Origin of the sequence: Pseudomonas sp. 65/3-MNA-CIBAN-0223 (assembly GCF_040310425.1) — a bacterium.
Taxonomy (GTDB): Bacteria; Pseudomonadota; Gammaproteobacteria; order Pseudomonadales; family Pseudomonadaceae; genus Aquipseudomonas; species Aquipseudomonas gregormendelii.
Genome location: NZ_JBEOPV010000010.1, coordinates 56,421 through 114,091, shown reverse-complemented (window position 1 = coordinate 114,091; position 57,671 = coordinate 56,421). Strand labels below are relative to the sequence as shown.

The following is a 57,671-nucleotide window of genomic DNA, read 5'->3' as shown; positions in this document are numbered from 1 at the left end:
TGGCCCGCGGTTTCGATCTGGGCGAGTACCTGCGCCTGGGCTCTGGCGAGTTGAAGAGCGGCGGTTTCCGTCGCGAGTCGATTCTGGCCGATGCCCTGGAAGCGCTGATTGGTGCAATCTACCTGGACGCGGGCATGGATATGGCGCGCGAGCGCGTGCTGGCCTGGCTGGCCGGTGAGTTCGAAGGCCTGACGCTGGTCGACACCAACAAAGATCCAAAGACCCGCCTGCAGGAATTCCTGCAATCGCGTGGGTGTGAGCTGCCGCGTTACGAAGTGGTGGATATCCAGGGTGAGCCGCATTGCCGGACGTTCTTCGTCGAATGTGAAATCACCTTATTGAATGAAAAAAGCCGAGGTCAGGGTGTGAGTCGTCGTATTGCCGAACAGGTAGCGGCCGCCGCAGCACTGATTGCCCTGGGTGTGGAGAATGGCAATGACTGATTCAACCGCAACACGCTGTGGCTATGTTGCCATCGTCGGCCGTCCCAACGTGGGCAAGTCCACGTTGCTGAACCACATCCTCGGCCAGAAGCTCGCGATCACTTCGCGCAAGCCGCAAACCACCCGCCACAACATGCTGGGCATCAAGACCGAAGGCGCCGTGCAGGCGATCTACGTCGACACTCCGGGCATGCACAAAGGTGGCGAAAAAGCCCTCAACCGCTACATGAACAAGACGGCCTCGGCAGCCTTGAAAGACGTGGACGTGGTGATCTTCGTAGTCGACCGCACCAAGTGGACCGACGAGGACCAGATGGTCCTGGAGCGCGTCCAGTATGTGACCGGCCCGCTGATCGTGGCGTTGAACAAGACGGATCGCATCGAAGACAAAGCCGAGCTGATGCCGCACCTGAGCTGGTTGCAGGAGCAGCTGCCGAACGCGCAGATCATGCCGATCTCGGCCCAGCACGGGCACAACCTCGAAGCGCTGGAGCGGGTGATTGCCGGCTACCTTCCGGAAAACGATCACTTCTTCCCCGAAGACCAGATCACCGACCGCAGCAGTCGCTTCCTCGCCGCCGAACTGGTGCGCGAAAAGATCATGCGCCAGATGGGTGCAGAGCTGCCGTACCAGATCACCGTCGAAATCGAAGAGTTCAAGCAGCAGGGCAAGACCCTGCATATTCATGCCTTGATCCTCGTCGAGCGCGACGGCCAGAAGAAGATCATCATTGGCGACAAGGGCGAGCGCATCAAGCGCATCGGCACCGAGGCGCGCAAGGACATGGAGCTGCTGTTCGACTCCAAGATCATGCTCAACCTCTGGGTGAAAGTGAAAGGCGGCTGGTCCGATGACGAGCGCGCGCTGCGTTCGCTGGGTTACGGCGACCTGTAAACCCGATCGACGCTGCACCGCAGAACCTGTGGGAGCGGGCTTGCCCGCGATGAGGATGTAACATTCAATATAGATGTTGGATGTCAGTCCGCCATCGCGGGCAGGCCCGCTCCCACATTGGTTTTTGTTGTTTGTAGAGCTGCGCACTTTCTTCGAGAACCCTGACTTCCATGTCGCAAACCCCACCCATTCCCCAGCCCGCCTTCGTACTCCACTCTCGCGCCTACCGCGAGAGCAGCGCGTTGGTCGACTTCCTTACGCCGCAAGGTCGGCTACGGGCGGTGTTGCGCAGTGCGCGGGGCAAGGCCGGGACCTTGGCCAGGCCCTTCGTGCCCCTGGAAGTCGAATTTCGCGGGCGAGGGGAGCTGAAGAACGTCGGGCGGATGGAGGCCTCGGGGGTTTCCACCTGGCTCAACGGCGAAGCGCTGTTCAGTGGCCTGTACCTCAATGAGCTGCTGATTCGCCTGCTACCCGCCGAAGACCCGCTGCCGGGTGTGTTCGACCACTACGCCGCGACGTTGCTGGCGCTGGCCGAAGGTCGTCCGCTGGAGCCGTTGCTGCGCTCCTTTGAATGGCGGTTGCTCGATGATCTGGGCTACGGCTTCGCGCTCGGCACTGATATCCACGGTGAGCCTGTAGCGCCGGACGGTCTGTATCGCCTGCAGGTGGACGCGGGACTGGAGCGGGTGTACCTGTTGCAGCCCGGACTGTTCAACGGCACTGAATTGCTGGCCATGGCCGAAGCGGACTGGTCGGCACCGGGTGCTTTATCGGCCGCCAAACGGTTGATGCGCCAGGCACTTGCCGTGCATCTGGGCGGTCGTCCCCTGGTTTCCCGAGAGTTGTTTCGAAAGCCGTAAAATCCCCGTGTATGCTGTGCACCGAACTTTCCCCTCTTCAGGAGCGCTTCCGTGACCACCAGCAATCGCATTCTTCTTGGCGTGAACATCGACCACGTTGCCACCCTGCGTCAGGCCCGGGGCACTCGTTACCCGGATCCGGTCAAGGCCGCACTGGACGCGGAAGAGGCGGGCGCTGACGGCATCACCGTGCACCTGCGCGAAGACCGTCGCCATATTCAGGAGCGCGACGTGCTGCTGCTCAAGGATGTGCTGCAGACCCGCATGAACTTCGAGATGGGCGTCACTGAAGAGATGATGGTGTTCGCCGAGCGCATCCGCCCTGCGCACATTTGCCTGGTCCCGGAAACTCGCCAGGAGCTGACCACTGAAGGCGGGCTGGATGTAGCGGGGCAGGAGGCTCTGATCAAGGCGGCGGTGGACCGCCTGGCGAAAATTGGCTGCGAGGTGTCGTTGTTCATCGACGCGGACGAGCGCCAGATCGAAGCGTCCCGCCGAGTGGGTGCGCCGGCCATCGAGCTGCACACGGGGCGTTACGCGGACGCCGAGACGCCGACGCAAGTGGCTGAAGAGCTCAAGCGTGTAGCGGATGGCGTGGCTTTTGGTCTGGCCCAGGGTTTGATCGTCAACGCCGGCCACGGTCTGCACTACCACAACGTTGAAGCGGTGGCTGCGATCAAGGGCATCAACGAACTTAATATCGGCCACGCGCTGGTCGCCCATGCTCTATTTGTCGGCTTCAAGTCGGCGGTGTCGGAGATGAAATCGCTGATTCTGGCAGCGGCGTTGAAAGGCTAAGATCAAAAGATCGCAGCCTCCGGCAGCTCCTACAGGTGTACGCATAACCCTGTAGGAGGTGCCGGAGGCTCGGGCCGCGTTCGGACGATCTTTTTGCTTTAAAGCTGCGGCGATTCCTGGTTCGGTTTGGACTTGTCGATCCCCGGCACATGCAAATTGCCTTCAGCCACCTGATCACCCTCAAGCTGCGGCTGTGTCACCCAGGTCAGGATGTCGTAATACCGGCGGATGTTCGCCACAAAATGCACCGGCTCGCCGCCCCGGGCATAACCATAGCGGGTCTTGCTGTACCACTGCTTCTGCGACAGGCGCGGCAGGATCTTCTTCACGTCCAGCCATTTGTTCGGATTCAGCCCTTCCTTGGCGGTCAGCTTGCGCGCGTCATCCAGGTGGCCGCTGCCGACGTTGTAGGCCGCCAGGGCAAACCAGGTGCGGTCTGGCTCCTTGATTGAATCGTCCAGCTGTTCCTTCATGTAAGCCAGGTACTTGGCGCCGCCCATGATGCTCTGCTTGGGGTCCAGGCGATTGGACACGCCCATGGCCTGCGCAGTGTTCTGGGTCAGCATCATCAGGCCACGCACGCCGGTCTTGGACGTCACTGCGGCCTGCCACAGGGATTCCTGATAACCCACCGCCGCCAGCAGGCGCCAGTCGACCTTTTCTTTCTTGGCGTAGGCCTTGAAGTGCTGTTCGTACTTGGGCAGCCGTTGCTGCAAATGCTGGGCGAAGGTCGTGGCGCCCATGTAGCCGAGCACGTCGACGTGACCGTAGTAGCGGTCCTTCAAACGTTGCAGGGTGCCGTTCTTCTTGACCTTGTCGAGGTAGTCGTTGATCTCGTTGAGCAGGCTGTTGTCTTCGCCTGCCGCCACGGCCCAGCTCTGGTTGCTGGCGTCACCCAGGTCAAAGGCGACCCGCACGTTGGGGAAGTAGACCTGGTTCATCGCCACTTCGTTGGAGTCGACCAGGGTCAGGTCGATCTGGCCTTCATCGACCATGCGCAACAGGTCCACGACTTCGACGGCGTCGGACTCTTCGTATTCAATGCGCGGAAATTTCCGTTTAAGCTCTGTCAGTTGCTCGGCATGGGTGCTGCCCTTGAGCACCATGATCTTCTTGCCCACCAGATCCCCCGCATCGGTAGGCCGTGACTGGCCGTTGCGATAGATGATCTGCGGGGTGACTTCCAGGTAGGAGTGGGAGAACCGCACCTGCTTTTTGCGTTGCTCGCTGCTGACCAGTCCGGCAGCAGCCAGCACAGGGCCGTTGGGCTTGCCCACCTGATTGAACAGGTCGTCCAGATTGTCGGCGGTTTCGATTTTCAGCTCGACCCCCAGATCGTCGGCGAAACGTTTCACCAGCTCGTATTCAAAGCCGGTTTCACCGCTGCGATCCTGAAAGTAGGTGGCGGGGCTGTTTCGGGTAACCACCCGCAGCACGCCATCCTCCTTTACACGCTCGAGTGTGTTGGGTTTATCAACACAGCCACCAAGCATCAGGAAGAGTCCGGTTGCGATCAGCCATTTGGCGTACCGCGGACGCAAAGCCGTTGGGGAAAACATCTGCGCAGTATACGCAAAGGACCACGAGCGCCATATCTCGACAGCACTGGGCCAGTCTGCTAGAGCAGCAAAAAACGGCGCACAACCCGCAGGAATGGGCTTTTACGGCGCTTCTTGATGGAAAAAATAAGCGCTGAACGCCTCCTGTTTCTGCCCTGAAACCCCGGCCCGACGTTCGGGTACGGCCGTGCGTACCGTTTCGGGTGATGTCACGGGCGGTTTAGGCTAGAATGCACGGCCTCAAAGCACACCCCTTCCCGAGGCTGTCCCGAAGATGTTGATCCTGCGCGGCGCTCCTGCCCTTTCTGCCTTTCGCCACAGCAAACTCCTTGAGCAACTTCGCCGATGCGTCCCGGCTGTCAGCGGCTTGTATGCTGAATTCGCTCACTTCGCCGAGGTTACCGGCGTCCTGACCGGCGACGAACAGCAGGTGCTCGCGCGCCTTCTGAAGTACGGCCCAAGTGTTCCAGTCCAGGAGCCGACCGGTCGTCTGTTCCTGGTGTTGCCACGTTTCGGCACCATCTCGCCCTGGTCCAGCAAAGCCAGCGACATCGCTCGCAACTGCGGCCTGGGCAAGATCCAGCGCCTTGAGCGCGGCATCGCCTTCTATGTCGCCGGCCAGTTCAGCGAAACTGAAGCGCAGCTGATCTCGGACGCCTTGCACGACCGCATGACCCAGATCGTCCTGGCCAACCTGGAGCAGGCCGCAGGTCTGTTCAGCCACGCCGAGCCCAAGCCCCTGACCGCGATCGACGTGTTGGGCGGCGGCCGCGGCGCGCTGGAAAAAGCCAACACCGAGCTGGGTCTGGCCCTGGCCGAAGACGAGATCGACTATCTGGTCAACGCTTTCGTCGGCTTGAAGCGCAACCCACACGACATCGAACTGATGATGTTCGCCCAGGCCAACTCCGAGCACTGCCGTCACAAGATCTTCAACGCCAGTTGGGACATCGACGGTCAGAGCCAGGAAAAAAGCCTGTTCGGCATGATCAAGAACACCTACCAGATGCACAGCGAAGGCGTCCTGTCCGCTTACAAGGACAACGCCTCGGTGATCGTCGGTAACGTCGCCGGTCGTTTCTTCCCGGACCCTGAAACCCGCCAGTACGGCGCGGTGCAGGAGCCGGTGCACATCCTGATGAAGGTGGAAACCCACAACCACCCGACCGCGATCGCCCCGTTCCCGGGCGCATCCACCGGTTCCGGTGGCGAGATCCGCGACGAAGGCGCTACCGGTCGCGGCGCCAAGCCAAAGGCTGGCCTCACTGGTTTCACCGTGTCGAACCTGCAGATCCCGGGCTTCGAACAGCCGTGGGAAGTGCCGTACGGCAAGCCTGAGCGCATCGTTACCGCGCTGGACATCATGATCGAAGGCCCACTGGGTGGCGCCGCGTTCAACAACGAATTCGGCCGTCCCGCCCTGACCGGCTACTTCCGTACCTTCGAACAGTCGATCACCACTCCCCGTGGCGACGAGGTTCGCGGTTACCACAAGCCGATCATGCTGGCCGGCGGCATGGGTAACATCCGTGCCGAACACGTACAGAAAGGCGAGATCATTGTCGGCTCCAAGCTGATCGTCCTCGGTGGCCCGGCCATGTTGATCGGCCTGGGTGGCGGCGCGGCTTCCTCCATGGCCACCGGCACCAGCTCGGCTGACCTGGATTTTGCATCCGTACAGCGCGAAAACCCGGAAATGGAACGTCGCTGCCAGGAAGTCATCGACCGTTGCTGGCAGTTGGGTGACAAGAACCCGATCAGCTTCATCCATGACGTCGGCGCCGGCGGCCTGTCCAACGCTTTCCCGGAACTGGTCAACGACGGCAACCGTGGCGGTCGCTTCGAACTGCGCAACATTCCAAACGACGAGCCGGGCATGGCCCCGCACGAAATCTGGAGTAACGAATCCCAGGAACGTTACGTCCTGGCGGTTGGCCCTGCGGACTTCGAACGCTTCCAGGCGATCTGCGAACGCGAGCGTTGCCCGTTTGCCGTCGTCGGCGAAGCCACTGCCGAGCCGCAACTGACCGTTACCGACAGTCACTTCGGCAACAACCCGGTGGACATGCCACTCGAAGTGCTGCTGGGCAAGGCTCCGCGCATGCACCGCTCGGCTGTTCGTGAAAACGAACTGGGCGATGACTTCGATCCGGCGACGCTCGAGATCGCCGACTGCGTTGAACGCGTTCTGCATCACCCTGCCGTCGCCAGCAAAAGCTTCCTGATCACCATCGGCGACCGCACCATCACCGGCCTCGTGGCCCGTGACCAGATGGTCGGCCCGTGGCAGGTTCCAGTGGCCGACGTTGCCGTCACCGCCACCAGCTTCGACGTCTACACCGGTGAAGCCATGGCCATGGGCGAGCGGACTCCGCTGGCTCTGCTGGACGCTCCGGCGTCGGGCCGCATGGCCATTGGTGAGACCCTGACCAACATCGCCGCTTCGCGCATCAACAAGATCTCCGACATCAAACTGTCGGCGAACTGGATGTCCGCGGCCGGTCACCCGGGTGAAGACGCACGTCTGTACGACACCGTGAAGGCAGTTGGCATGGAATTGTGCCCGGACCTGGGTATCACCATCCCGGTGGGCAAGGACTCCATGTCCATGGCCACCCGCTGGAACGATAACGGCGAAGACAAGACCGTCACCTCGCCGATGTCCCTGATCGTGACCGGTTTCGCGCCAGTGGCTGACATCCGTCAGACCCTGACTCCGGAACTGCGCATGGACAAGGGCACCACCGACCTGATCCTGATCGACCTGGGCCGTGGCCAGAACCGCATGGGCGCTTCGATCCTGGCCCAGGTTCACGGCAAGCTCGGCTCGCAAGCGCCGGACGTCGATGATGCCGAAGACCTGAAAGCCTTCTTCGCAGTGATCCAGGGCCTCAACGCCGATGGTCACCTGCTGGCTTACCACGACCGTTCCGACGGTGGCCTGCTGACCAGCGTAGTGGAAATGGCGTTTGCCGGTCACTGCGGCCTGAGCCTGAATCTCGATGGTCTGGCAGAAACCTCCGCTGACATCGCCGCGATCCTGTTCAACGAAGAACTGGGCGCCGTGATCCAGGTTCGTCAGGACGCCACGCCAGACATCCTCGCGCAGTTCAGCGCGGCCGGTCTGGGCGACTGCGTGTCGGTGATCGGTCAGCCAATGAACAATGGCCAGATCAACATCACGTTCAACGGCGAAACCGTATTCGAAGGCCAGCGTCGTCTGCTGCAACGTACCTGGGCTGAAACCAGCTACCAGATCCAGCGTCTGCGCGACAACGTCGACTGCGCCGAACAAGAGTTCGACGTGCTGCTGGAAGAAGACAACCCGGGCCTGAGCGTCAAGCTGAGCTTTGACGTCAACCAGGACGTCGCTGCGCCTTACATCAAGAAAGGCATTCGTCCACAGGTTGCCGTATTGCGTGAGCAGGGCGTCAACGGTCAGGTGGAAATGGCGGCGGCATTTGATCGCGCCGGCTTCAACGCCATTGACGTGCACATGAGCGACATCCTGGCCGGCCGTGTCGACCTGAACGAGTTCAAGGGCCTGGTAGCCTGCGGTGGTTTCTCCTACGGCGACGTACTGGGTGCCGGCGAAGGCTGGGCCAAGTCCGCGCTGTTCAACAGCCGTGCTCGCGATGCGTTCCAGGGCTTCTTCGAACGCAACGACAGCTTCACTCTCGGTGTGTGCAACGGTTGCCAGATGATGTCCAACCTGCATGAGCTGATCCCGGGCAGCGAGTTCTGGCCACACTTCGTGCGCAACCGTTCCGAGCAGTTCGAAGCGCGCGTGGCGATGGTTCAGGTCCAGGAATCGAACTCGATCTTCCTCCAGGGCATGGCCGGTTCGCGTATGCCGATCGCCATCGCCCACGGTGAAGGCCATGCCGAGTTCGCCAGCGAAGAAGCCTTGCTCGAAGCCGATCTGTCGGGGTGCGTGGCGATGCGTTTCGTCGACAACCACGGCAAGGTCACCGAGAAGTATCCGGCCAACCCGAACGGCTCGCCGCGCGGCATCACCGGGCTGACCAGCCGTGACGGTCGCGTGACCATCATGATGCCGCACCCTGAGCGTGTATTCCGCGCCGTGCAGAACTCGTGGCGCTCGGAAGACTGGAACGAAGACGCGCCGTGGATGCGCATGTTCCGCAACGCTCGCGTGTGGGTGAACTAAGCCCCATGTTCAAGCTCGCCTTTTTCGTTCCGACCAGCCACGTCGATGGGGTCAAGAGTGCTGTGTTCGCTGCCGGTGGCGGTCGAATCGGTGCCTATGACCACTGTTCGTGGCAGGTCCTGGGCCAAGGCCAGTTCCGCCCGCTGGACGGCAGTCAGCCGTTCATTGGCGAGGCTGGCGAGGTCGAGCAGGTGGAGGAATGGAAAGTCGAGCTGGTCGTGGCGGATGAGCTGATCGTGGCCGTGGTGGCCGCGTTGAAGCTCAGTCACCCGTATGAGACACCGGCTTACGAGGTATGGCGGCTGGAGGATTATTGATCTCTGGTTGCTGAGACAGGAAACCCGCTGGGCCAGTTTGGTCGGCGGGTTTTTTGTTGCCTATAAGCTGCGTCTGACGTGTGCTTCGCAGGGTTCCTACAAGTTTTTAGGGTTGTCGCTCGGAACCCGAATCTCTAGTTTCCTGGGTTTAAATACCTGAGTGACCGACCCCATGAAGCCCGATCAAAAATCCTCCGATAAGCCATTGCGGTGTGTGATGTATCGCGTCACAATCCTCGCATGATTGTCAGCTGGAAACATAAAGGCCTCAGAGCTTTCTATGAGACTGGTTCAACCAAAGGCATCAACACGAATCATGCAAAGCGCTTGCGTCGAGTCCTCCTCATCCTGGACAGCGCCCGCCACTCAAGTGAGCTGGATCTCCCCGGTTGGCGATTCCATAGTTTGAGAGGCGAGCTGGCTGACTATTGGTCGGTCAGCATAAGTGGTAACTGGCGCATCATTTTTCGCATGTTCGACGACCACGTCGAGCTGGTTGATTATCTTGACTACCACTGAGCAGAGGCAGCTGAATGGGTATGCACAATCCTCCTCATCCTGGCGAAATCTTGCTTGAGGACGTGGTTCCCGGACTGGGGATCACCATTACTGAAATGGCTCGACGTCTCGGGTATGCCCGGGAAACTTTTTCCAGAATATTGCATGGGCACGCGCCTATCAGTCCCGATCTGGCTGTACGTTTGGAGCGCGCTGGCATCAGCAAGGCCCAAACCTGGCTGGCCATGCAGTGCAGCTACGATTTGTGGCAGGCCGAGCACCGCGAGCAGCCTCAGATCGAGCGGTTTGCTCGCATCGATTGAGCTACGATCAAACCCGCTTTCTCAGCCGTGCGCTGATTGATGGGGGGATCACTTACGGCTGAAACGCCCCAATGAAAATCGCCGGATCCACCCGCGCATCATTCAGGCTCACATTCCAGTGCATGTGCGGGCCGGTGGCGCGGCCGGTGGCGCCGACTTTGCCGACTACGCCGCCGCGAGGCATTTGCTGGCCGACTTTCACGTCGATTTTCGACATGTGGCAGAACATGCTGATAAAGCCTTGGCCGTGGTCGACGAACACCGTGTTGCCGTTGAAGAAGTAGTTGCCGATCAGGATCACCTTGCCGGCGGCGGGGGTCTTGATCGGAGTGCCGGCGGGTACGGCGAAGTCCAGGCCGGAGTGGGCATTGCGTTCTTCGCCGTTGAAGAAGCGACGCACGCCGAACTTGCTGGAGAGGGGGCCGTTGACCGGTTTGTCCAGCAGCAGGTTGCTCGGGGTGTTCGGGCTGAAGGTGCGGTAGGCCTTGATCTGCTCGGCCAGCTCGCCCTCAATGCGCTTGAGGTTGGCCGGGTTCGGGTTGACCTGCTGGGTGTTTTTCAGGGTGATGTGCTGTTCCGGGTACTTCTTGCTGCCAACGGTGAACACCAGGTTGCGCCCGCCGCTGCTGACTTGCTGGGGGCCAGGCTTGACCGTCAGCGGCACGCCGACAATGGCCAGCCAGTTGTTCTGTTCCTTCACCACCAGCACCGGCTTGCCTTGATAGCTGGCCTTGGGTGGTTGCGCAGAGGTGCCCAGGTCCACCACCGCCACGCCGCCCGGCACCGGTTTGTTGAGCACGCGAGTGATGTAGCTGTCGGCGTGGGCGTTGAAGGTCAGGCACAAGAAAAACAGCGAGGCGAGAATGCGCGGCATGGATCAATCCAGTAAAGAAAGGGTGACGGGCGTCAGGTGATTGTCTTCGACCCTGACTTGCAGCTCGCCTTCGCCCAGCCTGGCTTTGAGGCGCTGGCCGGTGTGGGTCTGGGCGGCGTTACGAATCGCATGGCCGCGCTCATCCAGCAGGATGCTGTAGCCGCGACCCAGGGTTGCCAGGGGGCTGACGACGTGCAGTGTCTGCATCTGGTTTTGCAGCTGCATGCGCCGGTCCTTGAGCCCTTCGCGCATGGCCCTGGGCAGGCGTTCCGCGAGACTGTCGAGGCGCTGGCGCAGCATCGCCAATTGGCGCCCGGGATGCTGGCCGGCGAGGCGGGTTTCCAGGCGGATCAAACGTTCGCGACGGGTGTTGAGGCTGCGCTCGAAAGCCCGGCGCATGCGCATGTCCAGGTCGTCAAGGCGTTGCGCTTGCTGACGCAGGCGCTCACCGGGATGACGAAGGCGCCGGGACATGCCCTCCAGGCGCAGACGATCGCGCATCAGGCGATCGCGAATGCGCATCACCAGGCGCCGATGCAGGCTTTCGACACGGCGCACCAGGTCGCTGGAGTCCGGCGCGAGTAACTCCGCAGCCGCCGAAGGGGTAGGGGCGCGTACGTCGGCGACGAAGTCACTGATCGACACATCGGTCTCGTGACCGACCGCGCTGACAATCGGCGTCACGCAGGCGTCAACGGCGCGGGCCACGGCTTCTTCGTTGAAACACCAGAGGTCTTCCAGCGAGCCGCCGCCACGGGCCAGGATCAACGCGTCAAAGCCTCGGGCATCCGCCAGCCTCAGTGCCCTGACAATCTGGGCCGTGGCTTCGCGACCTTGCACGGCCGTCGGGATCAACGTCAGTTGAACCTGCGGAGCACGGCGGCGGAACACGCTGATGATGTCGCGAATCACCGCCCCCGTCGGCGAACTGATGATGCCGATGCGTTGCGGATGCGCCGGCAGCGCCACTTTGCGTTCGGCACTGAACAGGCCTTCAGCGCTGAGTTTTTCCTTCAGCGCATCGAACGCCAACCGCAGCGCTCCGTCACCGGCCGGCTCCACGGTATCGAGGATCAGTTGGTAATCGCCGCGGCCCTCGAAAAGCGAGACCTTGCCGCGCACCTTCACCGCCAGGCCATCCTTCAGCGCCTGGCGGACCCGGGCGGCGTTTTGCCGAAACAGTGCACAACGCACCTGGGCGCCGCTGTCCTTGAGGGTGAAATACACATGGCCGGACGCCGGGCGGGCGAGGTTGGAAATTTCGCCTTCGACCCAGATGTTGCTGAACACGTCTTCCAGCAACACCCGCGCGCGGCCGTTGAGCTGGCTGACAGTCAGGACTTCACGGTCCAGGCCGAGTCTTGCAAAGGGATCTTTAATCATGGGGCGCATGATAAAGGCAATCTCCTGCGCAATGCACGATCCCCTTAGGAGCCGCCGCAGGCTGCGATCTTTTGATCTTGAAAAATGCCTGCTTCGCCGAAAATCCAGATCAAAAGATCGCAGCCTGCGGCAGCGCCTGCAGGGTATTTTTGAAATGTCCATGGAGGCGCCGTCTTGGCTGTCCAGGTAGTCACCTGGGCCACGCAATTGTTTATCAGCGCCTACGGGATTTACAGCCTGTGGGTCAAAGCCCGTCCAACCCGGTTGTCTGCCGCCTGTTCGCTGTCGCAGGGGTGTACGCCGAGCTACCCTTGTTGTTACTGGCGCTGTGTTTGTTGCCGGCCATGGCGGTGGGTTGTGGGTTGGCCGGCGGTTGACCCTGAGGTTGTCCCGCGAGGCGTTCGTGCGGCTGGTGACCTGGCTGGTGCTGGCCAGCGGGATCGCGTTGATCGGGCGTTATTTGAGTACTTGACCTGAGTGCGTCAGGGATTAAGCTGCCGGCCGCAAATCCATGTGGGAGCGAGCCTGCTCGCGATGGCGGTGGGTCAGGCAACTTCAAGGTGGCTGCACCGACCGAATCGCCAGCAGGCTCACTCCCACAAGGGTGATCATTCAGAACATGCAGGCTTGTGCCATGAATTCTCAAAGCATCATCGTCCCGAAAATCTCCACCCTGCCGGTGCACGAACCCCGAGCAAGGGCGGTCGTGCGGTGGCTGGTGCGCAAGAACATCATCAAGGAAGAACTCACCACCTGCGGCCGCACCGGCAGCCGCATGGGCCACGCGATCGCCGACGGTGCCCGTGCCGTGGTGCTGCACCCGCAAGCGCTGCCGTTCGGTGAGCCGATCAATGGCCTGGAGATCATTACCAAGCGCTGCATCTATACGCCGGCCAAGGGCTTTCTGGAGGAAGCGGGCTGCGCCGAGTGCCGCAAGGAAGTCGGCGAGGCGCTGTTCGAAAGCCTGGAAGACTGGATGCCGGGGCGTACCGATAACTTCACCTGCCCCGAATGCGGGCATGAAGATGACATCAACGGATTTCTGTTCCTGCAGGAGTGCGGGTTTTCCAACCTGGGGTTTATCTTCAACAATTGGGCCGAGGCAGGGTTCAAACAGAGCTTTATCGATGAGTTTGCCGATTGGCTGGATCAGCCGGTCAGTTGGGTAAAAGTCGAACTCTGATCCCTGCCCCCCCCCTGTAGGAGCTGCCGCAGGCTGCGATCTTTTGATTTTGATCTTCATAAAGCAAGATCAAAAGATCGCAGCCTGCGGCAGCTCCTACAGGGGCGATATGTTCCGTATATCTATAAGGTTGATAATAGACAGAGTTTTACATTGAACCCGAGGGGGTGTCTGACTATAATGGCGCGCTTCCATTTTCCCGCTCGGGAGCCCCCGCGATGCTGCGTATCAGCCAAGAAGCTCTGACATTCGACGACATTCTCCTAGTGCCCGGTTATTCCGAGGTGCTTCCTAACGAAGTCAGTCTCAAGACCCGCCTAACCCGTGGCATCGAGCTGAATATTCCTCTGGTTTCTGCCGCCATGGACACCGTCACTGAAGCCCGACTGGCAATTGCCATGGCTCAGGAAGGTGGCATCGGTATTATCCACAAGAACATGACCATCGAGCAGCAAGCTGCCGAAGTGCGCAAGGTCAAGCGTTACGAAGCCGGCGTGGTCAAGGATCCGATCACCATCGAGGCTGACGCCACGGTGCGTGAACTGTTCGAACTGACCCGCCTGCACAACATCTCCGGTGTTCCGGTACTGCACGATGGCGACCTGGTCGGCATCGTCACTTCCCGTGACGTGCGTTTTGAAAACCGTATGGAAGCCACTGTCCGTGAAGTGATGACGCCTAAAGAGCGCCTGGTCACGGTCAAGGAAGGCGCCGACAAGAACGACGTTCGCGAGCTGTTGCACAAACACCGCATCGAACGCGTCCTGATCGTTGACGGCAAGTTTGCCCTCAAGGGCATGATGACCGTCAATGACATCGAAAAAGCCAAGGCTTACCCGCTGGCCAGCAAGGACGATCAAGGTCGTCTGCGCGTAGGCGCTGCAGTCGGTACCGGTAAAGATACGGGCGATCGCGTTGCGGCGCTGGTCAATGCCGGCGTTGACGTGGTGGTGGTCGACACTGCCCACGGTCACTCCAAGGGTGTGATCGACCGCGTTCGCTGGGTCAAGCAGAACTTCCCTGACGTGCAGGTCATCGGCGGCAACATCGCCACCGGCGCTGCCGCCAAGGCCCTGGCCGAAGCAGGCGCTGATGCAGTCAAGGTCGGTATCGGCCCTGGCTCGATCTGCACCACCCGTATCGTCGCGGGTGTCGGCGTCCCGCAAATCAGTGCCATCGCCAACGTCGCCGCAGCCCTTGAAGGCACCGGCGTTCCGTTGATCGCCGACGGCGGCATCCGTTTCTCCGGTGACCTGTCCAAGGCCATCGTAGCCGGTGCTTCCTGCGTGATGATGGGCTCGATGTTCGCCGGTACTGAAGAAGCGCCGGGCGAAATCGAACTGTTCCAGGGCCGTTCGTACAAGGCTTACCGTGGCATGGGTTCGCTGGGCGCCATGTCCCAGGCCCAGGGCTCTTCCGACCGCTACTTCCAGGATTCCTCGGCAGGCGCCGAGAAGCTTGTACCTGAAGGCATCGAAGGGCGTGTTCCGTACAAGGGCACCCTGAGCGCCATCATTCACCAGCTGATGGGCGGCCTGCGTTCCTCGATGGGTTACACCGGCAGTGCCGACATCGAAGAAATGCGCACCAAGCCCGAGTTCGTGCGGATCACCGGCGCCGGCATGGCCGAGTCCCACGTGCATGACGTGCAGATCACCAAGGAAGCGCCAAACTACCGCGTAGGTTGAGGCTTCAAGCACAAAGTTAAGTAACCGGGGCTGTTTTCTTCAGCCCCGAGTTGTTTCTGAATCACGACTGTTTCTGAATTACTTAGACGAGACTGAATCATGTCCCTCGACATTCACGCTCACCGCATCCTGATCCTCGACTTCGGTTCCCAGTACACCCAGCTGATTGCCCGCCGCGTGCGTGAGATCGGCGTGTACTGCGAACTGCATCCGTTCGACATGGATGAAGACGCGATTCGCGAATTCGCTCCGAAAGGCGTCATTCTCGCCGGCGGCCCCGAGTCCGTGCACGAAGCCAACAGCCCGCGCTGCCCGCAGGCGGTGTTTGACCTGGGCGTGCCGGTCTTCGGTATCTGCTACGGCATGCAGACCATGGCTGAACAGCTGGGTGGCAAGGTTGAAGGTTCCGAGCTGCGTGAGTTCGGTTACGCCCGTGTCGACGTGGTCGGCAAGAGCCGCCTGCTCGACGGCATCGAAGACCACATCGACGCTGACGGCCTGTTCGGCCTCGACGTGTGGATGAGCCATGGTGACAAGGTCACCAGGATGCCGCAGGAATTCCACATCCTGGCCAGCACTCCAAGCTGCCCGATCGCCGGCATGTTCGACGACGCTCGCGGCTACTACGGCGTGCAGTTCCACCCGGAAGTGACCCACACCAAGCAGGGCGGTCGCATCCTGTCGCGTTTCATCCTCGACATCTGCGGCTGTGAAGCCCTGTGGACTCCGTCGAAGATTGCCGAAGACGCCATCGCCAACATCCGCGCCCAGGTGGGTACCGACAACGTACTGCTGGGCCTGTCCGGCGGCGTCGACTCCTCGGTGGTTGCGGCCCTGTTGCACAAGGCCATCGGCGACCAGCTGACCTGCGTCTTTGTCGACAACGGCCTGCTGCGCCTGCACGAAGGTGAGCAAGTGATGGCCATGTTCGCTGAGAACATGGGCGTCAAGGTGATCCGCGCCAACGCTGAGGACCAGTTCCTCAACAACCTGGCTGGCGAAAGCGACCCGGAGAAAAAGCGCAAGATCATCGGTCGCACCTTCATCGACGTGTTTGATGCCCAGTCCAACAAACTGGACAACATCAAATACCTCGCCCAGGGCACCATCTACCCGGACGTGATCGAGTCGGCTGGCGCGAAAAGCGGCAAGGCCCACGTGATCAAGTCGCACCACAACGTGGGCGGCCTGCCGGAAGAAATGAACCTCAAGCTGGTTGAACCCCTGCGCGAGCTGTTCAAGGACGAAGTCCGTCGCTTGGGCCTGGAACTCGGCCTGCCGTACGACATGGTCTACCGTCACCCGTTCCCGGGCCCGGGCCTGGGCGTGCGGATCCTCGGTGAAGTGAAGAAGGAATACGCCGACCTGTTGCGTCGTGCCGACCACATCTTCATCGAAGAACTGCGCAAGGCCGACTGGTACCACAAGGTCAGCCAGGCGTTCGTAGTGTTCCAGCCGGTGAAATCGGTTGGCGTGGTTGGCGATGGCCGTCGTTACGCCTGGGTCGTGGCCCTGCGTGCCGTGGAAACCATCGACTTCATGACCGCGCGTTGGGCACACCTGCCCTACGAACTGCTGGAAACCGTCAGCGGCCGGATCATCAATGAAATCGAAGGCATCTCCCGCGTGACCTACGACGTGTCGAGCAAGCCGCCAGCGACCATTGAGTGGGAATGATTGGACGTCCGGCATTGTCCGGCACCAACTAGCAAGAAATGCCCTGAAGCCCGCGTAATTGCGGGCTTTTGGCTTTTTGGGTCTGGCAAATTCTGGCAGCTTTGTGCATCAGCCTGAAACAACAAAACCCGCATTGGCGGGCTTTGTTGTTTCAGGCGAAGACGTTGATCAGAAGTCGTAACGCACGTTCGCAGTGAAGGTGTCGGCGTCGAAACCACTGCTGGTCAGGTAGTTGTACGTTCCTCCCACACTCCACGCACCCACGCGGTAGTTCGCGCCCACTCCCAGCTCATAGCTGTCGCGCGCCGGTGTCGCGCCTGTGGTGGTGAACGGGGTACCGCCGAGCACGAAAGTGGAGGTGGTGGCGGCCTTGTCGCCGATGAAATCGTGCCAGGCCATCAGCTTGGCTTGCGGTTCCAGGCTGCCCACACCTACGTCAAAAGCAGCTGCCAGACGGGCACCCAGGCCCATTTCGCCGATTTCATAGCGCTGGCTGCCGACGTCGAGGGCGGCTGAGCTACCTTTTTCACGGTACGAATCCATCGATACGTTGGCATAGCGCGCACCGATCTGTGGTTCCAGCAGCCACTGCTTGTCGAGCTGGAAAGTATAGCCAGCCAGTGCGTTGACGCCGAAGATCTCACTGTCGTAGTCGGCTTTGGCGCGGGTACCGGCGATGTAGCGTTTGGACTCGTTGTCGTTCCAGCCATACATCAGCGAGGTGTCGACAAAGAAGTTGTCACGAGCCCAGTTGCCGTACAGCGTCAGTGCATGGCCGCTGACGTCGGTTTTTTTGCCCAGATCGGATTTGACGTCGCTGGTCAGGTAGCTGTAAGCCAGGCCCACCGTGGTATCGGCGTTGAGCTTGCCGTCGGCACCCACGGCGATGCCGTTGGTATTTGCGTCGTAGCCGTCGACACCATGGCGGGTGTCCTGGTTGGCATCGCTGGACAGTGCTTGCATCCATACGCCTTGTTCTGCCAAGACGTCACCGGAGGACAGACCGCTACGCGCTTTGCTGGCGCGGCGGTTGATGGCACTTGCGACCAGGTTCTGGCTGTTGGTGGCGGCGTTGATGACTCCACGGCTGACGTCCGGGGTCAGAGTTTCGGCAAGTTTGGCCAGGTCTTCACTGGTGGCTGCGTTGGCGAAACTCTGGAATACCGGGTCGCTTTCGTCCATCTGGCCCATGACCGTGTTCTTGACCGGCTTGATGGCGTTTACCGCGTTGCCCGAACCACTGGCACCCTGCAGGTCTTCCGTGATCACCTCATCACTGCGGGTGGCAACCAGTGCTTTCACGTCCTGGCCTTCAATGCCGAAGTTCCTCACCTCAAGCAGCGCCGATGAGGAAACCACGGACAGATTCTGCGGGTCTTCCCAAGTGCCAGAGTTGATGAGGGTGTAGCGCGTGCCCTGGGCTGACGTGCGGAAGTCGTCGGTTCGAGCCTGCAGTTCGATCTGGCTACCTGGAGAGAAGAAAGTATTACCGGTGACTTTCAGGATCGGCGTATTGGGCAGTGTGTTGTTATCCAGCAGCAGGCGCAGGCGCGCTGTTTCGCTGTCCATGTCGAGGTCGCCCACGATCGTAGTCTGCGGGCGAAGCAGCGTCAGGCGGCCACCGTCGATATCGACGAAACCGGCGCGGATGGTCGAGCCATCGAACATCGCGTCCCCTTGTACCAGTACACCACTCAGGCCCAGCAGGTCACCCTTGACCTGGCCACCTTGCCAGTAGAAATACGAAGGGGAGGCATTGTCGTCCGCCAGAATTGCTGCAGTGCCGCCTTCGATCAGGCCGCCTGTCTGCCTGATGGATAGGGTGTCGAAACCGCCGGAGGTGTCAAGACTGCGAAAGCGGATACCGACCCCGTCAGCGGAGATAGTCCCGCTGTTGTTGATATCGCTCTGGAAGGGAGCGCCTGTCATCTGACCGGTAAAGCGTGCCTCTTCGATGTCGATACCCACAGAGTCGATGCCGCGCGCGGTGATAGTGCCCGAGTTATTGATGCGCGCCTGGGTCGAGGTTATCAGCATGCCTTCGGCTTGTTCGCCAGCCACAGTGATGTTGCCGTTGTTGTTCACTTCACCTGCGATCTTCGCCAGATACAGGTCCAGGCCGACGACGGCGTTGCCGCTCACCGTAATGTCGCCATTGTTTATCAGGTCGCCACCGACGTTGGAATTGAGGGTCATGGCGATACCGGACGGGAAGTCGGTGGGGTTCGCAGCCGTCAGGTTAATTTTGCCCTGGTTGACCAGGTTACCCGCCAGGGTCACGTTGATCAGCTCTACACCTGCGTTTTGCGACGTCCCGGTGAAGGTGGCGTTATTGAAAACATCACCGGAGCTGCTGTATGCCCCTGTGCTCAGGTCGTGGTTGAAGTCGGGTGCGGGTGCGGCATGGACCGTGGCAGTAGTAGTCGCGACGGACAGCGCCAACAACGAGCGGCGCAGGTGGGAAATGTTCAAGGCAGTATCCTTACAGGGCAGAAACCGGCAGGGAACAACCCACGCGTCAGCGTCTGTTTTAGGCATCCCTGCCAGCTTGTCAGTGAAGTGCTGATTCAAGCGCGCTCAAATTTACACGATGCTTGTAGGATAATTCATCAAAAAAAGAACAAATGACGAGAAAATAGCTAAAAAATGTGACGCTACAGTTGTTTGTTTAGGCTTTTCGGGGTTATTCAGCAATAAATGGAACTTTAGGGTCGCAGTTGCGGTCGCGCCCGGGTCAGGCCCCAGGGGGATAGGATTCGGATGTTTTAAACGAACCTGCCCACCCTGAGTTTCATGATTTTAATGTGCCAACGGAGTGTTAGCCCATCGGCTCCATGTCGCTTCCCACCCCTTATCATGGCTTACTCTTAGTACATGGACGCACTGGGAGAGCGGCGAGCCAAGCGCCTGTTGGTACCTGTCAGCTAAACTACCTGGAATAATCAGGTCTGCTTCTGCGATGAGATGACGCTGGGGTAATAGGGCGAGTCGATTACGATAGTCCAGCGGATCCAGTGAACCGTTGAGTGGCGACAGTCCTTTCATCTTCGCCCACAGACGTGGACTGAGATTGCCAGCAAGGGTTTGCACCTGGGTAACATCATTGCGCTGCGCCGCTAACAATAATGCGAGAGCGGCGCCACCTGAATACCCCACTAGTTCGAACTCCCTATTGCCATATCGCTGTTTTAATTGATCCAGCGCCTGGCTGAGGCGGGTGACCACTTCCTGAGAAAATCGTCGATTGGTCCAGAGTGCTGATTGACAGGCTGCGGCCATGACGAACTGGCAGGGGCGTGCCAGGTACGTATTCGGTGTCGGATCATCGACCGCCAACCGTGGCACTAACAGATTGTGTGGGCTCGGATCCAGGCTGGGTTGAGTGGCCGTCGCCCAGGAATGGCCATCGCCTTCCAGGTAGACACGCAGGCGAGTCATCTTTTCTGCAGTTTGCGGCGCAAGTAACAAGAGGGGGAAGGCGTGTCCCGGCAGGACCTCCAATTGTCGGCCGTGCTCATCAGCCAGTTGTTGCAGTGCCTCGCGCGGCGATTGGCAGGCGATGAGAAGCGCGCTGATCGTCACCATCCAGGCTTTAGAGAGGCCGGTGCGACAGCAAGGAAAGTATCTACTCATCATATGTCATAGTGCACCATTGCCAATGGAGGCCTCGGCAGGTTACACCAGTGTGGTGCCGTACAGTCCGTTGCGCAGATCGTTCATTACCTGCTTTCTTTTGCTGATGGGTTACCGGCGGCCTTCGCACACCGGTGATTCTCCGATGCGGCCTTCCTTGCACAGGTCAATGTTATCTGTGCGCTTGAAACCGGAGTCTTTCATGCAATAAAACTGCGTGAGTACCTGGTCAATCGGCGTCGTGTCCCCCGTCCCTGTCAGGTTGGTATAGCCGCATGCGGTCATAGCGCTTTTAACACCCTCTTGCGAGACCCCGCTTTTTTTCCAATTGGTAAATTCCGGGGGAGGCGGTTGAAAGCCCCTTCCCGTGCAGCCAACCAGTAACGCAGCGCAAAAACTCAACAGCAGGTTCCTGGTAAACATGGCGTTCTTCCTTATGGTTTGACTCGGGTTAATGTGAGACGCCGTAGGGTGAATCTCTCCAGAAGGGCTTGCAAGCGGTCCTGCCATCGTCATAGCAGCTGTGCGCTGTTTTATCGCCGTCCAGTACTTCGGTCATTGGATCTTGAGTAAATATTATAAGGTCAGTGTGGTATCGACAGAGCGGTCAATTCCACAGCAGCACCGATAGAGTACAAGGAACTTTTACTCTGCAAATGGCTCCATACAGTCCTTCTTTTAGACGGTTCAGGGATTGAATGAAAATTTCTTTGGCGTTTCCGTTAGCAATCACTTTCGCTCTTATCATGACGGGCTGCAGCAGCCGTGAGTCGGGTGACCTTACTTCAGAGCCGGTAGTTCCACTGGCCATGAATGACCATCAAGCAAGCGTGACTTTCCGTACAATAGGCGGCGAGGGTGATCGTCCTGTCAGTTATACCTACGGGTATGCCAATGCTGGATTTGTGAGCGCGGGTGAACGGGTTTATGACTCTGCTTACTTCAAGCGTGTACCGGCTTATCTGAAGAAAATCGCAGGTGGTACTGACAGCATCAGTAAGCTGGTCGAGGCGGACAAAACTATGTACGTGCAAGGGGAGGTCAAGGACAAACCGTTTACCTTTAACGGTATTCCCATGCCTACGCCGTTCGACAAGGAGCAGCCTGTTGCGCAGCAATTCACGCCGCAAGCCAAGAGGAATTATGTGGTTGAAACCGTGATCGCCGACACCTGGGTCATGAACGTGTACGAAGTCTCCGCAACGGGTGAACGCAAAACCATTGGCGTTCCAAAAAGAGATGCCGGCGCAAACTGACCGCGCAGGGATCTTGGAGAGGCAAAGATCTTTTTCGGCTAGGCCCGCCTCCGGCTGCGGCCATCCGCCGCGCCGCCCTTACTGTTTCTCAACTGCAGGTGTATCGTATTCGCCTTTTACCGGCCCCCGGGCCGGTGCAGATAAGTGAGGTAGCTGAGTTCATGTCCTTTACCCGTCGCCAAATTCTCGGTGGCCTGTCCGGTCTTGTTGTCGTTGGTCTCGGAGCGGGTGGCGCCTCGCGGTACTGGCTGGGCAAGATGGCTGACGCCGACGCGGGTCATGACTACGAATTGATCGCGGCGCCACTGGACGTCGAACTGGTCCCTGGGCACACCACCCAAGCCTGGGCGTTCGGCCCTTCGGCGCCGGGCACCGAGTTGCGCGTGCGCCAGGGCGAATGGCTGCGAGTGCGTTTCATCAACCACCTGCCGGTCGCCACGACTATTCACTGGCACGGCATCCGCCTGCCGCTGGAGATGGACGGCGTGCCCTATGTGTCGCAGCTCCCGGTTCTGCCGGGTGAGTATTTCGACTACAAGTTTCGTGTCCCCGATGCCGGCAGCTATTGGTATCACCCCCACGTAAACAGCAGCGAAGAACTTGGCCGTGGCCTGGTCGGTCCGCTGATTGTGGAAGAGCGCGAGCCTACCGGTTTCAAATATGAAAAGACCTTGAGCCTGAAGAGCTGGCACGTCGATGAAGAGGGCGCGTTCGTTGCGTTCAGCATCCCTCGCGAAGCGGCCCGGGGTGGCACCGCAGGGCGCTTGTCGACCATCAACGGAGTGTCCCAGGCGGTGATCGATTTGCCCGCCGGGCAGATCACCCGCGTGCGCCTGCTCAACCTAGACAACACCCTGACCTATCGACTGAACATTCCCGGCGTTGAAGCGCAGATCTACGCGCTGGATGGCAACCCTATCGAACCGCGCCCGCTGGGCAAGGAGTACTGGCTCGGCCCGGGCATGCGCATTTGCCTGGCGATCAAGGCGCCTGCCGCGGGTGAAGAGTTATCCCTGCGCAACGGCCCGGTCCGCCTGGGGACCTTGCGCTCGGTGGCCAACACCGACGCGCCGAGCCAATGGCCCCCCGCACTGCCGCCTAACCCGGTGGCCGAGCCGGACCTGGCCAATGCCGAGAAACTCAACTTCAATTTCGAATGGGTGGGCTCGGTGTCGGTCAACGTCGATAACGGCAAGCCGCCCAGCCTTTGGCAGATCAATGGCCAGGCCTGGGACATTACCGATAAAACCTGCGCCGACCGGCCGATTGCCAAGCTCGAAAAGGGCAAGAGCTACATCTTCGAACTGAAAAACATGACCCAGTATCAGCACCCGATCCACTTGCACGGCATGAGCTTCAAAGTGATTGCCTCAAACCGTCACAAGGTCATTCCGTACTTCACGGACACCTACCTGCTGGGCAAGAACGAGCGCGCACAGGTCGCCCTGGTGGCGGATAATCCCGGCGTGTGGATGTTTCATTGTCATGTGATCGACCACATGGAAACCGGCCTGATGGCCGCCATCGAGGTGGCGTGATGCGGCAGATTCGCCCTGCTGCGATCATCGATCGCAGCCGTGACCAGGATTTCATGCGCGAGGCGCTGGCCCTCGCGGCCCAAGGCGCGGCATTGGGAGAGGTGCCCGTCGGTGCGGTGCTGGTGCAGGATGGAGAAATCATCGGTCGTGGCTTCAATTGCCCGATCAGCGGCAACGACCCCAGCGCCCATGCCGAGATGGTCGCGATCCGCGCTGCGGCATTGGCCGCCAGCAACTACCGCCTGCCCGGCAGCACGCTCTACGTAACCCTTGAACCCTGCAGCATGTGCGCGGGGTTGATCGTGCATTCGCGGATTGCGCGGGTGGTGTATGGCGCCCTGGAGCCCAAGGCGGGGATTGTGCAGAGCCAGGGGCAGTTCTTTACCCAGGGTTTTTTGAATCACCGGGTGTTGTTTGAAGGCGGGGTTTTGGCGCAGGAGTGTGGCGCAGTGCTGAGCGAGTTCTTCAAGGCGCGCCGGGCCAAACCCTAATCACCAATCCCCTTGTAGGAGCGAGCTTGCTCGCGATGGTCGTCAACGAAAACGCTGGGAGCCTGATTCCCCACGGCGCTCTCGAGTTCATCGCGAGCAAGCTCGCTCCTACAGGGGGAAGTTTATTTGCGGGCTACGATGACGGCACGCATCGGCGCCGGCAGGCCTTCGATCGTCTTGCTGTGATCCTCTGGATCAAGGAAATCGCTCAACGACTGATACTTCATCCACTGCGTCCCGCGCTGTTCCTCGACAGTGGTCACGCTCACATCCACGCACTTCACTTCGGTGAAACCGGCGCGGCGCAACCAGAGCATAAGCGCCGGAACCGACGGCAGGAACCATACATTGCGCATCTGTGCGTAACGGTCTTCGGGTACCAGCACCTGCTGCTGATCGCCTTCGATCACCAGCGTCTCCAGCACCAGTTCGCCACCCTTGACCAGGCAATCCTTCAGCGCCAGCAAATGCTCGATCGGCGAACGGCGGTGGTAGAACACGCCCATCGAAAACACCGTGTCGAAGCCTTCCATGTTCGGCGGCAGGTCTTCGAACGGAAACGGCAGGTGCCAGGCATTCGGTTCGGACAGGTAACGCTGCACGGCCTGGAACTGGCAGAAGAACAGCCAGTTCGGATCAACGCCAATCACACTGTCGGCACCGGCACCGAGCATGCGCCACATGTAGTAGCCATTGCCGCAGCCGACATCGAGGATGCGTTTGCCCTTCAAATCCAGATGCGGCGCAACCCGCGACCACTTCCAGTCCGAGCGCCACTCGGTGTCGACGTGCACGCCGAACAAATCGAACGGCCCCTTGCGCCACGGTGACAAACCCATCAGCGCCGTGCGCATCTGCGCGCGGGTGTCGTCGTCGCAATCGGTGTCCAGGGTCAGGCCGTTGAGCAAATCGACTTCACTCGGCTGGATCTTCGGCAAGGCGTCCAGCGCGCTTTGCCAACGCTCCAGATCGCCATGGCCTTTTTCCATTTTCTTGTCGAGCTGGGCTTGCAGCGTGTTGGCCCAATCGGCCAGCGGGGTGCCAGCGAGACGGCGGGCGAGGGGAGACAGATCAATCATGGCAAGGCAATCAACGAGGCAAAGTTAAGACACTGGAACCACGGCACGACTTTCGAGAACCCGGCCGCGAGCAGGCGCTTCCGGTGTTCTTCGAGGCTGTCGGGCTTCATGACGTTTTCGATGGCGCTGCGCTTCTGGGCAATCTCCAGCTCGCTGTAGCCGTTGGCGCGCTTGAAGGCGACGTGCAGGTCGGTGAGCAGCGCATGTTCTTCAGGATCGTTGAAGCGCAGTTTTTCCGACAGAATCAGCGCGCCTCCTGGAACCAGAGCCTGGCGGATACGCGCGAGCAGCGCGGTGCGCTGCTCCGGGGCGATGAATTGCAGGGTGAAGTTAAGTGCCACCACCGAGGCCGGCTGGAACTCGAGTGCCAGGATGTCGCCTTCGATTACCTCCACCGGCAGCAACTCCTGAAACATCGAGTCCTGGCCGTTGAGGTATTCGCGGCAGCGTTCAACCATGGCCACCGAGTTATCCACAGCGATCACGCGGCAGCCGTCCGTGCGCACGTGCCGGCGCAACGCCTGGGTCACGGCACCGAGGGACGAGCCCAGGTCATAGAGCACGCTGTCGGGCTGGGCAAACTGCGCGGCGAGCACCCCGAGATTCTCGACGATGGTTGGGTAACCCGGCACCGAGCGCTTGATCATGTCCGGGAAGACCCTCACCACATCCTCGTTGAAGGCGAAGTCAGGCACCTGGGCCAACGGCTGGGCGAAAAGGCGATCGGGTTCTTTGCTCACGGCGGTTCCAGCGGCATGGGTGGAAAAGGCCGGCATTTTAGCCAACTTGGCGCGCTGATGCGCGGGTTGTCTGATAAACCGTAAATCAAAAGATCGCAGCCTGGCAGCTCCTACCTTGCAACGCGATCCCCTGCAGGCGCTGCCGCAGGCTCGGGTCGCGTGCGGACGATTTTTTTCTCAGGCGCGGCGCGGTTCGGTGGCGAACGCCGAAGCCGCAATCCCCCACTGCCCCAGCCAATAGCTCAGGATGATCACATACGGCGCCGCCTCGAACGGCATCACGAAGCGACTGATGCCGATCACGCTGTCGGAAAACACGAAGGCCACTGCGCCGGCCGCCGCCAGCATGGCCGAACGTTGCGGCACATCGGTGCCCAGGCGGGCCAATGCGCGCCAGAGCATCGTGCTGATCGCCAGGCCGTAGACAATCACCGGGATCAGCAAAGGCCCCAAACCACTGGCAATCAGAATCCCCAATAACAGGGCACCGACAACCAGGGCCAGGATCAGCGGCATTACCGCCAACCGGCGGCAATCACTCAGATACGCCTTCAAGTACGCCAGATGCGCGACCAGAAAGGCCCCGAGACCAAAAACGAACAAATCCATCGGCCACGCCAGCAACACATCGCCAAGCAGGGAGAAAATCAGGCCGAGGCTGATCCAGCGGCGATATTCACTGGGCGGCGCATCATGCAACCAGCCGAGCAGGGCCAGTATTGGCAATGGCTTGACCAGCAGACACAGCAGCGTGGCATGCACGCTGAGGCCGTACAGGAACGTCACCGCGCCCATCAGCGCCAGAATCAGCCAGCCCATGGTCAGTTCACCGAGATCGCGCAGTCGAAGGTGTCTACCGGCAACACCTCAGGTGCCCAGGGTTGCTGGGAGGTCAGGCGCAGGCGTCCGGTGCCGGTGGCGAAGGCCTGGAAGCGCCAGGTCGAAATCCCGGCGGAGCCGACGATGCCGGCGTCTTCAGGGTTGCTGTACACCTCGGGGCCGAGGGCGTGCAGCACGCCGCCAGCCGAGTCCTGAATCGCCCAGCGGTAGCCCGTGGTCGGGTTGCTGGGCAGCGTCACAATCAGGTTCTGCCCGTTATGCAGCTTGGCCGGGCATTGGCTCTGTTTTTCCACGGTCAGGTTCTGGCCCGGTTGCGAGGAGCAGGCGGCAAGCAGAGCGAGGCTCATGGGAACAAGCAGGCGAATCGGGGACATGGGCTCAGCGGCTCCGGCGGTGACGACGAACGGCGAGCATAACTGAAGATGAGACAGAGTGTGACAGTCGCTCGGAGGCGACCAGGAAGAGGGCGGCGTCACTGCCGACGTTATCGCGAGCAAGCTCGCTCCCACAGGTTTGTCGCAATCCCTGTGGGAGCGAGCTTGCTCGCGATGACGGTGTTGCAGGCGCTACTGGATGATCAGAACAATATCTTCGCCACATCCGCAAAACGCTTGGCAAAGTGCACGGTGATCCCTTCCTTCAGGTACTCCGGCAACTCCTCAAAGCTCCCGCGATTGGGCTCCGGCAAGATCAATTCGAAAATCTTCTGCCGACGCGCCGCAATCACTTTCTCGCGCACCCCGCCAATGGGCAGCACGTGCCCGGTCAAGGTCAGTTCACCGGTCATTGCCACGCCTTTTTTCGGCGGCTGGTTGCGCGCCAGGGACAGCAGGGCGCTGGCCATGGTGACACCCGCGCTCGGGCCGTCCTTGGGCGTGGCGCCCTCTGGAACGTGCAGGTGCACAAAGGCTTCGTCGAAGAACTTCGGATCGCCGCCGAACGACTTCAGGTTCGAGCTCACGTAGCTGTAGGCAATCTCTGCCGATTCCTTCATCACATCGCCCAGTTGACCGGTGAGCTTAAAGCCACGGTTGAGCGTATGGATGCGGGTTGCTTCGATCGGCAAGGTCGCACCGCCCATGCTGGTCCAGGCAAGACCGGTGATGACACCCGTACCGGAGAGCACTTGCTCGTTGCGGAACACCGGGTGACCGAGGGAGGCTTCGAGGTCTTTCGGGCCGAGCTTGATCACCGCTTTGGGTTCGTCGATCAGCTTCACCACCGCCTTGCGCACCAGTTTGCCCAGTTGTTTTTCCAACTGGCGCACCCCGGCTTCACGGGCGTAGCCATCGATCAACGCTTTCAGCGCGCTGTCGCTGATCGACAGGCTGCCCTTGGAGACGCCGGCTTTTTCCAGCTGCTTGGGCCACAGGTGACGCTTGGCGATGGCGATTTTTTCTTCGGTGATGTAGCCCGACAGGCGAATCACTTCCATCCGGTCCAGCAGCGGGCCGGGAATTGAATCCAGGGTGTTGGCGGTGCACACGAACAGGACTTTGGACAGGTCCATGCGCAAGTCCAGGTAATGGTCGAGGAATTCGACGTTCTGTTCCGGGTCCAGGGTTTCCAGCAGCGCCGAGGCCGGGTCGCCCTGGTAGCTCTGGCCCATCTTGTCGATCTCGTCGAGCATGATCACCGGGTTCATCACTTCGACGTCTTTGAGCGCCTGCACCAGCTTGCCCGGTTGTGCGCCGATGTAGGTGCGCCGGTGGCCCTTGATCTCGGCTTCGTCGCGCATGCCGCCGAGGCTGAAGCGATAGAACGGACGACCCAGGGACTCGGCGATGGATTTGCCGACACTGGTCTTGCCCACACCGGGCGGCCCGACCAGCAGCACAATGGAGCCACTGATTTCGCCTTTATAGGCACCCACGGCGAGAAATTCGAGGATGCGGTCCTTGATGTCGTCCAGGCCGGCGTGGTGTTTGTCCAGTACCTTGCGGGCGTGCTTGAGGTCCAGCTTGTCCTTGCCGTAGACGCCCCAAGGCACCGAAGTCGCCCAGTCGAGGTAATTGCGGGTGACCGCATACTCCGGCGAGCCGGTTTCGAGAATCGACAGCTTGTTGATTTCTTCGGCAATGCGCTTCTGCGCCTGAGCCGAAAGCACCTTGCCTTCCAGGCGCTGTTCGAACTGTTCGATGTCGGCGCTACGATCGTCCTTGGTCAGGCCCAGCTCCTGCTGGATGACCTTCAGTTGCTCCTTGAGGAAGAACTCGCGCTGGTGTTCGCCAATCTTACGGTTCACCTCGGCGGAGATTTCTTTCTGCAGGCGCGCGACTTCGACTTCCTTGCGCAGCATGGGCAGGACTTTTTCCATGCGCTTGAGCATCGGCACACAGTCGAGCACTTCCTGCAGCTCATTGCCGGTGGCGGAAGTGAGGGCGGCGGCGAAGTCGGTCAGGGGGGATGGATCGTTGGGGCTGAAGCGATTGAGGTAGTTCTTCAGCTCTTCGCTGTACAGCGGGTTGAGCGGCAACAGTTCCTTGATCGCGTTAATCAGCGCCATCCCATAGGCCTTGACCTCGTCGGTCGGCTCGGTGGGCTGGTGCGGGTATTCGACTTCCACCAGATAAGGCGGGCGGTGGTGCTTGAGCCAGGTGCGGATGCGCACGCGGGTCAGGCCCTGGGCGACGAACTGCAGTTTGCCGTTTTCGCGGCTGGCGTGATGCACCTTGACCAGCGTGCCGTAGAGCGGCAGGGCCGAGGTGTCGAAATGGCGCGGGTCTTCCTGGGGCGTGTCCATGTAGAACAGGGCCAGGGAGTGGTGCTCGGATTTGCTGACCAGATCCAGGGTTTCCGCCCAGGGTTCTTCATTGACGATGACCGGGAGTACCTGGGCCGGGAAGAAGGGGCGGTTGTGGATCGGGATGATGTAGACCTTGTCCGGCAGGTTCTGCCCGGGGAGTGCGAGGCCTTTGCCGGTGGAGTGGTGCTCGGCGTTCTCGGGGTCTGCGTACTCGCTGGGGTCTTCGGGAAATTCTTGCTGGTCGCTCATGGGGCACCTGCGCAATGGGATATGGGTCTTAGATGGGGCAGGTGGCGTGTGGTTTCAATGGCGAGGGATATTTCAGGGCGTGTGTTCAGTGTTTTGACAGCATGGAGTATTCGAATGCCGGACAAAATCCCCTGTAGGAGCTGCCGCAGGCTGCGATCTTTTGATCTTGATTTTTAAGGTCAAAAGATCGCAGCCTGCGGCAGCTCCTACAGTAGAACGTCAGTGGCCACAGCAATGGCCACCGGGGCACAAAAAAGGCGACCGCCTCAAAGGGGTCGCCTTTCGTTTAACCGCCGCTAATACTTACTCGGACAGTTTGTAAGCAATTACGTAGTCACCCTGCTTGGTGCCCAGGGAGCCATGACCGCCGGCCATGACCAGCACGTACTGCTTGCCGTCCTTGCCGGTGTAGGTCATCGGCGTGGTTTGCGCGCCGGCAGGCAGGCGGCCTTCCCACAGCTGCTTGCCGTTCTTCACGTCGTAGGCACGCAGGTACTGGTCGAGGGTGCCGCTCAGGAAGCCCACGCCCCCGGCGGTGACGAAGGTCCCGCCCAGGCTCGGAACGCCCATGCTCAGCGGGATCGGAACCGGCGAGCTGTCACGCACGGTGCCGTTCTTGTGCTTCCACAGGACTTTCGAGGTGGTCAGGTCGATCGCTGCCACGTAGCCCCAGGCGGGTGCCTGGCACGGCAGGCCCATTGGCGACAGCAGGGCTTCGAGGACAACGCCGTATGGCGCACCTTTGTTTGGCTGCACGCCTTCGGTTTCGCTTTTACGCGGGCCTTGGGCAGCGATTTCGGCGGCCGGGATCATCTTCGATTTGAACGCCATGTAGCTTGGGTTCACGAAGGCGATCTGGCGCACCGGGTCAACCGAGATACCGCCCCAGTCGAACACGCCGAAGTTGCCTGGATAGACGATCGAACCCTGCAGCGATGGCGGTGTGAACGGGCCGTCGTAGCGCATGGATTTGAAGTCAATCCGGCAGATCAGTTGATCGAAAGGGGTCACGCCCCACATGTCACGCTCCTGAAGCGGTGGTGGCATGAGGTTCAGGTCGGATTTGGGCTGGGTAGGCGAGGTGTGGTCACCCGCAACAGCGCCTTGCGGTACCGGCACTTCGTTGATCGGCACGATCGGCTTGCCGGTGCTGCGGTCCAGTACATAGATGCTGCCCTGCTTGGTGGAGGCGAGCACCGCTGGCTTGACGCCGTCAGCGGTTTTCAGGTCCATCAGGGTAGGCTGGCCACCGACGTCCATGTCCCACAGGTCATGGTGGGTGAACTGCATGTGCCAGCGCACCTGGCCAGTGGCGATATCCAGTGCGGTCAGGCCGGCAGCGTGCAGTTCCGATTCAGGAGTACGATCGCCACCGAATTGGTCCGGGGTCTGGTTGCCCATTGGCAGGTAGAGCATGCCGAGTTTTTCGTCGACCGCGAACATCGACCACATGTTTGGCGAGTTGCGGGTGTAGACCTGGCCTTCGGCAATCGGTGTGGTGTCGTCCGGTTTGCCGCTGTCCCAGTTCCACACCAGCTTGCCGGTGTGCACGTCGAACGCGCGGATCACGCCGCTTGGTTCATCGGTGGAAACGTTGTCGGTGACGTGACCGCCAATCACGACCAGGTCTTTGGTGATGGCCGGTGGCGAGGTGGAGTAGTAACCGCCGGCATTGAAGCCGCCGATGTTGGCGCTCAGGTCGACCTGGCCACCGTTACCGAAGTCTTCGCACATCTTGCCGGTGTCGGCGTTCAGCGCGATCAGGCGGGTGTCGGCAGTTGGCAGGAAGATGCGACGCGGGCAGGCGTTGCTGGCCGGCGCCGGGCTGGCAGTACCTGTCGGGCTTTGCTCGGACGCGTAGACGGCGTCATCGTGATACGACACGCCGCGGCAGGTCATGTGCGCCCAACCCTTGAAGTCCGCCGCGTTCTGCGTGGAGAGCTTCGGATCGAAACGCCAGATTTCCTTGCCGGTGTCCGGATCAAGAGCGATCACCTGGCTGTGTGGCGTACACACATACAGCATGCCGTTGACTTTCAGCGGGGTGTTTTCCGCAGTGGTCTCGCCTGGATCGTTTGGTCCCGGGATGTCGCCGGTACGGTATTCCCAGGCCGGAACCAGTTTGTGGGCGTTTTCCGGGGTGATCTGCGCCAATGGCGAGTAACGATCGCCGTGGGCGCTACGGCCGTAGGAGTTCCAGTCACCGTCCGGCATGGCCGGGGCAGTGTTGGCCATGCCCGGCACGCTGTCGCGGTCCAGTTGGCCCTTGATTTCACCCGGGTTGGTGAACTGGCTGGCCAGTGCGGTTGCACCGGCGATCACCACGGCCACGGCCAGAACGCCGGTGGTCATGGGGCCCGTGCCTTCGCGCAACATCGGACGGCGGAACCACGGCAGCAACATGGCGATGCCCAGGGCAAACAGCAGCGCCAGGCGTGGCACCAGTTGCCACCAGTCCAGGCCCACTTCCCAAAGCGACCAGACGGTGCTGGCGAACAGCACCAGTGCGTACAGGCTCAGCGCAGCACGTCGTGCAGCGATCAGCAGCGCGCCGGTCAGCGTCAGGCCGATACCGGCCAGCAGGTAGTAAAGCGAGCCGCCCAGCATGCTCAGCTTGATTCCCCCGGCCAGCATGGCCAGGCCCATTAGCAAAAGCAGAATGCCGAGCAGAGTCGGCAGTAGACGGCTTCGACTCAAAGCACCATCAGTGCTCATAGTGTGGTTCTCCGTGACGTTTAAGTAGTCCCGCGCAAGTTCACTGTAGATGACGATCTGGCGTGGGCATGGTTCAGATAAAAAACGGCCCTTTGCAGGAGCGAGCTCGCGATGGTCGTCAACGATGACGCTGGGTGTCTGGTGCCCTGCGGTGTTCTCGGGTCCATCGCGAGCAAGCTCGCTCCTACAGTGGGGTCAGGGTGTTGATTAGAACGAAGACTGGATCTTGATCCCGCCAATCAGCGCGTCATCGACCTTGTCCACCCCACCTGGGTGGCGGATGTACTGCAGGTTCGGGCGCACGGTCAGCCAGTTGGTGACGTGCACGCCGTAATAGAGTTCGGCGCTGTATTCGGTGTCCTGCGGCGGCAGGTAGGTCGGATCGTCGAAGTCGGACACGGCGCGAGCCTGGTTGGTCGCCTCGGCGTTCTTGCGATATGCCGGGTTGACGTGCACTCGCGCCATGGCGAAACCGATATCGTCCTTGGCCCGTGCATCAAACAGACCCTTGTAGACGACCCCGGCCTGAACATAGTTGTCGATGGCGTTGGTCTTCTTGTCGTGCATCGTGCCGTTGGCGAACACGCTCAGCCCCCGGGAGTTGTCACTGGCACGGCTGGTCAGTTGCTGTTGCACGCCAAGCCACAGGCCATGTTTGCTCGAAGCGCTGCGGTAGGCTTCACCACTCAGGGCTGCCGGCTGGCCATTGCTGTCCTTATAGGCATCGGTGGCCTTGGCGTTGCTGTAGTAATAGCCGACGCGGTACTCGCCTGGCAGGCCATTGACCTTGGGTGACCACACCAGCTCCACCGGCAGGATCGCACCCTGGGTGCCGCTGCCACTGAGCTTGAAGCCATTGTTGCGGTCCAGGTTGGACGGGTTCTGCTCGTACGCCCCGACCTGCGCGTACAACTCTGGCGTCAGGTGATATTTGACGCGTAGGGCCCACTGGCTGACCGGCCAGTTGTACCAGATGCCACCCACCCAGTTGCCCACCTGGGAGCCGCAGAACGCCAGGTTCTGGAAATCGCACGGGAAGCTGTTGAAGTCCTCGCCTTCCCCGAAGCGGCCGGCCTTGATGTCGAGCCTCTGGTCGAAGAATTTCTGCTGGTACCACATTTGCGTCAGACGCCAGGTCTGCCCGCGTCCCCAGACTTCCTGGGCCGAAGTAAACCCGCCGACGCGCGGGTCGTTGATGCGGTCATTACTGATGTTGTTGCCGCTGCGTTCGGTGACGGTCAGCTGGAATTCGGCCGCGTCCCAGCCGAGAATTTTCTGCAGGTCCAGATGGGTGCCCAGACCGAACTGGTCGCTGTAGCGTGCGGTGCGATCGTGGTCGTAGCCACCGTGCAGGTTGCTGCCCATTTCACCGGTGTAATCGACCTTGAAGTCGTAGCCTTTTTCCGCAAGCTCGGTGCGACTGCCGTTCCAGTCACCCAGCATCCAGGGCGATTCGCTATCGAAGGCTGGGGCAGCCTGGGCACAGGTAACCAGGCTCATCGCGGTGAAGCCGCCGATCAGGTGGAGCATTTTCAGGCGGGCAACAGGTGCGCAGACAGCGCTGTCTTGCGAAACGTGCAAATCGGGCATGAGAAGAATTTCTTTGATCTTTTTCTAGGGGATGAACTGAAAAGCGCAAGGGTGGAGCAGGCAGCAGAAGCGTTTCAGCCGGGAAGGGCGTAAGGATAATGTTCTGTTACAAATAGAGAAAGCGCTTTTGCTGAGATGCATCCTTTCGGATTTGGTAACAGTCATGTGCGACCGCTTGCCGCAGGGATTTAACCGGCAAAAAACACACCCTGTGGCAGCGGGTTTGCGGTGCTCAAATATACCCGGGCCATGGTGTAAACCCCGGATGGTGATCACCCTGCGCATCGCGAGGCAGGCGAGTACGCAAAACCCAAAACCGTAGAAGGTGCCGAAGGCTGCGATCTTTTCTCGTTGGCCTACAGTTAACTGAGCCCTTTCACCAATCGAAGCCCTCGGCTAAGGTGCGCGGCTTCTTTATTCTTTCTTCGCGCAAAGGCCCGGCATGACCGAACAGAACAACAACCCGCTGCACGGCGTGACCCTGGAGCAGATCCTCAATGTACTGGTTGAGCACTACGAATGGTCGGGGCTGGCCGAGCATATCGACATCCGCTGCTTCAAGAGCGATCCGAGCATCAAGTCGAGCCTGACTTTCCTGCGTAAAACCCCGTGGGCCCGGGAGAAGGTCGAAGGTCTGTACGTGAAATTGATGCGCACCAAGCGTCCGCTCTGAACATGCCCGGCCAAGCCGTGGCAAAGCGCCGTTTCGTCGCCGTGGCAGCAGTGCTCGGCTGGGTGGGGCTGAGCATTCAGCTGTACCTGATTCTCTATTCGCGCTTCACCCTTGAGGCCAGCCTGATGGGCGGGCTGGTGAGTTTTTTCAGTTATTTCACCGTGCTGAGCAACACCTTGGTGGCCGCGGTTCTGACCTGTGACCTGACCTCCCGGGAATCAGCCACGCGACGCTGGTTCCTGCAACCGTGGGTGAGCAGCGGGGTGATGGTAAGCATCGTCGTGGTCGGGGTGGCGTACAGCGTGTTGCTGCGACATCTGTGGCACCCCGAAGGCTGGCAGTTCCTGGCCGACGAGCTGATGCACGACGTGATGCCGCTGCTGTACCTGGCCTATTGGTGGTTCTGCGTTCCCAAGGGCACGTTGCGCCTGCGGCACATTGGCCTGTGGGTGATTTACCCGATAATTTACTTCGCGTGCGTGTTGTTCCGCGGACATGCGTTGGCGGTGTATCCCTATCCGTTCATCAATGTCGACAAGTTGGGTTATCCACAAGTTTTGATCAACGCCAGTGGCGTATTGGCCGGGTTCATAGCGAGCGCGTTGATCGTGTTGTGGTTGGATCGGCGTCGCTGACAGCCAGTTTCGCAACATGAAGACGGTCATTTTGTGGGCGGACTCGCCGGGAAATTAGGAATATTCCTATGTTGCTAGGCGGTGATGTCGTGGACCTTCAATTCGTTCTTCGTTCTTCGTTCTTCGTTCTTCGTTCTTCGTTCTTCGTTCTTTGAAGGTGCGCAGGCAGGCTTTTAGTTTGCTCATAAAATTTATTGTATGGAGTGTATCGATAGCGACAGCGCGAAGTTCAGAGGCGATGCTATTTTTTATATAATTTTTAAAGGGAAGAGAAGGCAATGGATTTGTCGCGTGTTCTGACTTCAACATTATTTCGCTGGTTGCTGATTGCGACCTTTGCTGGCGCTGCAGGGGTGTCCGGTGCGGCTGATGTTGATGTTGAGTTAGAGTTTGTGCCAGACGCTGGCACACCCAACAATAAATATTTCACTAACAAAACGCCTCTCACAGGGATTTGTGCGGAGTACCCCGACAAGTGCGCCGCACCGCACACAGGTAGTTCGAAAGTTAATGTCCGATTCAACAGTGGGCCCATCTATGACTTCCGCGAAAATACGGTCCAGTTCAGGATACCGTCAGCCTCGCGCTTCTCGGTAAAAGGCGTTAACGGAAAACAATATCCGGTAACACTTCATATACGCGGTGTCGGTGCTCGGTATGATCTTAGGCCTGCGACCGTCTTGTCGCTCACCGGCAAGAACCCACCAGAGGGGCATAAGTCTTTGTGGGTCGGTGGATGGTTTCAGGACGTCAATGCGCCATGCCGGGCTGTACCTGGTCTTGATTCGGGGAAGTCGATGGGTTTGTACAATTTTTTCTGGTACGGCCCGGAGGGGGCTGTCTGTGGGAAAAAAACACGGTACAGTCTTCCCGGACTGTATCTTGACTCGATGAACTTTATTTATGAAGTCGATACACCCAACCCTTATGAAATGGAAGCAGGAATCTACGAGGGCCTCATTACATATAATGTCGCAAGAGAGTTTGAACCTGGTTATTTTCTGACGCCGTATCAGACCAATATCTCGGTGAAAGTCACGCTGAGAGTCACCCACGTGTTACGCGTTAACTTTTATCTTGGCTATAAAGTCGAACTTGTTCCTGCGGGTGGCTGGGACAGGTGGGAGAGTATGGGGCGAACACCAACAGTATTGTCTGGTGATGCTCCGTTTCAGCTCAACGTTTCTTCACCGTTTACCGTCAAATTGCAATGTGGCGTGCCTCACTTCAGTGACTGCGCTTTGAAAAATTCAAGTGGCAAGATTGTAAGGCTGGATACCTTTTTCACTCCGCCTGAAGGCGTGATCGATGATGCAGGAGGCTCGCAGTATCCATTCAAGTACAGGCTCTCAGCATTGGCGCCGAAAAAATTTAACGTCTCCCAGTACGTTGCACATTTTGGGAAGCTGTATTTTCAAATACCAGCCAGTAGGGTCCCAACGATGGAGGCCGGAACGACGTATTCGGGCAATGTCACTGTAATCTGGGATTCGCAGGTTTGAGCGCAGAACCAGCCACCGTTGAGTGACTGGTTTGCCATCGCACCATGAACCCCGCGTTTGCCTTGAGCCGGCATAATGGCGGAGTTTTTGGTGATTGCGCTGCTTGTGCTCGTGCTGGATCGGTGGCGCGCCCGTTGCGAGTGAGCGCGCGTGATCCAGGTCGCCGGCGTTGTAGCGACGCCGGCGAGTTCTAGGTTACGAGGCAGGCCTGAAAAATTGGTTTATCAGCGGTCCGTAATACTCTTTGTATAACTCATCCATGACCGCACTATCAATCTGAACCATTGCACCCTGATCCTCTAGCGATGGTTTTGTTTCTCCGAGTATCCTGTCTCTAATCTCAGCATAGCGCCCGGTATCGGGATTCCCTACCAGAACAGTCAGCTGCTCTTTGGCCTGCTCATACTTCACTGGTAATTTGCGTTCCAGAACCGCGCGCATTACTTCTGATTTGACCAAGTAGGTATCAAACAAGCCTTGGGCTTCTTTGGCTAATACATAAGCGAGCGCTTGGTTATAGTCTGGCTCTGTTAGGTCGGACGAATTTTCAAAAAGCATCTTGGAGGTGTTTCCTGGCAAGCCCAATTTGTCACCCAGTTTCTCCCTTAACGCCAGGAAAACCTCGACCTCATCTGCGCTCGGCTTGCGACTGATAAAACCCTCTGCCCATTTATCGAGCAGCTCCAGTCGAAACAGCTGCCGCAACGCGGACTTCACGTTGTTGGGTGAGGCGTTGAAACGGCCATTGATCACATCGAAGCGCAGGGCTAATTCCTGCATTTGGTTGTACGTCAAAGATACCCTGTCATGACAGGAGGCGGTCGCGTCATAGGCATTCATGAACGTTTTAAGGCGTAACTTATCGTCTGTTCTCAGTTTATTCAGCCATGTCGGTACCTCATTTTTGAATACCGCGATGTCGCTGGGCGAGAGAAGCAACTTAACCAGGAAGGCAGAAAATAGTGAGGCGTTGTCTTCGCCATCGTGGGGAGACCACAGGCGTGTGACTTCCTCTTGCTGCTCGACTGGGAACCAGGCCGATACGGCTTTAGCAAGAGGCGGCGCGTTTCTCGGCGACAAATCATTTTCTGCAATAGCAAACTGCACACGTGGACCGGTATAGCCCTCAGTGGTCATGAGCGTCTCGTAATACCTCTGGATACGTGGGTTGAAGTCAGTATTGCCGACCAAATCAACCGACACAGTATTGGGCAGTGCTTGGATGTAATGAGGTAGTCTCACAAACCGGTTGTTTCTTAAGCCAAGTAACGTCAGTTGGGGAAATTGAGGCACGTGCTCCAGGTGCCGTAATTGGTTGCCGGAAAGTTCCAGACTCCTCAATTCGGGCATTGCGCTTCGCTGCAGGAATGACAGTTCTACCAGGTCGTTATGTTCGAGGTGCAAGCTGTGCAACGCGGGTAGTGCCTGAGGATATTGCAATGCCTGCGGTTGCAGGTGCGGGTTTCTGGATATAATCAATATTTCAAGCCTTGGCCACTCGTCGGGCATTTTCAATTGACTCAATTGTGCATTATCAGTGAGTTTTAATGTTTTCAGATTGGGCATTGCGCCCAGTTGGATCTCTTGCGTTCCACTGCAGCCTTCGATGGACAGTTCCCGCATTGCGAACAGGTCGTCCAGTTGAAATGGCTCCTGCTGGAGCTGCACGCGCTTGACTTGCAGAAACTCAACTTCCGCCATCTGCGACGGCAGGGTAACTTTGAACAAGTTTGAATTGCGCACCCCCTCTATTTTCACTGTCTTCAAGTTCGGCATATTCTCAGGTAGAACCAGATTCTGCTCACACCCGACTCCCCCTAGCGTAACTTCAAAACGCTCCAGGTTCGCGGGTATATGTTGACTCTTGTAAATAATCATTCGCGTTGCAGGTTTTGCATCCATGAATGCCCATACCGGGGGGCGGTCTGGTTCCAATATTTTGCTAAGGACCAGTTCTTCTCGCAGATCCTGGTCCACATATCTGTCCGCATCGATGGTTTTGAATGAAGACGTGTAGGTTGCAGCTTCCGATTGAGAAAAGCCGCCTTCTTCAACTAGCACCGTGTCCAACTTATTCTGATGTTCCAAGGCAGAGTACCAAGTGGAACGTTTGTATTGCTGCCAGCTCTCAAGCTTCACTAGATAGCCCGCCCAGGCGGGTGTCCTGCCGCCCTTTATTCGATCTGACAGCAATGCCATTCTCAGTATCTGGCCGTCATCCGTGTCCGGGAAGGCGAATTTATCCAGATAAGCAACTACCGCATTTTCGTCAGCAAAATCGCTGGGATTGACGAGTGCCTGGATTTTTGCGCTGACCCTTGCGTGCTCGGGAAATTGCATAATCAAGTCAGGGTTATCATGACCACGGACCCGATTCTCAATCAGGTTACTGCGTGACGTCTCGTCCAAGACATCAAATTCCCTCAGGTAGGCATCCAAAACGTCCTTTCTGGGAAAAGTTTTCTTGTCGTCACTCAGCACTTGAGTTGGCGTATAGAAGTCCAGGATGGTGTCCTTTTTGGCGTACTTTATTGCCCAGCTGGGCCAGTCATCCTCTTCTTTGAAGGCCTGCCAAAAGTCTAAATTGAACCTATCGTGCAACAACCAATCACCCAAGACATGTCCAGTGGGGGCCGTCGAGAAATCAAAACGCGCCAGCATTTGCTTGATAGAGGCCGGATCGTAATTGGTTTTGACCGAGTGGATGGGTTTCCATCCCAACAGCCCGTATGCACGCCATCCATCCTTTCGATTTCTCAGGTGTTTAAAAATCCAATCCGGAGGCGGATAACCGTTGTGGAACGCTTGCTCTAGTTCTCGGTACCGGTCGTTGTCTGTCGTATGGTCGAAGTCAAACATATGCAAATACTCCTCCCATTCTTCGTTACTCCGCAGACTGGACGACCCTCCACCGCCGCCCAGCAAGCCTCCCTCGTCGGCCCGCCAGTGCCCATCGCGGTAATGCACCGGCGCGCCCTGCTCTTGGGGTCGTTGCGGGTCGCGCACGCGCACCGTCGCCCAGCCATTGTCCGAATACACTTCGTACGCCAGGACCTGGTCCTGGTAACGATTCAGGATATAGTGCTTGCCGTCATGGCTGTAGAAGGTGCCTGCATCGGCCTTGCCCGGACGCGGGGAGAGTGCCGTCAACTGTTCACGGGTGACATCGCTGCGCGCCAGGGCGTCGTTGAGCTGGCCAAGCGGAGTAAAGGCCTTGTCGCGTTGCCGGGCCATAGCCTGCACAGCTTGACTCAGCTCGGTGGCACTGCTGAAGCGCAGTTTGCCGGCCCAGTCCAACAACCCGTCAAGCTTGAGCGCGCGCAGGCCTGGGCCCATATCCAGCACATCCAGTGTCAGGAATGCCACGTCCATCAAGGCATCGTCGAGCCTTCCATGTTCCAGGTGGTGCAGCGCACTGGCAGCGTCATGGCCGATCAGCCCCAGGGTGAGCGCGGCGCAGGGGACTGTCGCGATCCCCAGGCTGCCGGCCATGCAGGTCACGCCTGCAGCACCTCCCACACCCTTGAAAAATTGATCGAGTATCATCTCCTTGCGGCTGGTGCTGGCCTCGTTGGCATTTTTGATGCCGTCCCACAGCCACTGGTCGACGTCCCGGCAAAAGTCGTCGATGGGGACGCTGGACACCCTGGTGTTGCGTTGGTCGCGCTGAGCCTGCTCGACCTTGATCTTGTCCTCCAGCAGGGCGCGTGCCTGCAAATCGTCGTAGTACGCGCCGGAGGTGCTTATCAGTTGCTGGTAGTCCGAGAGCTTCAGCAGTTCCGGGCCGTAAGGGCCCTGCAAGTACACGTAGTCGCTGCGTTGTGCGGCAGCGCTGCGCTGCTCCTGGGCGCGCTGGCGCAACGACAATACCAGCACCTCGGGAATCCGCAGCCCGTTGACCTGAAGCGCCTGCAGGCTGGCCTTTCCCGTGTCCGTGACCGTCACCGTGCGCAGGCCATCCACCAGGGTCCTGAATTCCCCGGCGGTGTATGGGTCGAGCGTCCCGTCGACGCGTGCCTGCTCCAGCGTCACCTGCAGTTGCTGCTGGATCAAGGTGCTCCTCAGTTGGGCGAAGGCCTGCCCGCGCAGGTCGTTGGGCGCGAGCCATTGCTTCAGGTACTCGATGTACTGGTTGCCGGCGTAAGTGCTGCGCAGATGGTGCTGGACGTCCTGCTTGACGGTACCCAGTGCCTGGACCACGGCTGGATCGTCATGCTCAAAGCGGGCATCAGCGAGGAAATTATTGCTGATAGCGAACACATTATCGCCATGCCGGCGGTAGCCTTCCAGGACCCAGTCGGTCCAGTTCATGGTCTGGCCATTGAAGGTGATCCGGACGGCGTCGGCGTCGACCGTGGCATTGGCTGCCAGCCCGCCCTTGCCCTGCAGGACCTCGGTCAGTTTGCGGGTTTCGGTGCGCCGGGTGAAGGCGCGCAGGGTGGGCAAATTCTCGTCGACGAAGGCCCTGTACTCCTGCTCGGTGCGCGCGGCGGCGGCCATCTGCGTGGCCAGTTGCGGGCTGGCGGCCAGCCGTTGCAGCCGTGCCTGCTCGCTGTCCAGCAGCACCCCGGCCCGGTGCCCAAGCTTGTCCTGCAGGCTGGCGCCGGGGTAGGTGTGCAATTGGAAATCCCCGGAGGCCCAGAGATCCGCTCGTCGCCCGCGTTCATCAAGGGTTCGCCGCAAAGCGGGCCGCTGTGCGGGAAGCGCGTTCTCCAGGGCCAGTTCGGGCAGTCCCTTGGGAGCAGGCGCGGTGGGCGCGGCCGGGCGGCTGGTGGCAGGGCCTGGCGTTGCCGGTGGCCGGACCTCGGCGTGCAGGGACTGCTGCATGCGCTTGAGATCCAGGTGCTGGAACATTTCCTGCTGCGAACTGAACGCCTGCACCCGCCGCTCGGCGGGGCGGTACAGCACCACGCCGTCCTCCTTGCCCCTGGCATCACGCCGGACAAACACCTGCCATTGCGCCAGTGGCACCGAGACGGCATCCGCCCCTTTGCCGATGGCCAGGCGCAGGCTGCCGACAGCCACCCGCGGGTCGTTGTTGAGGGCCGCCATCACCACGGCCAGCCCGTCCATATACGAGCCGCCAGGGCTCAAATCACCCTTGAGCCTGCTTTTGAGCACGGCCAGTTGCAGCTCGTTTTGATTGACCTCGGCCAGGGCTTGCTGCAGGGCGGGCCGTTGCGCCTCGAACTGCGCCAGCGAGTCATACTTCAGGTTGGCCAGGCGCTGGTAACCCTCGTCCAGGGTCTGTGTGGTCGTCAGCCACAGCGCCTGTTCGCCGGCACTTGCGTTGTGCAGCCAGTGCCCGGGCGGCAGGCTGCTCAACAGCTCGCGCAAGACCTCTTGCTGCAACCACTGATCCTGCTGTTGCGCACCGGACGATGCCTGATCGAGCAAGGCGATGACGTCCTCGGCCAGGACCCGCTCAGCCGCCTGCAGGCCTGTCCCGGCGGCGCGTCGTTGACGCACGGGCACGATTTCCTCAAGGGCATCGAATTCGCCGAAGTCGGCGTCAGCTGCGGGGGTTGCAAGGTCCAGCAGCGGCGCCAGCGACTCGCCAAAATCCTGGTGCAGCTGGGCGCTGACACGGGCCAGTAGCGTAGTGGCATCGGCGGCGGCGCGCGTTGCCATGAGCGCCTGCAAGGTCGACATCAGCTCGCCCTCGGGCGTGAGATGCCAATGGTTTTTCAGCTTATCCAGTAAGGCCTGTACAGGGGGTGGATACTGGGCGAATACCGGCTCGCTGGCGGGCAGGTCCATGTCGGGGCCGATGGGTTTCATATCCTGGCGAAGCGCGTGTGCGCCGGTCAGGATTACTGCGCCGGCGGCGACAGTGCCCAGCGCCGCCACCGGCGCAAGCCAATGCTGGCTCGCTTCGGCAATGGGCTCGGTGGTCGTTTGGTACACCGCGCCGGGGGCCGTATAAAGCGGCGTCTCGACATCCGTCTGCTCGCGCTCGTTTTTCCAAAGCAAGCGGACGGCACTGCTGACGATGTATCGAGCACCGTGTTGAGCCGACTGCAAGATGCCGCCCGGTCGCGCCCCGGCCGAGGTGGCTGGCGGCTCGGTAACGTCTGGCGGCAAGTCGTGCCCCCGCTGTGCGTCGCCTTGCTCGGGCACGGGCGCCGGGTTCACCCACTCATCCAGCGAAGTTAGCGCCGGTTGCGCGTACTGATTGAGGCTTTTGAGATTACCCGCCAGTCGGCCCAGCTCCTGCAGGGTGCGCGGGGTCTCCGACGAGGGGCTGCCGAAATATTCGCGTAGCCAGCCGGCGAACTTTTCCTCACACCAACCGAACATCGCCCCGACCACGAGGCTCACTGGAATCAACGACCCCCCCATACTGTAGAGGTTGCTCAAGCCGTAAAGCACCGTGACCGGGGTCAGCACCCCCTGCTCCAGCGCTTTATTGATGACCTCGAGACCCTCGCTGAGCGTGGAGGCTTGTTTCAGCTGTGACAAGATCGTTTGCCAGTCTTCACCGAGGGCCTGCGCGCTCACCTGTCCCTGGCAATAATTGATGAGTTGCCTGGCCACCGCCGTGGACGGCAGCCAGTGGCGCAATAGCCAATGGCTAATCTTCTGCGCCGCACTGACGGGCAACTGCACGAGCCACTCCTGGCAATGCAACCACTGATTGAGCTGGAGATAATTTTCCAATTCTTCACTGGTCAACTCCTCGGGTTTAATTTGGCGCAACCGCTCTTCCAGGCTGTTCTGTTTCTGCTCGAACTGCTCGGGTAACTTCAGGTAATCGGTATAGCCAGGCTTGCTATCCTTACAGGCCATTTCGATCACCTTGCCCTGGGTCAACGCCAGGCAATTGAGCAACAGGTCGCTGGCCGGATCGCCGCCGCAGTAAGGTCCGCCCTGCCACACCGCATCGCGCTGGGCTGGCGTCAGCACCGAGAGGTACGCCTTTTCCACGGGCCACCCGGTACGCAGCGCCTCGCTCATCGCCTTGATAACGGCAGGAGGCGCCGCCGTGCCCGACAGGTGTTGCAAACGCGTCAAAACAATGGTCAGCAGCGCCGAGTGCATACGCGGGTGCAAGACCTCGCGCGGCGTCAGCAGCAACATCAGCAGCGCGACGTGTGCCTGCCTGCGGACCGGCATGTACCACGACTCCCTGCCACGTTTCGTCACGTGCGTCACCTCCAGCACCTTGGGCACCTCGGGCTGGCGGATGCCTTGCAACGCCGACACCATGTACTCAGGAACCTGGGCAAGGGTGTTTCTGGCAGCGGTGCCTGCAGAGTTCAGATAGTCAAAAAAACAGGGGGGGGCGATTGGCATGCGGCTTCTCCATTGATTGGATCCAGGTTCTGAGGCACGCTCGAACGCCGAGGGATGACGCAGCAGCGCTCAGGTCGCTGCGAAGGTGCGGCGCGCCGGGGTTATCGCTTGCTGATGAGCCAACGACTTGCACAAAGCGCGCATTGAACGGGTCGCAGGCGGTATGCTGATCCAGGCCGGTCGCCACTGCTGGGCTGGAGGCTGCGCACAGCAGGCGCCGGGCTGGTTTCGCCGGCGAAATGCCCGATACATGAGGACAATCTTTTTTCTGAGTTACCTGCCGCAATCCCGGCTAAGGCTCGGTAGGTCAGCGACGCGGTGTGGATGGGGTTATCCGTTGCGCTGTGCGAGCGTCATTCATCAACCGTGTCTTCCAGCCTCCAGTAACCGGCTGCCTTGACGAATTGATCGTCAAGCCCATGCTCATCCAACAGCACCCGGCGAATCTGCCGCGAGGTCCTGGCCTCGGTTGCGACCCAGGCATACAGGTTGCCGGTGGGCACCTTGATTTGCCGCACGGTGCTCAGCAGGTGGTCCTTGCCACCTTCGCGCAAGACCCAGATCACCTGGACCTCGGCCGGGCTTTCGAGCTTTTGTTGCTCGGCGCCGTTCTCCACTTCGATGATCACCAGTGCACGCCGATTGGCCGCCAGGCCTTCCAGGCGTCGGGCGATGGCGGGTAGGGCAGTTTCGTCGCCGATCAGCAGGTAACTGTCGAAGATATCGGGCACGATCATCGAACCTCGTGGCCCGCCGATGTGCAGGAACTGCCCGGGTTGGGCCTGTTCGGCCCAGGTCGCGGCGGGGCCGTCGCCGTGCAGCACGAAGTCGATGTCCAGTTCCAGCGAATCCAGGTCATAGCGACGCGGGGTGTAGTCGCGCATGGCCGGCATCGGTTGCTCGGTCTTGCCGGCGCCGAGTACCAGGGTTTCCAGTGCCGCTGTTTCTGCCGCGTTCTGTGGGAACAGCAGTTTGACGTGGTCATCGGTACCGAGGCTGACGAATCCGGCCAGTTCCGGCCCGCCCAAGGTAATCCGACGCATGCGTGGTGTCAGGTCGACCACTCGCAAGACTTCCAGGCGCCGGCGTTTGATTTCGTGCGTGACGCGGTGAATGGTTTGGGTCTCGATTGCGGTCATTCGGCTTTCTCCCGGGAGGATTGAACGGCAGGGCCGTCGACGATGGCTTTGGCGGTGTTATTGAGCAGGTTGGCGACACGGACGATTTCTGCCGCGCTCCAGCGACCGTGGTGCAGTTGCAGGGCATGGCGCAGGTTATGCACCGCTTCGTGAATTTCAGCGGGGCGGTCATGCCCGCGCAACGACCGTTTGCTGACATCGATGCGCATGCGCACGCCGTCCAGCGCCACGGCTTGCTCGCTCAGGGACAAGCGGCCGGCGTCGGTGATGCGGTAACTTTTTTTCCCGCCGTCGGCGTCGCCCTGAATCATTTCGCTTTCTTCAAGGAAAGTCAGGGTCGGGTAGATCACTCCGGGGCTGGGGCTGTAGGCACCGTCGAACAGGCCTTCGATCTGGCGGATCAGGTCATAACCATGGCAGGGCTGCTCGGCGATTAGCGCCAGCAGCAGCAGCTTCAGGTCGCCCGGTGCGAACACCCGTGGGCCACGGCCGCCGCGCTCGCGGCCAGGGCGTTTTTCGAAGCCGTCGCGGCCATCGCCGTGTTCGCGGTGGGGGGAATGATGGTCTCTCATTTTTCTTTCTCTCTGTCGTGTTTAGATAGAGCGTAAGATATATCTTATTTAGAGGCAATGGCGCTCGACGAACGGTGCCTGGCCAATAACTGCCCTGTTGTCACCCCAGGCCGTAGCATTATTGGTCGGAAAGGTGCCTGGCAGGGCGACGGACTCACTCCAAAGCCAGCCGAGTCTTGCGGCTTCAACCCGCCAGGAATATCGGGTGGTGTATCGGAACTACCTGACGGCGTTGGTGGAGGCTGCTCGCCGGCTTCTGGCTTGAGCGTTTTGTGCAAGGGTGGCTGCACGATAGATGCCTATGCTGGGTGTTCATTCACGTCGATAAGTTTGTTGCGCGATGCGTGTTCGCCCTGCGGCCTCCTGCAATCCAGCCATCGGCGATCGCGTTTCCCCACGCCTTGGCGAATGGATGATAAGCCACCAGCTTGTTGGCATCGAGTCGTCACCGGGTTGCACTCTGCGCCGGCGCCACGTCGCGCAGGCAGGCGGGCACACCAGGCGTTTCGACCTGCCTCCAGCACTGCGCGAGACACATCCCCGGCCCTCAGTTCCTCTAGATAGCGCCGCGCCTGAACAGTGCGAACCTTTGCGGATCACCCCCTGTTTATCCTCGAGCCAGGCCGTGGGCCTGGCATGTAATCACCTGATCGGTAATATCGCCTGGCGGGTCATCGTTGACGCGCTGGACCAGCTTGTCTTCGAGGGCGAGCCGGTCACACATGACTTCAAGGACCTATATGCCGAGCTCAAGTGCATTCGCGACGGCAACGATACCCGGTCACGCAAACTGCAAAAGCTCAGCGTCGAGCTGTTGCGCTTCGCGTCCAGACTGGCCAGCTATTCCGGCAGGCAGGCGTCTTACTGGCGCAAGCTGAGTGCTGGACTGGGTAGCGTCGGCCCTTGGCTCAACAGCCTGAGTGAACAATGGCTGACCCTGGAGTTGCTCGTCGAGCAGTGCCACGCACAGCAATCACTGCTGGGCAAGGCGGCAAACCTGACAGGGCTGACCCGCCGTTTGCTGGCCGATCGGCAGTTGCAAACGCTCGTCGGCCAAGGGCGGGTGCAGCAGCTTGATCAGCGTCTGGCCAGCTTCGATCAGCTCTTGGCCCAGGTGCGTCTGTGGCAAGCGCTGCCCGGTGGCGCAGGCATAGCCGATTATCTGCAACTGGTGGCCGGCAACCCGTTGCTCGGTGGTGCGCTGGCGGATTCGCTGATGCGACTGGGACGGGTGTTGGGGCGGGTGCAAAAGGGGTATCCGGACGCGGGCACGCTGGCCGAGAAGCTGAGCTGGCTGTTGTGTACCCTGAGTGATCCGGCGTTGCGTGAACCCTTGCAGCCGCATCTGGAGAGGCTGCTGGGTAATGCGCAGCAGGTGGAGCAACTCTTTTCGCTGTGCCGAGTCGTCGAGTCGTTGCGCCACTTTCCGCTGGGGGGGGCGCTGGCCGAGCAGACGCTTTGGTTGTTGAGCCTGCTCAAGGACAACGCCGGCGACGGCAAGATGGGCGCCTGGTTCTGCTCGCTTGACACCGTGCTGGGCGCCGACCCGGCGACGCTTAGCCTGCTGAATCGTTTGCTGGGTATGAAGTCGGGCCCGGACGGAGTGCGCTTGCTGATCAAGGACTTGTTTGCCCTGCTAGCGTTTCCCGTTGCCAGGCAACTGGCTGGATATGCTTTGCCTGGCGTGGTGGAGCTGGAAAAGCTCTACCGGCAAAGTACCGCCGACGAGAGCTGGGCCAGTCTGGTCCGGCGCATCGGCTGGAGCGTCGTGGACATTGCCAAGCCTTATGCCGTGGGCGCGCTGGTGCACAGTCCCCTGGCGGCGGCCACCGTGGGTTATGCCGAGGCATTGCGAACCCATACCGGATGGGAACAGACCTGCCAATGGTTCGTCGCCCATGCGCCGGCAGGCGACCTGAGGCTGCAGCTTGCCTACAGCCAGTATCTGAATGCGCTGCTGGTCTGGCAGGTGTATCAGGCTTGTGCGGGTCATGATCCGCAGCAAAGCGAGGAGCGCCTGCGCCACCTGGCGCGCCAGCTCAAAGAGTATCAGGTGGTCAAAAGCTACCCTGATTTGGAGCCGCTGATCGACCTGTTGCCCTTGTTGCCGTTGCTGATGGAGGCTCGGCAAAGCGTGAGTGTGCAACCCGGCGCCGATAGCTGGCTGGGCTGGGGTGCCCAGTGGCTGAACGCGCTGGCTGACAGCGCCAGCCGAAATCGCAGTGCCAGCAAGTTGCAGCAGCGGCTGTCCCGCCAGCTGGAACATTGGCTGGCGGACGCCCTGATGGCGGCCGTGAGCAAGTTACCGATAGGCCCGCCGGGCGCGGCGGCGGCCCCGACTTCGGGCGCTGCGGATCGCGCATTCCAACCCATGTCCGCCGGTCTGGACAGCCAAAGGTTATTGCTCGGTGGCATCAGCCTGGAGGCCGTGGGGCTGGGCGCTATCGCCTATGCGTTGTGGCAGTCGCGCCAGGCCGGCGATGCCGACGCTCCGGTCGCAGAGGCTGAAACAGGCCTGATGGACGCCATCCCGCGTGCGGCTGGCCGTGGCTTGCACGAGCACAAAACGCCTCTGCTGTTAGGGGTCGCTGCGATGGCCGCGGGCGGCTTCATGCTGTACCGCTGGACTTGCAGCGAAGTGCCGGCGGACAGGCTTATAGAGGCCGGTGAAGAGCGCGAGGCGGATTTTGATTTACCGATTTATACGCCATACGTTAACGAGGTGTTGGCGCAGGTGATTGAGCTGGTCGAAGCCTCGCCACAGGTGCCATTGGCGGAGCGCTTTGGTCACGACACCAGCGCTCGGCCCGTGTTTTTCAAGCGCTCAGACAGGGTTAAGCGTGTGGTGGGTTCGCAGCGGGGGCAGAGGGAGTCCCAGATGCACTTGGACCCTGCCATACAGTTGGCGTGGCAAGCACTTGATTTTTCAAAGTACGATGACCTGGTGGCCCGCAGGTTAGAGCGCTTATGGCGCGACTCGATAACACTGAATGATGATAAGAGCCTAAGCGTCGAGCAAAAGAAAGCCCTGTACCTGACTCAGTTTCATCAATATTTGGTCGAGGAGATCGACGCGACTCTGGGTGCTCTGAATGAGTTGAAACAGGCCGGCACCTACAGTCATTCGGGGTCTCGTAATGCCATCCTCTGGATGGCCAGACTGGCGGCAGAGGCCGAGGAATTGCAGGAACGCTTCTCGGCCTCCGGCGTCGAGTATTGGGAGGCGTGGCGTCACGATTCGCGGGGTGAAACGTTAAGCGCGTTGAACCGGGCATTTAAAATACAGCAGCGAGAGGACGACACGTACTTCAAGCAACGACAGGCCTGGATGCAGCCTGCGGTCATTACCGATGCCGATTACCTGCAAGCCCCCGAGCTGAACAATACTCAAAAAATGTGGCGTTCTGCGCTGGTGATCGAACAGCGTGAGTTTGAAAAACTGATAGACGATTACGCGCGCCTGAAAAACTTTGAAGCGTTGCCGGATTTATTTGTAAACGCTCTGGAAATGCGCGTGGAGTTGCTCGGTGCTGAACGGTATGAGCTACTTAATGAGGAAGACCTGTCGGCGGCGTCGGTGCAGCAACGTGCGGTAAAAGCCGAGATACTCGAGATGCGTAAAATGCACCTGGCCAATGCATTGATCGAGGAAGTTGAAAGTTATGCAATTTGCAAACAGTTAAAAGAACGCGGCCCGTTGGTTAACAAATATTCGGGGCATCAAGCTGTTTTTGAAGCAAAGAAAATCGCGGTGGAGTTGGTGCTGGAAAAATTTGCGGTCGGCATCGTCCCACTGGATGACGATGATAAAATTATCGGCTTTTATCAGATCGCCCGCGACGACAGTGCTTCTGATCAAGTCAAGGCCTATTTAAGCAAGGCGGGTGCCTTGGCGTTTTTCATGATGACCAATGCCAGCCAGGCGAGTGAATACCAGAGATGGAATAAGGCGCTCGCGGTCAGTTTTGCGCAAGCGTGTCCGCCCACGGAGTACTTCAAGCGGCTTTATGAAGATAAACCTGAAGGGTACAGGGGCCTGGATACCTTCAAGAAAAGTAGCGAATCTGAAACATGGGTCGATTATTACGATCAATTTATCCAGTACCGGGAAAAATATCTTGATTTCGACTCAAGGCAAATGGCCTACGGCGCGCTGGCTAATCAAGGCTTGACCGATTACAGCATTAGCCAACTGCAAGTTGAAAAAATTGTTTATGCCGATCTGGTTGTTTATTTTAATGCGAGTACTCGAGTAGACGAACTACTACTCAGCGGCGCCGCCCGGGACCCTGGCAATAAATTTCACAATATGTTGAATGACCGGAATGAGGTGCCTGGAACCATCGGTTTTATCACGCTGGCCAATGGTGGGATATTGGCGATGGCAGGACTGGCTTTCAAGGTGACGGTAAAGCTGTTTGCCCCCGCCGCCGTTGGCGCCAGTCAGGTATTGAGCAAGATTCATAGCCTGGCAGCCATCCCGTATCTCGGCGCGCTAACTGAGCTGGAAGGCAAAAAACTGATTGATGATGTGCTGCGGCCAATGGGGGTGGAGACGGACGCGTTGATTGGCAACAGTGGCTACCCGATCTTTAAGGCACCACGCAAATTCAGGGGCTGGTGGGAGCGACACAAGGTGGAACGCGTGCATCCCAAGCAGGGTTGCTCATTAATCAGTGTCGCCGAGGAGGTGATGCGAGAGAATCTGAGCCAGTGGGTCGGATTGCTGAAAGTTGCAAACAAGGATAACGATTTCTGGTCTGTCGTCCTCAGTTTTCTGCCACTTTATACCGAGCTGCGCGATGCCTATGCGGATGCGGATCATCAGCTCAACGGTAATCGCGTGATGTGGGATGTACTAGGGATCATTCTTTCGATACTGCCGGGTATCGGTGCGATTACCCAACTGAGCGCAACGGCATTGAAGATGCTGGTCGACAAGAGCATGCGAGGCCTTGCCGCAGGCCTGTCATTCAAGGTTGTCACCCGGCAAATATTGCTGCGCTTGATAACGGACCCGGCATTCACGGGCTTGGGTTTACAAGGCTTTGTCTATGCGGCTTACATCGGTTTTGAGGTCGTTTCCCCGCTGCCGGCGCCGCTGTGTGTGTATGGCATCATGTGGATGAGTAAAGGCATCAGGGCTCATATTCAGCACGGTTATACGGCTACGGATTCGCTGCTATCGCCACGCCACGCCAGTACGATACCGAAATCAGTACAGGCAGAATTGACGGCTCTGGGGGCAACCACTCCTGTTTTGGTGGGGCCTTCCAAACGAATCGTTTTGCGCAACAGTGCCTTGACGCCCCGTGAGGTGATTGAAGAGGGCATGGCCTTGGCGGCGCCCCTGCACCGCAAGCTAGCGGTAATGAAGCGCATTAAACAAGGTGCGCTTTATTCAACTGATCCGGGTCTGTGCGCGCCGCCCGCACTCTGCGCCGAGAGATCGTTGGAATATATGTGTCTGGACGACCTGGATTATCTGCATGCAAAAAACGTGATCGATTCGGGGGATGGCTATACGGTTTACCCGCTACGTAACTCCAACGGGGCTTATGTGGTGAGGGAGTTCAGGCTGATACGCCACGGCGACCAGCCGCAGCGAATTCGCAAAGCCGAGAATAATCAAGTTGCCTACAATCGTTTATACGGCGGCCAGAAAACAGACGCTGCCAAAGTTTTTTATTTCGTGGGCGAAGGTCCGGTGGTTACCCTGCTGCCATCGACGCCGGGCAAAAAGCTCAGTCAAATCATAGCCGATGATGATCGTACTGCTATAGAGGGTTTGCGTCTTCTGGATAAACCTCTTGTGGTCGAACAGCTCGTGACGCAGTTGCGCGATATGGGTATTTATTACAGGGCCGTAAATTTCGCAGGGATTGTTTATGACCCAATGACCCGGGCCGTTCGATTAAATAACTTCGATAATTCGTTGGTCAATGTGGGGGCCGATGACGCCAATGCGCGTTGGGAGGTATTGACGACTGCTCAAGTCGGTGCGTTGAATATGCGGTTCACCCAAGTGTTCACAGACTTTACTGAACAAACCAAAGGGTTGCTGCCGAATGATTTGGGTATCAACACCTCAATGTTGACTGAGAATCAACTTGCTCAACTTGATCCCCTGCGCGCGCGCTACGCCAATCATATCAAAGTGATGGAGTCAGCAAAAAGCGCGGATATTTTTAAATTTGCTAAAAAGCATCACCGGGGTTTCCTGGTGCCCGGTGTGAACAGAACCGACTCTGAACTGGTACTGACGACGCTCTACAATGACCTGATCCCCACTGCCGACGTGACACAACTTGGAGCGCTGAGCGGCTTCATTGAAAATACCCGCCAGCATCGGACTATTCATGCGGCTATTTCCGTGGCCGCTAAATATTCAAAGCGATTGAACAACGGCAGCTACCGGCAGATGATTGCGCCGCAGTCTTTTTGGCTGAGCGCAGCCGACGCGCCGCGGGCGGGAGAGGGGCGTTGTTACCCGTTGGTATTGGCGGTAGCGGTGGCGATAATGGAATACAGTTCAACCAATTTCTTCATGAATATGATGCGCTCGGCGGCAAGAACCGACAGTTCGCGTAACGAATTCATCCGGGCGATTGACCAGATACGAACACTGGACATGAATCAGTTCATCACGCCTCAGTTGAACGCATCGCCCAATAATCTGGAAAAAATTCTCACTCACCTGGCTAGCCTTAAAAGAAATAGTCTATTCATGTTGGACTCGCGAAGCCATTCGATGTTGATCGGTGTCACATTTAATATTTTCGGGGAGGACAGTTTTTATTTCTATGACCCGAATATCGGCATTTTTTTTTACCCCGATATAGACGTGTTGGCAACGGCGTTGCACAGCACCGTTGGCAGTGGTTCCCTGGCAGCACAATATTCAGCCTGGAACGTGCAAGGGACGCCGAAATACAAGCTGGCATTGATTAATACCAACGTTCTCAAGGGCAAGTCCCTGCAGGTACCCCCGGCCGGAGGCTCGGGTTTCAGAACACGGACGGTAGGCGAGTTGTCCAGCAGTCTGGATGCGGAGCCCCATTGTCTGCTCCAGAGCCTGGCAAGGCAGAAACGGGCGCCAGGCTGCACGCCCATCGAGAGCGATATCACCCTGATGCGGCAGACCCAGGAAGCGCTTTTCACCGGGGAAACGCTTCCCGACGGCAGCTATCAACGAGCTCTGGATTTTGCTGTTCTTCTGCGTGACCAATACCCCGCTCGTTTTATGCAGGGGCTTGATATGGAGCGCGATTTCGCGTTCCTGGAGCTGACGCGTCAGCAATTGATCGAGATGGATGCAGCGGCCGCAGCCCTGCCGGCCGCTGGTAATGGCATTGCCAGCTGCGACGCTGTCGAACGGCGTGGGGTGTATTTCAATTACCTGACGGCATTGATAACGGTCGGTAACCGGATGGTTCGTTTTGATAAAGGCCATCGCGACTAGTTCGAAGAAAGCCGAGCAACCACCGGCGGCTGGCACTGGGTCTGGCTACCCGGTTGCAGGTAGGGCGTGAGTATCGGCGCCATCCCCTTGAGCACCTGCACCGGCAGCGCCGAAGTGAACTTGAACGTTTCAGCCGTGCGACCGGGTACGAACGCGGTTATGGTGCCGAAGTGGGTATCGCCGATGAAAAACACGAAGGTGGCCGTGCGGTTGATCGACTTCGAACTGAGTATCCGCCCGCCCGAACCGATGGCTTCGATACGGTTATCCCCGGTGCCTGTTTTGCCACCCATGGCCAATGGTTTGCCGTCGGGCGTGATGAAACTGCCCGAGACCCGTTTGGCCGTGCCGGCATCCACTACCTGCGACAGGGCTTCGCGCATGGCCCTGGCAACCTCGGCTGGCATGACCCGTTCGCCGGCATCCGGATTACTGATCAAGCTGGTTTCATAAGGTGTGTTCGCCGCAAAGTGCAGGCTGTCGATACGCAGCGTCGGCATGCGCACACCGTCGTTGAGAATGGTCCCGATCAGCTCAGCCAGCGCCGCTGGGCGGTCGCCGGAGCTGCCGATGGCAGTGGCCAGTGAGGGCACCAGGTGATCGAACGGGTAGCCGACTTTCTGCCAGCGCTGATGAATGTCGAGGAACGCCTCGATCTCCAGCATGGTGCGGATGCGGCTGTCACGTGCGCCTTTGTGCCGGCTCTTGAACAGCCAGCTGTAGACTTCCTGGCGCTCGAACTGGCTGGCCTTGACGATCTGGCTGAACTTGGCGTCGGGGTTGTTCAGCAGGTAACCCATCAGCCACAGGTCCAGAGGGTGGACCTTGGCGATAAAGCCCTGGTCGGGCAGGTCGTAGGCGCCAGGACGGTAGTTTTCATAGAGCCGCTCAAGGCGTTCATCCGTGAGTTTTTCCGTCAGCTTGGCGCCTTTGAGGTGCGAGCGGACGAAGCTGTTGAAACTTTCCTGGCTGGCTTGCGGCAGCAGGTAACGGTGCACTGCGGCCATGCGAATCGGCGTCGGCCGCATGCCGTCTAGGAAGGTTTCGAGCCGCGCCTGGGTGTCCTTGTTCTTGTACTTTTTCCAGAACTTCAGCAGGAACGAGGTGCCTTCGCGGTCGGCGAAACCGGCCAGGTATTCCTGGCGTCTGGGGTCGCGGTCGTCCTTGAGCAATTCGGCACTGTTGTTCGGCCCGGAGTAGGTGGTGTAGCGCACCAGGTCGCGCATCAGCCGGATGAAAGGCAAGTTGATCGACTCACGCAACGCGTCGCGCAAGGTGGGCAGGCGTCCGTTGTCCTCTTTGCGAAAGTTGTTGAAGGTGTGCAATCCGCCGCCGGTGAAGAAGGCTTCGCCGGGGCTGGCTGAGTATTTTCGATCAAGCGCGGCACCGAGCATGGTTTGCAGGTTGCGGTCCTTGTACTGGATAAAGTAATCGATGGCCCAGCGGCTCAGGCGATCCTGGTCGGGGACCTCGACTTTCTTCAGTTCCGGGACGGTCATGGCGGCATATTTATCATGCAGCTCGGCGATGATTTGCAGGTAAGTCGTCATCACCCGCATTTTCGCGGTTGAACCCAGTTCCAGCTTGCTGCCTTCGTTGATGTCGAACGGCTGGTCGGTGCTGTCGGTCTGGACTCGCACCCGGGAACCGTCCGGGGTCAGTTCGAACAGGGTGAAGCTGTAGCGCACCTGGGCGGTGCTGGTGGGGGTCAGCAAGCGTTCGCCCATCAGGCCGATTTGCGTGGCGAAGACGGGGTCGGCCAGATGCTTGAGGTACTCGGTGGCCTGGGTTTGCAGGTCGCCTTGCAGGGTGCTGGTGGCCGACAGGTCCAGCCGGTCGAGATCGTACAGCGGACGGTTGAGCAGGCCGCCGAGACGACTGCGGGCGACGCTGATGCCTTTATTGGTTTCGATCGGCTGGATAGTCGGTTGCGTGGCCCAATCGCGATAGGTGACTTTGCTGGCCAGTGCGGCGGCCGACAGCGGCGCGTCGATCACGCCGTTCTGCGCCAGTAAGCGAATGTGGCTGTCGGTGAGGCTGGCCAGTTCATCGTGGCCTTTGGTCAGGTAATGCGAAGGGCGGCGCTGGGCGATCATCAGCGATAACATTTCACGCAGGGCCAGGCCTTTCTCCGCCAGGCTTTTCGGATCCGTTTGAGTGCTGGCCAGGCGTTGGTTGGCCTGGTTGAAATCAGCTCCGTACCAGACGCGCAAACCCTCGGCCATGCCGTGCACTTCGCCATGACCGGGCACGGCGGACAGTGGCACGCTGTTGAGGTAGTCACGCACGACATTTTGCCGGGCGACCAGGGTGTCGGGCCCGGCCTGATACGCACGCACGCTGGCTGAAATCATCTGCCGGATCTTTTCCGCACCGGACACCGTCAGGCCATCGGGCGAATGCCGGTATTTTTCCAGCTGGGTCGCCAGGGTACTGCCGCCTGCCGACTGACCGGGCATGTGCAGCAATTTGGCAACCTGCGACCAGGCGGCCATGCCGAACCGCGGCCAGTCCACCGCCGGGTTGGCATGGGGCTGGCGCGGGTCGAGCAGAAAGCGGTTTTCGATAAACAGCAGGCTGCTGACCACCACGGGCGGAATCGCATCGAAGCTTGCGTACAACTGTTGCGGGTATTTGTATTGGTACAAGGGGGCCGCCCGGCAGTCGGTGATTGACAGCCCGGCCTGGATTTTTTCCGCGTAGGGGACAAACAAGCCCTTGTCGCTGTAGTCCATCAGCGCCTGGGAGAAACGGGTTTGCGACTTCACCACGTAATCGCGCTTGATCAGGCGCGGTAGAAACTCCCCGAGGGAGCTGTAGCCAAGGCGTAGATCAAAAGGCCCAGCGCCGGGATAGCGAATGGCATCGCTGGGACCGGGTTGCAGGTCGTAATTGAGCGTCGCGGCATACTTGCTGACCTCCCGCGCCTGGAATTTCGAGGTGCGCATTTCCTTCGCGGCCGCCAAGCCGACGACGATGAGGATAATCAACAGCAACAGGAAAAAAGCCTTCCACCCATGTTTTGAGCCGCGGGGTTTTTCAGGTGACGGCGCTTCATCCACAGCTTCAGTCTGGACCACGGTTTTACTCGAATCGGTTTGCCACAAAGCGCCCATAGTCGACTGATCCATTCACGCAGATTGATCGGACTTGTCTGAAGCTTAGTCGGTGGTTGGCGATGGTGAAAAAATTGTGAACAAGGTTGTGCGCAGGAGCCCGCATGAGCCCGTAGGAGCTGTCGAGTGAAACGAGGCTGCGATCTTTTCATTCGGTGTTTAAACACAAGATCAAAAGATCGCAGCCTCGTTTCACTCGACAGCTCCTACAAGTTGTATTGCAGGCTGGAATACAAGTGATGGCGAGTATCTGCCCGGACAGGCTTGAGATAGAGCTGTCTGCGCGTAAATACGGCCTAAGTAGGGACATGACGACGCACCAATAGCGTGCAATACTCCGCGCCGTTTTAGCTGCGAAAACTCCTACAAGATCCAGGTAATGCCCCTCCACAAATCGCGCTTTCCCCGAGAGTTCTCGCTGAATGTTGTGGTTTATAGAGTGAAAAACCCTGTCGTAAGCTTTTTATACTGCACGCCCCGCTGATCTTGGAGGTTTTGTCCTACAAGACGGTTCTGCCCACGAAGCAGGTCCGGTTTCAGGCAAGCAGTGGCGACCCGCCCGCGCTTGGTTACTCGGTGGTCATATCCAATAACAAGACGAGGTTGTATCCCCATGCCAGTCGGCAACCACCTGCCTCACGGCGAGACCGCTCAGGGCGGCCCGCTTAAACGCGAACTCGGCGAACGGCATATTCGCTTGATGGCGCTCGGTGCCTGTATCGGCGTCGGTCTGTTCCTTGGTTCGGCCAAGGCCATCGAAATGGCCGGCCCGGCCATCATGCTTTCCTACATCATCGGCGGTCTGGCGATCCTGGTGATCATGCGCGCGCTCGGTGAGATGGCCGTGCATAACCCGGTAGCCGGGTCTTTCAGCCGTTACGCGCAAGATTACCTGGGCCCGTTGGCGGGCTTCCTCACCGGTTGGAACTACTGGTTCCTATGGCTGGTGACCTGCGTGGCGGAAATCACCGCCGTGGCGGTGTACATGGGTGTGTGGTTCCCCGAGGTACCGCGCTGGATCTGGGCCCTGGCGGCCTTGATCAGCATGGGCTCGATCAACCTGATCGCTGTGAAAGCCTTCGGCGAATTCGAATTCTGGTTCGCCCTGATCAAGATCGTCACCATCATTGCCATGGTGATCGGCGGTGTTGGCGTGATCGCGTTCGGCTTCGGCAACGACGGCGTGGCGCTGGGGATTTCCAATCTCTGGGCCCACGGCGGTTTCATGCCCAATGGCGTGCAGGGCGTGTTGATGTCCCTGCAGATGGTGATGTTCGCCTACCTCGGCGTCGAGATGATCGGCCTGACCGCCGGTGAAGCGAAAAACCCGCAGAAGACTATCCCGAATGCAATTGGCTCGGTGTTCTGGCGCATTCTGCTGTTCTACGTCGGCGCGCTCTTCGTGATCCTGTCGATCTACCCGTGGAACGAAATCGGTACCCAGGGCAGCCCGTTCGTGATGACCTTCGAGCGTCTGGGCATCAAGACTGCAGCCGGTATCATTAACTTCGTGGTAATTACCGCTGCGCTGTCGTCCTGCAATGGCGGCATTTTCAGCACCGGGCGCATGCTTTACAGCCTGGCGCAGAATGGCCAGGCCCCGGCCGGTTTCGCCACGACCTCGAGCAACGGCGTACCGCGTCGCGCACTGCTGCTGTCGATCGGCGCCTTGCTGCTGGGCGTGCTGCTCAACTACCTGGTGCCTGAGAAAGTGTTCGTCTGGGTAACCG

The 57,671-nt window shown here is 59.4% G+C and carries 36 protein-coding genes and 1 pseudogene (2 of these 37 cut by a window edge); 20 read left to right on the top strand and 17 right to left on the bottom strand.

What is annotated here, in order from left to right; translation table 11 throughout:
- The 4 genes from rnc to pdxJ form a co-directional block, all read left to right on the top strand.
- A protein-coding gene (rnc, locus tag AAEZ09_RS14395) for a ribonuclease III (protein ID WP_010463056.1) crosses the window boundary here: on the top strand, window positions 1-443 show its 3' portion. It extends 247 nt beyond the left edge of the window; only the last 443 of its 690 coding nucleotides appear in the window; its start codon lies beyond the left edge, outside the window; it ends in the stop codon at window positions 441-443.
- Complete coding sequence (gene era / locus AAEZ09_RS14390) at window positions 436-1,338, top strand: GTPase Era (RefSeq protein ID WP_059403406.1); 903 nt, start codon at window positions 436-438, stop codon at window positions 1,336-1,338. The genes rnc and era overlap by 8 nt, the downstream gene beginning before the upstream one ends.
- A gap of 170 nt (window positions 1,339-1,508) precedes the next feature.
- Window positions 1,509-2,198, top strand: coding sequence for a DNA repair protein RecO (gene recO / locus AAEZ09_RS14385; RefSeq protein ID WP_045062136.1), 690 nt, complete (start codon window positions 1,509-1,511; stop codon window positions 2,196-2,198).
- A gap of 51 nt (window positions 2,199-2,249) precedes the next feature.
- The gene (gene pdxJ / locus AAEZ09_RS14380) at window positions 2,250-2,996 is read left to right on the top strand and encodes a pyridoxine 5'-phosphate synthase (protein WP_350599838.1); all 747 of its coding nucleotides are present in this window, start codon (window positions 2,250-2,252) and stop codon (window positions 2,994-2,996) included.
- Window positions 2,997-3,094: 98 nt separating this feature from the next.
- On the opposite strand, the gene mltF is transcribed toward pdxJ, so the two are convergent.
- The gene (gene mltF, locus AAEZ09_RS14375) at window positions 3,095-4,555 is read right to left on the bottom strand and encodes a membrane-bound lytic murein transglycosylase MltF (RefSeq protein WP_082069248.1); all 1,461 of its coding nucleotides are present in this window, start codon (window positions 4,553-4,555) and stop codon (window positions 3,095-3,097) included.
- Between the two features lie 274 nt (window positions 4,556-4,829).
- On the opposite strand from mltF, the gene purL reads away from it, so the two are divergent.
- From purL to AAEZ09_RS14355, 4 genes are all read left to right on the top strand, one after another.
- A complete protein-coding gene (gene purL / locus AAEZ09_RS14370; RefSeq protein ID WP_350599837.1) occupies window positions 4,830-8,726 on the top strand; it encodes a phosphoribosylformylglycinamidine synthase in 3,897 nt (1,298 codons plus the stop codon).
- 5 nt (window positions 8,727-8,731) lie between these two features.
- Complete coding sequence (locus tag AAEZ09_RS14365; RefSeq protein ID WP_045062139.1) at window positions 8,732-9,043, top strand: YqfO family protein; 312 nt, start codon at window positions 8,732-8,734, stop codon at window positions 9,041-9,043.
- A gap of 240 nt (window positions 9,044-9,283) precedes the next feature.
- Window positions 9,284-9,562, top strand: coding sequence for a type II toxin-antitoxin system RelE/ParE family toxin (locus AAEZ09_RS14360; protein ID WP_350599836.1), 279 nt, complete (start codon window positions 9,284-9,286; stop codon window positions 9,560-9,562).
- Window positions 9,563-9,576: 14 nt separating this feature from the next.
- Window positions 9,577-9,864, top strand: a complete 288-nt coding sequence (locus AAEZ09_RS14355) for a HigA family addiction module antitoxin (protein ID WP_082069249.1) — start codon at window positions 9,577-9,579, stop codon at window positions 9,862-9,864.
- A 52-nt stretch (window positions 9,865-9,916) separates the two neighbouring features.
- Here AAEZ09_RS14355 and AAEZ09_RS14350 read toward each other — a convergent pair whose 3' ends face one another.
- Together AAEZ09_RS14350 and xseA are read right to left on the bottom strand one after the other, a co-directional pair.
- Window positions 9,917-10,738, bottom strand: a complete 822-nt coding sequence (locus AAEZ09_RS14350) for a peptidoglycan DD-metalloendopeptidase family protein (RefSeq protein WP_350599835.1) — start codon at window positions 10,736-10,738, stop codon at window positions 9,917-9,919.
- A 3-nt stretch (window positions 10,739-10,741) separates the two neighbouring features.
- A complete protein-coding gene (gene xseA, locus AAEZ09_RS14345; RefSeq protein ID WP_350599905.1) occupies window positions 10,742-12,121 on the bottom strand; it encodes an exodeoxyribonuclease VII large subunit in 1,380 nt (459 codons plus the stop codon).
- A gap of 207 nt (window positions 12,122-12,328) precedes the next feature.
- Here xseA and AAEZ09_RS14340 point away from each other — a divergent pair.
- The 4 genes and pseudogenes from AAEZ09_RS14340 to guaA form a co-directional block, all read left to right on the top strand.
- A pseudogene (locus tag AAEZ09_RS14340) lies at window positions 12,329-12,593 on the top strand (sulfite exporter TauE/SafE family protein); the annotation flags it as partial.
- A 162-nt stretch (window positions 12,594-12,755) separates the two neighbouring features.
- The gene (locus AAEZ09_RS14335; protein ID WP_045062141.1) at window positions 12,756-13,304 is read left to right on the top strand and encodes a hypothetical protein; all 549 of its coding nucleotides are present in this window, start codon (window positions 12,756-12,758) and stop codon (window positions 13,302-13,304) included.
- 218 nt (window positions 13,305-13,522) lie between these two features.
- Entirely contained in the window at window positions 13,523-14,992 is a 1,470-nt protein-coding gene (gene guaB / locus AAEZ09_RS14330; protein ID WP_045062144.1) for an IMP dehydrogenase, read from the top strand.
- Between the two features lie 99 nt (window positions 14,993-15,091).
- Window positions 15,092-16,669: a glutamine-hydrolyzing GMP synthase gene (gene guaA / locus AAEZ09_RS14325; RefSeq protein WP_045062146.1), complete on the top strand. Its 1,578-nt coding sequence runs from the start codon at window positions 15,092-15,094 to the stop codon at window positions 16,667-16,669.
- 168 nt (window positions 16,670-16,837) lie between these two features.
- Here the strand turns inward: guaA and AAEZ09_RS14320 are convergent, their stop codons facing one another.
- From AAEZ09_RS14320 to AAEZ09_RS14310, 3 genes are all read right to left on the bottom strand, one after another.
- Window positions 16,838-19,141, bottom strand: a complete 2,304-nt coding sequence (locus AAEZ09_RS14320) for an autotransporter family protein (RefSeq protein WP_225569512.1) — start codon at window positions 19,139-19,141, stop codon at window positions 16,838-16,840.
- Between the two features lie 327 nt (window positions 19,142-19,468).
- The gene (locus AAEZ09_RS14315) at window positions 19,469-20,305 is read right to left on the bottom strand and encodes an alpha/beta hydrolase (RefSeq protein WP_082069120.1); all 837 of its coding nucleotides are present in this window, start codon (window positions 20,303-20,305) and stop codon (window positions 19,469-19,471) included.
- Between the two features lie 108 nt (window positions 20,306-20,413).
- The gene (locus tag AAEZ09_RS14310; protein WP_045058051.1) at window positions 20,414-20,725 is read right to left on the bottom strand and encodes a hypothetical protein; all 312 of its coding nucleotides are present in this window, start codon (window positions 20,723-20,725) and stop codon (window positions 20,414-20,416) included.
- A gap of 275 nt (window positions 20,726-21,000) precedes the next feature.
- On the opposite strand from AAEZ09_RS14310, the gene AAEZ09_RS14305 reads away from it, so the two are divergent.
- The 3 genes from AAEZ09_RS14305 (at window position 21,001) to tadA (ending at window position 23,587) form a co-directional block, all read left to right on the top strand.
- Window positions 21,001-21,558, top strand: coding sequence for a hypothetical protein (locus AAEZ09_RS14305; RefSeq protein ID WP_225569511.1), 558 nt, complete (start codon window positions 21,001-21,003; stop codon window positions 21,556-21,558).
- A 161-nt stretch (window positions 21,559-21,719) separates the two neighbouring features.
- On the top strand, window positions 21,720-23,096 hold the full coding sequence (locus AAEZ09_RS14300) for a multicopper oxidase family protein (protein WP_045058049.1): 1,377 nt from the start codon (window positions 21,720-21,722) through the stop codon (window positions 23,094-23,096).
- Complete coding sequence (tadA, locus tag AAEZ09_RS14295) at window positions 23,096-23,587, top strand: tRNA adenosine(34) deaminase TadA (protein ID WP_205891633.1); 492 nt, start codon at window positions 23,096-23,098, stop codon at window positions 23,585-23,587. The genes AAEZ09_RS14300 and tadA overlap by 1 nt, the downstream gene beginning before the upstream one ends.
- A 122-nt stretch (window positions 23,588-23,709) precedes the next feature.
- Here tadA and cmoB read toward each other — a convergent pair whose 3' ends face one another.
- The 7 genes from cmoB to AAEZ09_RS14260 form a co-directional block, all read right to left on the bottom strand.
- Window positions 23,710-24,666, bottom strand: coding sequence for a tRNA 5-methoxyuridine(34)/uridine 5-oxyacetic acid(34) synthase CmoB (gene cmoB / locus AAEZ09_RS14290; protein ID WP_350599834.1), 957 nt, complete (start codon window positions 24,664-24,666; stop codon window positions 23,710-23,712).
- Window positions 24,663-25,442, bottom strand: a complete 780-nt coding sequence (gene cmoA, locus AAEZ09_RS14285; protein ID WP_350599833.1) for a carboxy-S-adenosyl-L-methionine synthase CmoA — start codon at window positions 25,440-25,442, stop codon at window positions 24,663-24,665. The genes cmoB and cmoA overlap by 4 nt, the downstream gene beginning before the upstream one ends.
- Window positions 25,443-25,583: 141 nt before the next feature.
- A complete protein-coding gene (locus AAEZ09_RS14280) occupies window positions 25,584-26,225 on the bottom strand; it encodes a lysoplasmalogenase (RefSeq protein ID WP_045058046.1) in 642 nt (213 codons plus the stop codon).
- 2 nt (window positions 26,226-26,227) lie between these two features.
- Window positions 26,228-26,620, bottom strand: a complete 393-nt coding sequence (locus tag AAEZ09_RS14275) for a protease inhibitor I42 family protein (protein WP_045058045.1) — start codon at window positions 26,618-26,620, stop codon at window positions 26,228-26,230.
- 203 nt (window positions 26,621-26,823) lie between these two features.
- Entirely contained in the window at window positions 26,824-29,241 is a 2,418-nt protein-coding gene (gene lon / locus AAEZ09_RS14270) for an endopeptidase La (protein ID WP_350599832.1), read from the bottom strand.
- A gap of 303 nt (window positions 29,242-29,544) precedes the next feature.
- Window positions 29,545-31,956, bottom strand: a complete 2,412-nt coding sequence (locus AAEZ09_RS14265; RefSeq protein ID WP_350599831.1) for a glucose/quinate/shikimate family membrane-bound PQQ-dependent dehydrogenase — start codon at window positions 31,954-31,956, stop codon at window positions 29,545-29,547.
- A gap of 207 nt (window positions 31,957-32,163) precedes the next feature.
- Window positions 32,164-33,546 (bottom strand): carbohydrate porin, encoded by a 1,383-nt coding sequence (locus AAEZ09_RS14260; protein ID WP_350599830.1) that lies wholly within the window; start codon window positions 33,544-33,546, stop codon window positions 32,164-32,166.
- Window positions 33,547-33,988: 442 nt separating this feature from the next.
- On the opposite strand from AAEZ09_RS14260, the gene AAEZ09_RS14255 reads away from it, so the two are divergent.
- The 3 genes from AAEZ09_RS14255 to AAEZ09_RS14245 all read left to right on the top strand — a co-directional run bounded on the left by AAEZ09_RS14255 (window position 33,989) and on the right by AAEZ09_RS14245 (window position 36,356).
- A complete protein-coding gene (locus tag AAEZ09_RS14255; RefSeq protein ID WP_350599829.1) occupies window positions 33,989-34,219 on the top strand; it encodes a VF530 family protein in 231 nt (76 codons plus the stop codon).
- A 2-nt stretch (window positions 34,220-34,221) separates the two neighbouring features.
- On the top strand, window positions 34,222-34,854 hold the full coding sequence (locus tag AAEZ09_RS14250; protein WP_350599828.1) for a Pr6Pr family membrane protein: 633 nt from the start codon (window positions 34,222-34,224) through the stop codon (window positions 34,852-34,854).
- Between the two features lie 278 nt (window positions 34,855-35,132).
- Window positions 35,133-36,356: a hypothetical protein gene (locus tag AAEZ09_RS14245; RefSeq protein WP_350599827.1), complete on the top strand. Its 1,224-nt coding sequence runs from the start codon at window positions 35,133-35,135 to the stop codon at window positions 36,354-36,356.
- A gap of 195 nt (window positions 36,357-36,551) precedes the next feature.
- Here AAEZ09_RS14245 and AAEZ09_RS14240 read toward each other — a convergent pair whose 3' ends face one another.
- The 3 genes from AAEZ09_RS14240 to AAEZ09_RS14230 form a co-directional block, all read right to left on the bottom strand.
- Window positions 36,552-43,652: an NEL-type E3 ubiquitin ligase domain-containing protein gene (locus tag AAEZ09_RS14240; RefSeq protein WP_350599826.1), complete on the bottom strand. Its 7,101-nt coding sequence runs from the start codon at window positions 43,650-43,652 to the stop codon at window positions 36,552-36,554.
- A 353-nt stretch (window positions 43,653-44,005) separates the two neighbouring features.
- The gene (locus AAEZ09_RS14235; RefSeq protein WP_350599825.1) at window positions 44,006-44,791 is read right to left on the bottom strand and encodes a siderophore-interacting protein; all 786 of its coding nucleotides are present in this window, start codon (window positions 44,789-44,791) and stop codon (window positions 44,006-44,008) included.
- Window positions 44,788-45,363 (bottom strand): PadR family transcriptional regulator, encoded by a 576-nt coding sequence (locus tag AAEZ09_RS14230; RefSeq protein ID WP_350599824.1) that lies wholly within the window; start codon window positions 45,361-45,363, stop codon window positions 44,788-44,790. Before AAEZ09_RS14230 ends, AAEZ09_RS14235 begins: the two co-directional genes overlap by 4 nt.
- A gap of 340 nt (window positions 45,364-45,703) precedes the next feature.
- Between AAEZ09_RS14230 and AAEZ09_RS14225 the strand changes: the two genes are divergently transcribed.
- Window positions 45,704-52,825 (top strand): Mcf1 protease effector domain-containing protein, encoded by a 7,122-nt coding sequence (locus tag AAEZ09_RS14225; RefSeq protein WP_350599823.1) that lies wholly within the window; start codon window positions 45,704-45,706, stop codon window positions 52,823-52,825.
- Here the strand turns inward: AAEZ09_RS14225 and AAEZ09_RS14220 are convergent.
- Window positions 52,822-55,941: a transglycosylase domain-containing protein gene (locus AAEZ09_RS14220; protein WP_350599822.1), complete on the bottom strand. Its 3,120-nt coding sequence runs from the start codon at window positions 55,939-55,941 to the stop codon at window positions 52,822-52,824. The two genes, AAEZ09_RS14225 and AAEZ09_RS14220, sit on opposite strands and share 4 nt — an antisense overlap.
- A gap of 613 nt (window positions 55,942-56,554) precedes the next feature.
- Between AAEZ09_RS14220 and AAEZ09_RS14215 the strand changes: the two genes are divergently transcribed.
- Window positions 56,555-57,671: the 5' portion of an amino acid permease gene (locus AAEZ09_RS14215; RefSeq protein WP_045058034.1), read on the top strand. Its footprint extends 305 nt past the window's final position; 1,117 of the gene's 1,422 nt are visible here — the first part of the coding sequence; the start codon lies at window positions 56,555-56,557; its stop codon lies off the right edge, out of view.

Coding starts and splice junctions, on each gene's coding strand:
- guaB (WP_045062144.1), top strand. CDS start 13,523: ATGCTGCGTATCAGCCAAGAAGCTCTGACATTCGACGACATTCTCCTA.
- AAEZ09_RS14255 (WP_350599829.1), top strand. CDS start 33,989: ATGACCGAACAGAACAACAACCCGCTGCACGGCGTGACCCTGGAGCAG.
- lon (WP_350599832.1), bottom strand. CDS start 29,241: ATGAGCGACCAGCAAGAATTTCCCGAAGACCCCAGCGAGTACGCAGAC.
- AAEZ09_RS14240 (WP_350599826.1), bottom strand. CDS start 43,652: ATGCCAATCGCCCCCCCCTGTTTTTTTGACTATCTGAACTCTGCAGGC.
- AAEZ09_RS14265 (WP_350599831.1), bottom strand. CDS start 31,956: ATGAGCACTGATGGTGCTTTGAGTCGAAGCCGTCTACTGCCGACTCTG.
- guaA (WP_045062146.1), top strand. CDS start 15,092: ATGTCCCTCGACATTCACGCTCACCGCATCCTGATCCTCGACTTCGGT.
- AAEZ09_RS14365 (WP_045062139.1), top strand. CDS start 8,732: ATGTTCAAGCTCGCCTTTTTCGTTCCGACCAGCCACGTCGATGGGGTC.
- AAEZ09_RS14220 (WP_350599822.1), bottom strand. CDS start 55,941: ATGGGCGCTTTGTGGCAAACCGATTCGAGTAAAACCGTGGTCCAGACT.
- AAEZ09_RS14315 (WP_082069120.1), bottom strand. CDS start 20,305: ATGATGAGTAGATACTTTCCTTGCTGTCGCACCGGCCTCTCTAAAGCC.
- cmoB (WP_350599834.1), bottom strand. CDS start 24,666: ATGATTGATCTGTCTCCCCTCGCCCGCCGTCTCGCTGGCACCCCGCTG.
- AAEZ09_RS14225 (WP_350599823.1), top strand. CDS start 45,704: ATGCGTGTTCGCCCTGCGGCCTCCTGCAATCCAGCCATCGGCGATCGC.
- mltF (WP_082069248.1), bottom strand. CDS start 4,555: ATGTTTTCCCCAACGGCTTTGCGTCCGCGGTACGCCAAATGGCTGATC.
- AAEZ09_RS14360 (WP_350599836.1), top strand. CDS start 9,284: ATGATTGTCAGCTGGAAACATAAAGGCCTCAGAGCTTTCTATGAGACT.
- tadA (WP_205891633.1), top strand. CDS start 23,096: ATGCGGCAGATTCGCCCTGCTGCGATCATCGATCGCAGCCGTGACCAG.
- cmoA (WP_350599833.1), bottom strand. CDS start 25,442: ATGCCGGCCTTTTCCACCCATGCCGCTGGAACCGCCGTGAGCAAAGAA.
- xseA (WP_350599905.1), bottom strand. CDS start 12,121: ATGATTAAAGATCCCTTTGCAAGACTCGGCCTGGACCGTGAAGTCCTG.
- recO (WP_045062136.1), top strand. CDS start 1,509: ATGTCGCAAACCCCACCCATTCCCCAGCCCGCCTTCGTACTCCACTCT.
- era (WP_059403406.1), top strand. CDS start 436: ATGACTGATTCAACCGCAACACGCTGTGGCTATGTTGCCATCGTCGGC.
- AAEZ09_RS14235 (WP_350599825.1), bottom strand. CDS start 44,791: ATGACCGCAATCGAGACCCAAACCATTCACCGCGTCACGCACGAAATC.
- AAEZ09_RS14355 (WP_082069249.1), top strand. CDS start 9,577: ATGGGTATGCACAATCCTCCTCATCCTGGCGAAATCTTGCTTGAGGAC.
- AAEZ09_RS14230 (WP_350599824.1), bottom strand. CDS start 45,363: ATGAGAGACCATCATTCCCCCCACCGCGAACACGGCGATGGCCGCGAC.
- AAEZ09_RS14335 (WP_045062141.1), top strand. CDS start 12,756: ATGAATTCTCAAAGCATCATCGTCCCGAAAATCTCCACCCTGCCGGTG.
- AAEZ09_RS14310 (WP_045058051.1), bottom strand. CDS start 20,725: ATGTTTACCAGGAACCTGCTGTTGAGTTTTTGCGCTGCGTTACTGGTT.
- AAEZ09_RS14250 (WP_350599828.1), top strand. CDS start 34,222: ATGCCCGGCCAAGCCGTGGCAAAGCGCCGTTTCGTCGCCGTGGCAGCA.
- purL (WP_350599837.1), top strand. CDS start 4,830: ATGTTGATCCTGCGCGGCGCTCCTGCCCTTTCTGCCTTTCGCCACAGC.
- AAEZ09_RS14350 (WP_350599835.1), bottom strand. CDS start 10,738: ATGCCGCGCATTCTCGCCTCGCTGTTTTTCTTGTGCCTGACCTTCAAC.
- AAEZ09_RS14280 (WP_045058046.1), bottom strand. CDS start 26,225: ATGGGCTGGCTGATTCTGGCGCTGATGGGCGCGGTGACGTTCCTGTAC.
- AAEZ09_RS14300 (WP_045058049.1), top strand. CDS start 21,720: ATGTCCTTTACCCGTCGCCAAATTCTCGGTGGCCTGTCCGGTCTTGTT.
- AAEZ09_RS14275 (WP_045058045.1), bottom strand. CDS start 26,620: ATGTCCCCGATTCGCCTGCTTGTTCCCATGAGCCTCGCTCTGCTTGCC.
- AAEZ09_RS14305 (WP_225569511.1), top strand. CDS start 21,001: ATGAAAATTTCTTTGGCGTTTCCGTTAGCAATCACTTTCGCTCTTATC.
- AAEZ09_RS14245 (WP_350599827.1), top strand. CDS start 35,133: ATGGATTTGTCGCGTGTTCTGACTTCAACATTATTTCGCTGGTTGCTG.
- AAEZ09_RS14260 (WP_350599830.1), bottom strand. CDS start 33,546: ATGCCCGATTTGCACGTTTCGCAAGACAGCGCTGTCTGCGCACCTGTT.